We start from the raw sequence: 57,671 nt of genomic DNA on the forward strand, positions 1-57,671 counted from the left end.
TCTGATTTTCCAGAAGTTATTTTTGTCATCAAATGATTTTCCACAGAAATTTCTACAGTTTCTTTAGGCAACTTCTTTACAATTTCACTAAAATATTTAGCCTGTAAAACAATACTTCCTGATTGATTCACTTCTACGATTTCTTTTCCATTCTCTTCAACTGGAATGAAAGATTCAATTGAAATATCAGCATCGCTTCCTGTTAATGTAACTCCTTCTTCCGTAGCGACAACTTTAATTCCCGTAAGGATCGGAATTGTTGTACGAGAAGAAACAGCCTTCATTACATCTTGTACACTTCTTACAAGATAGTCTTTTTGTATTGTAAAACGCATAAAGAAAAACCTCCGGTAAGTATAAGATTTTATTTAATTAATAAAGATAAAAAATAGTAGTAATAGTAATAGGGCTTGTGGATATGTGGATAACCCTGTTAAAGGATGTAAAAACAGTCTATCTACATGTGGATAGACTGTGCGTAAAACAAGGAAAGTTATTCACACTATTCAGCTACTACTTTAAAATATCGTTAATTTCTTCAACTTGCTTTTGTAATTGCGTATCCGTCTTAAGTAGCTTAGAAATTTTTTCATGAGCATGGATAACTGTTGTATGATCACGTCCACCGAATTCTTCACCTATTTTAGGTAAGGAGGAGTCTGTCAGTTCACGTGATAAATACATTGCAATTTGGCGAGGGAAGGCAACTGATTTCGTTCGCTTTTTCGCCTTGAAATCTTCCAATTTTACTTGATAAACATCTCCGACAGCTTTTTGAATATCATAAATGGAGATAATTTTTGGTTTAGAATTTGGAATAATATCTTTAAGTGCTTCGGCTGCTAAATCAGCATTAATATCTTTGTTAATTAAAGATGAATAAGCTACAACTCGGATGAGTGCACCTTCTAGTTCACGAATATTTGAATCGATTTGATTTGCAATATAAAGCATGACCTCATTTGGTATATCAAGTCCTTCAGCCTTTGCCTTTTTGCGCAAAATTGCAATCCGCGTTTCTAAATCTGGTGGCGTAATATCTGTAATGAGTCCCCATTCAAAGCGAGAACGAAGACGATCTTCTAAAGTTGGAATTTCTTTTGGTGGCCGATCACTGGAAATTACAATTTGTTTACTTTCTTCGTGTAATGCATTGAATGTATGGAAAAACTCTTCTTGAGTTTGTTCTTTTCCCGCTAAAAATTGAATATCATCTATCAATAAAACATCCACATTGCGGTATTTATTACGAAAATCGACAGCTTTATTATCACGAATAGAATTAATGAATTCATTTGTAAATTTTTCTGATGATAAATATACAACTTTGGCATTTGGGTTATGTTCAATTACATAATGACCAATTGCATGCATTAAATGGGTCTTTCCAAGTCCAACTCCCCCATAAATAAAGAGGGGATTATATGCTTTAGCTGGCGCTTCGGCTACGGCCAATGAAGCAGCGTGAGCAAAACGGTTACCAGAGCCAATAACAAACGTATCAAACGTATATTTTGGATTTAGCATACTCTGTGGTAAATGATTAGAATCATCTTGTGCTGAATTCGGTTTAGAAGGAGGAAGATCAATCTCCTCTTCAGTTTGACTTTGGGGAATAATAAAGCGAATAGCTAATTTTGCCCCTGTTAAATCATAAAGTGTTTCTGAAATTAGCTCTGAATAATGAGATTCTAGCCAATCGCGGGCGAATTCATTTGGAGCCGTAATTGTTAATACATCTTTCTTTAAATTATGTGCGGTCGTTGATTTTAACCATGTTTCATAACTTGGTTTACTGACCTTTTTTTCTAGTTCTTTTAAGGCGCTGTTCCATAAATCAGAGATGTTTTCCAAAGGTGTCCCTCCTTTACTAAGATGGTAAAAGAATAAGGTTGCGCAACAAATGTACAACCTAAATAAATATAAAATGTATATTTATACGAAACGTATTTTAAAACCTAAAAACGTCGTTTGTATATGAGATAGGGTTTTCGACAAAAAAAGTAAATGTGGATAATCATTTACCCACATGTGATTAAAACTGTCCACATGTTATACACAAATTGTGGATAAGATAAAGATGTGGAAAACTTATTCAAAGTGAAAACACAACTATAATATCAAAAAAAAGTAGCTATAGCAATGAAATTAAGAAAGTTATCCACAAAATCAATACCTTGTGGAATAAACTTGTCCACAACACGATATACTGTGTAAAAGTACGAAAAGGGTTTGTGGATATAAAAAACAGAAAAAAACATTTATCCACAAGGAAATATAGCGTCTGTGAAAAAGTATGTGAATAGGTTCAAAATGAATATTTGATGAAAATTTCTAGAACCATTGACATTTTCCTAGTTGATTAACTATAATTTATAAGACTGTCTTTAACAGATATTCCTCAGGGAGGTGTCATATAATGAAAAGAACTTACCAACCAAATAAACGTAAGCGCAGCAAAGTACATGGTTTCCGCAGCCGTATGAGCACAGCGAACGGACGTAAAGTGCTAGCAGCTCGTCGTCGTAAAGGAAGAAAAGTATTATCTGCGTAGACCACTGATCGTTCAGTGGTCTTTTTTTCTAATAATAGTGAATTTCCGCTGATGAACTACAGGAGTGTCAATTGATATGAAGAAAAAACATCGTATAAAAAAGAATGATGAATTCCAGACGGTTTTTCAAAAAGGAAAATCGACTGCGAATCGTCAATTTGTTGTGTATCAACTAGATAAAGAAGAGCAGCCAAACTTTCGTATTGGCCTTTCTGTCAGCAAGAAAATAGGAAATGCAGTAGTTCGTAACCGAATTAAACGTATGATTCGCCAGTCGATCACAGAATTAAAAGATGAGATAGATTCTGGAAAAGATTTTGTTATAATAGCAAGGAAGCCTTGTGCAGAGATGACATATGAAGAATTGAAGAAAAGCTTAATTCATGTCTTTAAACGCTCTGGTATGAAAAGAATAAAAAAGTAGCGTAAGGAAATGAATTACACTATATACATACCGATACAAGGAGGAGTAGGCTTTGAAAAAGAAATTAGGTTTACTAGCCATGGTTGTTGCATTAATGGCGATTACTGCTGGCTGTAGTGAAGTAAATCAGCCAATTACACCAAAAAGCACTGGAATTTGGAATGAATACTTCGTATACCCGCTTTCTCAGTTAATTACGTATTTTGCCAACTTATTTGGTAGTAATTACGGTTTAGCGATTGTTGTTACAACTCTTATTATTCGTTTTGCATTATTACCATTAATGATTAAACAAACGAAGAGTACGAAAGCAATGCAAGCGTTACAACCAGAAATGGTGAAGTTAAAAGAGAAATATAGTTCTAAAGATCAAGCAACGCAGCAAAAACTACAACAAGAAATGATGCAGTTGTATCAAAAAAATGGTGTAAATCCATTAGCAGGATGTTTACCAATCTTTGTTCAGATGCCTATTTTATTCGCGTTTTACCATGCGATTATGAGAACATCAGAAATTAGTAAGCATACATTCTTATGGTTCGACTTAGGACAAGCAGATCCGTTATATATTTTACCGGTTGTTGCAGCAATTACGACATTTATTCAGCAAAAACTTGCTATGGCAGGAACTGCTGGTCAAAATCCGCAAATGGCAATGATGATTTGGTTAATGCCAATCATGATTTTAATCTTTGCAATTAACTTCCCAGCTGCATTATCACTTTACTGGGTTGTTGGTAATATCTTTGGTATCGCTCAAATGTACTTGATCAAAGGGCCGGAAATTAAGGCTAGTAAGGCAGGAGGATCAAGCAAGTGAGTATAATTACTGCTAAAGGACAAACAGTCGAGCTGGCAGTACAGGATGCTTTAAGGCAATTAAATGTTTCAAAAGACCGAGTAGATATAAATATTATCGATGAGGGTAAGAGAGGGTTCTTAGGTTTATTTGGGAACCGACCTGCAGTAGTAGAAGTTGTATTGAAGAAAGATCCAATTCAAGAATGTGAAGAATATTTAAAAAATGTTATTCACGATATGGGTGTGGAAGCTGAGATTAGTAAAATTGTAAAAGGACGAGAAGTTGAATTTACAATTTACGGCGAAAATGTAGGTGTTTTAATTGGGAAAAGAGGAAACACCTTGAATTCTTTACAGTATTTAACAAAACTTGTGGCGAATCGTAATACGAAGCAGTACATTGGTATCACATTAGATGCTGAAAATTATCGTAGTAAAAGAAAAGCTACGTTAGAAGCACTTTCTTATCGATTAGCAAAACAAGTGGTAAGTACGAAAAAAAGAGTTGTATTGGAGCCTATGCCATCTTTTGAACGAAAGATTATCCACCAAGCATTATCTAATCATCAAAATATCATTACAACTTCTGAAGGAAAAGAACCACATCGACATGTTGTAATATCTTCCAAGTGACCGGTTACTCAATTGAGTGCCGGTTTTTTTGAGGGAAAAATAGGTGTGGATAACTAAAAACACTAAACTTATCCACTGTGAATAAGTTTAGTGTTTTTTACATGAGGACATAATAAAATGAGTTATTATTCTTTTGTAGATAGGTTCGTTATGGTATTCTAATAATTTAGTGAAGAAAATAATCATGTTGAAATAGAGATAAATAAGCAAGTGAGGTGAAAGGACATGGAATTTGATACAATTGCCGCGATTTCCACAGCGCTTGGAGAGGGTGCAATTGCCATTGTTCGAGTAAGTGGGGATGATGCGGTTGAAAAAGTTAATCGTATTTTTAAAGGGAAGGATTTAACAGAGGTTCCTTCTCATACAATTCATTATGGTCATATTGTTGATTTAGATACAAATCAGGTTATTGAAGAAGTAATGGTGTCCATTATGCGTGCACCAAGGACTTTTACACGTGAAAATATAGTAGAAATTAACTGTCATGGTGGACTTGTTTCGGTAAACAAAGTATTACAGCTTATTTTAGCGCAAGGGGTAAGATTAGCGGAGCCTGGTGAATTTACAAAACGTGCTTTTTTAAATGGCCGTATTGATTTATCACAAGCAGAAGCTGTTATGGACTTAATCCGTGCAAAAACAGATCGTGCAATGAACGTAGCGATTAATCAAATGGAGGGACGATTATCTAAATTAATCGGCCGTCTGCGTCAGGATATATTAGAAACGTTAGCTCATGTTGAGGTAAACATAGATTACCCGGAATATGATGATGTGGAAGAAATGACACATAATATTTTAATTGAGAAAGCTACACATGTTCGTGCTGAAATTGCAAAAATATTAGAAACATCAAAGCAAGGAAAGATTTTACGTGAAGGTATTGCTACTGCAATCATCGGTAGACCTAATGTTGGGAAATCATCGCTATTAAATAGTCTCGTTCAGGAGAAAAAGGCAATTGTAACTGATATTGCAGGAACAACTCGTGATGTTATTGAAGAGTACGTTAATGTGCGTGGTGTACCACTTAAACTTATAGATACGGCCGGAATTCGTGAAACAGAAGATGTTGTTGAACGAATTGGTGTAGAGCGTTCAAAAGAAATGATGAGTCAAGCTGATTTAGTGTTAGTTGTCGTTAATTATAGCGAAGCTTTAACGAATGAGGACGAAGATCTATTCCGTGCCGTACAAGGAAAAGATTTCATTGTTATTGTAAATAAGACAGATTTACCGCAAGCAATTGATATGGAACGTGTTATAGAATTGGCAGAGGGAAATCGTGTTATTACAACGTCGTTAATTGAGGAACAGGGAATAGATGAGCTTGAAACGGCAATCGCTGATTTATTCTTTGAAGGAACAATTGATTCCGCAGATGTAACATATGTTTCTAACGCGAGACATATTGGATTATTAACACAAGCAGGAAAAACAATTGGAGATGCAATTGAGGCGATAGAAAATGGTGTTCCAATTGATATGGTGCAGATTGATTTAACAAGAACGTGGGAAATACTTGGTGAAATTACTGGTGACACCGTTCATGAAAGCTTAATTGACCAGTTGTTCTCTCAATTTTGTTTAGGAAAATAATATAGTGATGTTTCAGAAAGATAGAGATTATTAGGAGGAATAAACAATGGGATACAATGCCGGTTCATACGATGTCATAGTAATCGGTGCAGGTCATGCAGGATGTGAAGCTGGTCTTGCGGCAGCACGAATGGGCTCCAAAACATTAATGTTAACAATTAACTTAGATATGGTAGCGTTTATGCCATGTAACCCTTCTGTTGGTGGACCAGCAAAAGGGATTGTTGTTCGTGAAATTGATGCATTAGGCGGAGAAATGGGACGCAACATTGATAAAACGCATATTCAAATGCGTATGTTAAATACAGGTAAAGGGCCAGCTGTACGCGCACTTCGAGCACAAGCAGATAAGTTCTCTTACCAGCATGAATTAAAGAAAACAATTGAAGAAACACCAAACTTAACGTTATTCCAAGGAATGGTAGAGCGTTTAATCGTTGAAGACGGCGAATGTAAAGGGGTAATTACGCAAGGTGGTGCTGAATATACAGCAAAGACAGTCGTAATTACGACTGGAACGTTTTTACGTGGTGAGATTATTATGGGAGATTTAAAATATTCGAGTGGTCCAAATAATCAACAACCATCTATTACTTTATCGGAACATTTAGAGGAGCTTGGATTTGATCTTGTTAGATTTAAAACAGGTACACCTCCGCGCGTAAATAGTAATACGATTGATTATAGTAAAACAGAAATTCAGCCAGGTGATGATAAGCCACGAGCTTTCTCTTTTGAAACGACAAAGTTTATTATGGATCAAATTCCATGTTGGTTAACGTATACGAGTACGGAAACACATCGTTTAATAGATGAAAACCTACATCGCTCAGCTATGTATTCTGGTATGATTAAGGGAACAGGTCCTAGATATTGTCCTTCAATTGAAGACAAGGTAGTAAGGTTTAATGATAAACCACGTCATCAAATTTTCTTAGAGCCAGAAGGACGTAACACACAAGAAGTGTACGTACAAGGTTTATCCACAAGCTTACCAGAAGACGTACAGCGTGATATGCTTAGAACAATCCCTGGTCTAGAAAATGTTGAAATGATGCGTACAGGTTATGCAATTGAATATGATGCAATTGTGCCAACGCAACTATGGCCAACACTTGAAACGAAAAAAATTAAAAATTTATATACAGCAGGACAAATTAACGGAACTTCTGGTTATGAAGAGGCAGCAGGACAAGGGCTTATGGCCGGAATTAATGCAGCATGTCGTTCTTTAGGTAAAAAAGAAGTGATTTTAGGTCGTGAGGATGCTTATATTGGTGTCTTAATTGATGATCTTGTAACGAAAGGGACGAATGAACCATATCGTTTATTAACGTCTCGTGCAGAGTATCGTCTATTATTACGCCATGATAATGCGGATCTTCGTTTAACTGAAATTGGTCATGAAATTGGATTAATTAAAGAAGAACGCTATGAGCGATTTACAAATAAAAAATTACAAATTGAACAGGAAAAGGAACGTTTAAGTAGCATTATTATTAAACCACGTCCTGAAGTTCAAGAATTAATTCGCAATATTGGTGGAAGTGAATTGAAAGATGGAATACGTGCAAGTGACTTATTACGTCGTCCAGAGATGACATATGAGCATATCCATCTTTTAGTACCAAGTGAAGTAGAATTAAGTGATGAAGTTACAGAACAAGTTGAAATTCAGATTAAGTACGAAGGATATATCGAAAAATCTTTACAGCAAGTAGAGCGTATGAAGAAGATGGAAAGTAAAAAAATTCCTGTCGATATTGATTATGATGCGATTTCTAGCCTTGCATCAGAAGCTAGACAGAAATTGAAAGATGTTCGTCCACTTTCAGTGGGGCAGGCTTCACGTATATCGGGCGTAAATCCAGCAGACATTTCCATTTTACTTGTGTATATTGAACAAGGAAAAATTGCGCGAGTATCGAACCAATAAATAGTAAGGAGATATTGTTAGATGAACATAGAACAATTTCAATCTATGCTAGAAGAGAAGGGTATCACCCTCTCTTCTAGACAGTTAGAGCAGTTCGAAATCTACTTCGAAACATTAGTAGAATGGAATGAAAAAATGAATTTAACGGCTATTACGGAAAAAGAGGAAGTATATTTAAAACACTTTTTTGATTCCATTACAGCTGCTTTTTATTACGATTTTTCAAAACCATTCTCAATTTGTGATGTTGGCGCAGGAGCTGGATTCCCAAGTATTCCTTTAAAAATCTGTTTCCCGCATTTAAAAGTGACGATTGTAGACTCATTGCAAAAACGTATTAATTTCTTAAATCATTTAGCACAAAAGTTGGAATTGAGTGACGTCGCGTTTTGTCATGATCGTGCTGAAACATTTGGAAAAAAAGAAGGTGTACGTGAAGCGTACGACATTGTAATGGCACGTGCAGTCGCACGTCTTTCAGTATTAAGTGAGCTGTGTTTACCACTTGTAAAAGTTGGGGGAACATTCATTGCAATGAAAGGTGCTGCAGCAAATGAAGAAATTGAAAATGGCAAGTATGCTTTAGAGGTGCTAGGCGGGGATTTAAAAGAAATGTCTACGTTCCAATTACCGTTTGAAGAAAGTGAACGTAATATTTTATTAATCGAGAAAAAGCGCAAGACACCAAAGAAATATCCACGCAAACCGGGAACACCCAATAAATTACCTATTGAAAAATAAATCTTATTAGACGTAAGATTAAATTATATAAATGAAAACGTAAATGTTTCATAGGAAACATTTTATGGAGAATAGTCAATAGGCCTAAAGGTGGTGGAATATGTATGAAAAATACGTTTTCTCGTTTATTTGGCTTTGGAGATAAAGAGAGCGAATTCGAATTACAAGACGAAAGCCATGAAGAAATAGATAAAAAGGTATATGAAGAAATACAAGAAATTCCGATAGTAAATATTACCCCTAACCGTTATCAACCACGAACAGTTTTTGATGACGCGCGTATTGAGGAACTAGCATTAACGATTCGTACACACGGACTTATTCAGCCAATTGTTGTGAGGCAATATGAGGATGAGAAGTACGAGATTATTGCTGGAGAAAGGCGTTTCCGTGCAGCAACAAAGTTAGGGTGGGAAAAGGTTCCTGCAATTATAAAAAACTTAAATGATACAGAAACAGCTTCTGTGGCTTTAATTGAAAACTTGCAACGTGAGGAACTAACAGCAATCGAGGAAGCTGTGGCATATCAAAAGCTAATTGAGTTACATAATTTAACGCAAGAAGCATTGGCACAAAGACTTGGAAAAGGACAATCCACAATCGCAAATAAGTTGCGATTGTTAAAGTTGCCTGAAGAAATAAAAAATGCGTTATTAGAAAAAAGTATTACAGAACGCCATGCCCGTGCGCTCATCCCTTTAAAGAATGAGGAATTACAACTGAAGGTTTTACAGGAAATTGTGGAGAAACAACTGAATGTAAAGCAAACAGAGGAACGAATTGCGAAATTACTAGAGGAAGCAAAACCGAAGCGTAAGGCAAAGCAAAAAGCAGTAAGTCGAGATACGAGAATTGCCATGAATACAATTAGGCAGTCATTACAAATGGTTGCTGACAGTGGTTTAAATGTTAATTCTGAGGAAGAAGAGTTTGACGAGTACTATCAAATTACAATTCAAATTCCGAAGAAAAAATAATAATGGCGTGTTAGAGACCTGATCCTATTGGATAGGTCTCTTTTACTATATTTTCTTGTTAGATGAAGAAGGAGTTTACAAATAAATTTTGAAGTTTAATAAGGACGTAAAAGAAAAACTTTTATTTCATGTTACAATAAACGTAATTGTTACTAGAATAAGATAGAAAGGTTGAAAGTAGGTGACATCATGGGAAAAATCATTGCTATAGCCAATCAAAAGGGTGGCGTTGGAAAAACAACAACATCTGTTAATTTAGGGGCTGGATTGGCACAAGTAGGTAAAAAGGTCCTTCTTGTAGATATTGATGCTCAAGGAAATGCAACGACGGGTGTGGGAATTGAAAAATCCGAATTAGATCAATGTATTTACAATGTTCTTGTGGAAGATGCAGATGTTCAAGGGGTTATACAGAAAACCGCAACTGAAAACTTAGATGTTCTACCCGCTACAATTCAATTAGCAGGTGCTGAAATTGAATTGGTACCGACTATTTCCCGGGAAGTACGTTTGCAAAGGGCATTACAGCCAGTTCGTGATGAATATGATTATATTATTATCGACTGTCCCCCGTCCTTAGGGTTATTAACGATTAATGCATTAACTGCAGCAGATTCTGTTATTATTCCTGTTCAATGCGAATATTACGCACTAGAAGGGTTAAGTCAGCTATTAAATACAGTTCGACTTGTGCAAAAGCACTTAAATAAAAATCTAGCAATTCAAGGCGTATTGCTAACAATGTTAGATGCCCGTACAAATTTAGGGATTCAGGTTATAGATGAAGTGAAAAAATACTTTAGAGATAAAGTATACCGTTCGATTATCCCTCGTAATGTTCGTTTGAGTGAAGCACCAAGTCATGGGAAACCAATTATGCAGTATGACGCTAAATCAAGAGGGGCAGAAGTATATATAGATTTAGCAGAGGAAGTGATTGCAGGTGGCTAAAGGATTAGGAAGAGGAATCAATGTGTTTTTTCCTGATTTAGATGTGAAAGAAGAAGAGACAATTCAGGAGATTACGATAACTGAATTAAGACCGAATCCATATCAACCACGTAAACACTTTAATAAAGAGGCGATTCAGGAATTATCGGCCTCTATTAAAGAGCACGGCATATTACAACCATTAATTGCTAGAAAGAGTATTAAAGGATATGAAATTGTTGCAGGTGAAAGAAGATATCGTGCTGCTAAAGAGGCGGGACTCGAAAAAGTACCTGCCGTTGTAAGACAATTAAATGAGCAGCAAATGATGGAGTTTGCATTGCTTGAAAACTTACAACGAGAAGATTTAAATCCAATGGAAGAAGCAATGGCATATCAAATGTTAATGAATGAGCTAAATGTGACGCAAGAACAATTAGCAAAACGTCTTGGTAAGAGTAGACCTTACATTGCAAACTATACGCGATTATTAAGCCTCCCTTCTTTTGTGCAAGATATGATTGCAAACGGTCAACTTTCAATGGCTCATGGGAGAACTTTACTTACGATAAAAGATGAAGAGCAGTTGAAATCTTTACTGAAACGAATTGAAAAAGAAGGATTAAATGTTCGTCAATTAGAGAAAATTGTTCAGGAGATTAATCAACGCGTTTCACGTGAAACAAAACAAGTAAAAAAAGAGAGAAACATATTTTTCGTAGAACGCGAAACGTTCTTAAGAGAAAAGTTTGGCACAGAGGTAAAAATTAAAGAAACAAAAAAGGAAAAAGGTAAAATCGAAATTGAATTTTTCAATAAAGAAGATTTAAATCGTATTTTAGAATTATTAGCGCAGCAAAACTAAAAAGCAAACCATCTTATTATTTATAGATGGTTTGCTTTTTTTAATACAGATAATTTTTGATCTGTTTCTTTTATGCTTTGTGCAATTACATCAGCCATTTTCATAACTAAACTTAATCTTGTATTTTGCAGGACGAAAAACTCCATAAAACCATTTAGATTTACGATGCCATGAATATGTAAATCACCAACTGCTGGTAATTTCTTATTCATCGCAGCTCCGGGTTTACTAGGTCCCATTCCGGTAGTGATGGAACCGATACTTTGAGATTTTCCTAAACAAGCATCAACCGCAATGATAAATGAAGTAGGATTATCTTTCTGTATATTCTGAATTTTTTCTTCTAAATTTAGCGCATGTACTGGTTCATCTAGTGTGCCGAACACTTGGAAGTTTGTAATTCCTACTTGTTCTAGTTTCGTACCGACTAATGGCCCGAGTGCATCGCCTGTAGAACGATCTGTTCCGATACAAACGAGAATAATTGGTATATGAGTCTTAATAGGGATGTGGGAAAGTAAGAAGTTACTAATTGTCTCAGAGGCTTCTAAATCTTGGTGCATAACGTTTTGAGTTTCTTTTTCGAAAAAAGGTAAGCGAAAACTTCCAATATTCATGAAGCACCCATCCTTTTAATAAATTTTCAAAATATGTTATATGGTGAGTAAAATGGAAAACTATAAGTGCGTATTTGCTGTAAAACTTAAGTGAGAACGGAAATAATAGTACTAGTATATATATATTCGTTCCATTTTATACCTGCATGGAAGTTAATAAATGTAATTAAAGACATAAAATTTTTTCAGCAATTAGGAGACTTCTGATACAATAAGAAGGATAACTAAAAAGAAATTTTGGCTGGAGAGGTAGAGGTACATGGATTTATTAACGAAGTGGTTTAATGCTACGAAACAGTATTTATTAGATGCTGATCGTTGGGCTCATATTGGAATTGCGACATTAAAAATATGTATCATTTTAACAATTGGTGCAATTGTAGTACGAATTGCAAGAGCGGTTGTACGAAATGCGTTTCGTATGGGAAGTCGTTCGCCAATTCAAATTTCAGAACGTCGTACAGTTACAGTAGCGAAGTTACTTGAAAATATTGTGGCATACGTTGTTATGTTTATTATGTTAATTGCGATTTTAGGTGTGTTCGATATTAATGCATCAGGTTTATTAGCCGGTGCTGGGGTAATTGGTTTAGCAGTCGGATTTGGTGCTCAAAGTTTAGTGAAAGATGTTATTACAGGATTATTTATCTTGCTAGAAGATCAATTTTCAGTAGGTGACTATGTAAGAATTGGGCAGTTTGAAGGTGTCGTTTTAGAAATTGGACTTCGTACAACAAAAGTAAAAAGTTGGACAGGTGAAATTCATACTTTACCAAATGGAAGTATTGTTCAAGTTACGAACTTCTCGGTAAGTAATAGTGTAGCATTTGTGGATGTATCTATTTCATATGAGGCGGATATTGCAAAAGCAGAGCAAGTCATTGAAGAGTTATTAGAGGAATTACCTGCAAAGTATGAACAAATGGTAACAACACCTCAGTTGTTAGGTGTACAAACATTAGCTGCTTCAGAAGTTATACTACGTGTTATTGCTGAAGTAGAGCCAATGCAACATGCAGTTATTGCAAGGGCACTTCGTAAAGAAATTAAAAATCGTCTAGATTTACATGGTATTGAAATTCCATATCCACGTATGGTTTTATATAATCGTGAAGAATTAGTGAGTGAAAAAGCAATTTAGTATGGAGAGGGGTTTGGAGAATGGAGCAAAAGCAGTATAACTTGTATGATGTTGTGGAAATGAAGAAAGCCCACCCATGTGGGGAGAATCGTTGGAAGATTATTCGTATGGGAATGGATATCCGCATTAAGTGCGAGGGATGTGACCATTCAGTAATGATTCCTCGAAGAGAGTTTGATCGTAAGGTGAAAAAAATACTTGTGAAGCACGAAGAATAGAGAGAAAGTAACAGTTGCAGTGGGTAGCTGTTACTTTTTTTCGTTTGGAGGAAACTTGTCATTTTTTTCGTTACTATCTATAATGATGAAAGATTGAGACATAGGAGTGAAAAATATGGGATTAACGGCTGGGATTGTTGGATTACCTAACGTAGGGAAGTCCACTTTATTTAATGCAATTACACAAGCAGGAGCAGAATCTGCAAACTATCCATTCTGTACAATTGATCCAAACGTAGGAATTGTAGAAGTACCAGATGAGCGTTTAAATAAATTAACGGAATTAGTAGAACCGAAAAAAACTGTTCCGACTGTATTTGAGTTTACTGATATTGCAGGTATCGTAAAAGGTGCTAGTAAAGGCGAAGGTTTAGGAAATAAATTCTTATCTCACATTCGCCAAGTAGATGCAATTTGCCAAGTTGTTCGTTGTTTTGAAGACGAAAATATTACGCACGTTTCAGGGAAAGTAGATCCAATTGATGATATTGAAACAATCAACCTAGAACTAATCTTAGCCGATTTAGAATCAGTTGATAAACGTATCGAACGTGTTGCGAAATTAGCAAGACAAAAAGATAAAGAAGCAGTATATGAACATGAAATTTTAGTACGTTTAAAAGAAGCTTTCGAAGAGGGAAAACCAGCTCGTACCGTTGAATTTACAGAAGAGCAAATGAAGATTGTGAAAGGTCTTCATTTATTGACAACGAAAGAAATGTTATACGTAGCAAACGTAAGTGAGGACGATATTATCGATCCTTCTGAAAACAAATACGTACAAATGGTAAAAGAATTTGCTGCAAATGAAAATTCTCAAGTAATCGTTGTATGTGCAAAAATCGAATCAGAAATTGCTGAGCTAGACGAGGAAGAGAAAAAAGTCTTCCTTGAAGAACTGGGCATTGAGGAATCTGGTTTAGATCAATTAATTCGTGCTGCATATGATTTATTAGGACTTGCTACTTACTTCACAGCAGGTGTGCAAGAAGTACGTGCATGGACGTTCAAACAAGGTATGAAAGCACCACAATGTGCCGGCGTAATTCATACAGACTTTGAGCGTGGATTTATTCGTGCAGAAACAGTTTCTTACGAAGACTTAATGACAAACGGTTCTATGACAGCTGCAAAAGAAGCTGGTAAAGTTCGTTTAGAAGGAAAAGAGTATATCGTAAAAGACGGAGACGTTATGCATTTCCGTTTCAACGTTTAATTTAATATTTCCTAGGAAAAATAAAGATATGAACTTGGCAAATATATTATGTGTTTGCCAAGTTTTTTATGTATGGGTGAGTTGATTCATCTAACTTACTATGATATAATCTAAACTCGTGAGTAATTACTATAAATTAATTGCTCCTTGCCCATTACGGGCCGTTTAGACCAAAAGGAGGTGAAAGTGTAATGAGAAAGTACGAAATTATGTACATCATTCGTCCTGGCGTTGAAGAAGAAGCTCAAAAAGCTTTAGTTGAACGTTTTGCAGGTGTTTTAACAAACAATGGTGCAGAAATCATTAACACGAAAGAGTGGGGTAAGCGTCGTTTAGCTTACGAAATCAACGACTTACGTGAAGGTTTCTACATGATCTTAAACGTGAATGCTAACGCAGAAGCGATTAACGAATTCGATCGTTTAGCTAAGATCAACGAAGATATCCTTCGTCATATCGTTGTTAAAGAAGAAGAAAAATAATTGATATATAAGGGAGAGTGGTTCGATTGATGAATCGTGTTATCCTCGTTGGTCGTTTAACTAAGGACCCTGACTTACGTTACACGCCCAATGGTGTTGCAGTAGCTACTTTTACGTTAGCTGTGAATCGCGCATTTGCGAATCAACAAGGTGAGCGTGAAGCTGACTTTATTAATTGTGTAATATGGCGTAAACAAGCAGAAAACGTAGCAAATTATTTGAAAAAAGGTAGCTTAGCAGGCGTAGATGGGCGTCTTCAAACTCGTAATTACGAGGGACAAGATGGTAAACGTGTATATGTAACAGAAGTTCTTGCGGAAAGCGTACAATTTTTAGAGCCGCGTAATGGCGGTGGGGAGCAACGTGGTTCATTTAATCAGCAACCATCAGGAGCTGGTTTCGGTAACCAAAGCTCTAACCCATTTGGTCAATCTAGTAATTCAGGCAACCAAGGTAACCAAGGAAACTCTGGATTTACGAAGAATGACGATCCATTTTCAAATGTAGGTCAACCGATCGACATTTCCGACGACGATTTACCGTTCTAATACAGTAAATTTGTTAGTTTTAACAAAGAATGGAGGGAAATAGACATGGCAGGACGCAAAGGTGGACGTGCGAAACGTCGTAAGGTGTGTTTCTTCACAGCTAACGGCATCACTCGCATCGATTATAAAGATGTTGATTTATTAAAACGTTTCGTTTCTGAGCGTGGTAAAATTTTACCTCGTCGTGTAACAGGAACAAGCGCAAAATACCAACGCAAACTTACAGTTGCAATTAAACGTGCTCGTCAAATGGCACTTTTACCATATGTTGGTGAATAATAGCGTATGAAATGCACAGTAGAGTCGGACTCTACTGTGCATTTTGCTATGCTTTTCTTTTTTGAAAGAGAGGTTAAAATGTGAAGCAAGCGAGATTTATTACTGAAGGAGCCGCGTTGTTGGCTATATATGTAATGTTATTGTTTATATCTATGTATGTTCCGATTTTAGGTACAGTTGTAACGTTTGCGTTGCCGTTGCCATTTATATTGTTAACGATAAGATATAAATTATCGAATGTATTTGTAATTTTTACGGCTGCATTTTTAATTGCTGTTTTTGTAAGTCAGCCGATAGGTCTAGTAAAGACGGTCGTATTTGGGTTGATGGGTATTGTTTTAGGGTGCATGTATAAAAAACAAAGAAAGCCATTGGAGATTTTAATAACCGGTTCACTTGCATACTTAATCAGTATTATGTTCATTTATGTTGCCAGTATAAAGTTTTTTAACATAGATTTTATAAAGCAAATACAAAATATGTTTAATAAAAGCATAGTGCAAAGTGAAAAGATAGCAAGTGTTGCTGATATGCCGATTAGTAAAGAGCAAAAAGAGTTATTTGTACAAATGAATGATATATTACAAGCGGTATTCCCGAGTATACTTGTGATGGTTTCTGTATGTCTTTCTTGGATTACCATAATAATATCAGGTAGTGCTTTAAGAAAGCTAAAGCATGATGTTATACCTTGGCCTAAGTTCAAAGATATACAATTACCAAAGAGTATTGTTTGGTATTACGTTATATTTATTTTGCTATCAACTTTTATAAAAGTAGAACCGACATCATATTTACATATGGTATTTTCTAACCTATATGTCATATTTGCTTTATTACTAGTGCTGCAAGGCCTGACGTTTATCACTTTTTTAGCGCATAGCAAAGGTTTTACGAAAGGGGTTCCTATTATTAGTTTTATCGCCTGCATGTTTATCCCGATGCTGTTTCCTCTTGTGACAATCTTAGGTATAATTGATTTAGGGATTTCATTGCGTTCTAAAATAGGAGGATAAAATAATATTCCTTATACTATTTTAATCTGTATTACTAACTGGAAGATAAGTTAGTTTTACTTTATAGGAGTTGTATACATGCCTGAATTTTATAAGAAACAGTGGTTTTTATATCCTGTTTACGTATTGGCATTTTTTGTGTTTGTGCTCATTTCGATCCTCTGTTATTTTCATTTACTAATGGGGATAGTCTCCTTCTTTATTTTTTGTATCGTTCTTTTTGTTGTTGTACGATTTGAACTTACTTTCCAAAAGAATTTTGAAAAACATACGACAGATATGATTACAAGGGTAAAGAAAGTGAGTAATGAGGCATTTAACCAGATGCCGATTGGTATTTTGTTATACAATAAGGATTATGGGATTGATTGGGCAAATCCTTATTTATCTTCATGTCTGGGGCAGCATGCATTAGCTGGATGGCACCTTTATGATGTATCAGAAACGTTACTTCTTTTTATTAAGGGAGAAACATCCGATGATATAGTCTCTTTAAATAATCGAAAGTTTCGTGTCTTTGTAAGGAAAGAAGAAAAGTTAATTTATTTCTTTGATGTAACAGAACAAACAGAGATTGAAAAGATGTACGAGGATCAACGTACTGTTTTAGCTGTCATTTATTTAGATAATTATGATGAAGTTACACAAGGATTAGATGATCAATTACGTACGAATATAACAAGTCTTGTGACATCCCGTCTAAATGAATGGGCCGTTAAGTATGGGGCATATTTAAAACGTGCATCTTCGGAAAGATTCTTCGTTGTACTAAATGAAAGTATTTTAGCGCAGATGGAGAAAGGGAAATTTAGTATTTTAGACCAAGTACGTGAAGAAACATCCAAAAGAAATATACCACTTACATTAAGTGTAGGTGTTGGATCAGGTGATTTACCTTTATCCGAGCTTGGGGCGATGGCTCAATCAGGTCTAGACCTTGCGCTTGGGCGTGGTGGAGATCAAGTAGCTATTAAACAAGCGACAGGTAAAGTTAAGTTTTATGGTGGTAAGACAAATCCGGTGGAAAAACGTACTCGTGTACGTGCCAGAGTGATTTCGCATGCATTAAAGGATTTAGTATTAGAAAGTAGCAATGTCATTATAATGGGGCATAGGGCTCCTGATATGGACGCAATTGGTGCTGCGATTGGTATTTTAAAGGTAGCGCAATTAAATGAGCGCAAAGGATATATTGTGCTCGATGAAAATGATTCTGATAAGGGAATTAAGCGTTTAATGGATAAAGTGAAACAAAATGAAGAGTTATGGTCTCACTTTATTACACCAGAACAAGCGATGGAATTTGCAAATGATGATTCATTACTTGTTGTTGTTGATACGCATAAGCCTTCAATGGTGATGGAAGAAAAGCTGTTACGCAAAATTGAAAATGTAGTTGTTATTGACCATCATCGCCGAGGAGAAGATTTTATTGAAGATCCATTGCTTGTTTACATGGAGCCATACGCTTCTTCCACGGCGGAACTTGTTACGGAATTACTTGAATACCAACCGAAAAATTTAAAAATGACAATGTTAGAAGCAACAGCATTATTAGCAGGTATTATTGTTGATACGAAAAGCTTTACATTCCGGACAGGTGCTCGTACGTTTGATGCTGCTTCTTATTTACGCTCACATGGTGCAGATACTGTACTTGTACAAGAGCTTTTAAAAGAAGATATGGATCAGTATTTACGGGTTGCAAAAGCTATTAAAAATGCGTACATTTATAAAAATGGAATTGCGATTGCAAAAGTTGATAGCGATGATTACTACGATCAAGTGCTTATTGCGCAATCAGCGGACACATTATTAACAATGACAGGAATTATTGCATCATTTGTTATTGCAAAACGTGGCGAGAATTTCATTGGAATTAGCGGCAGGTCTTTAGGTGAAGTGAATGTGCAGCTAATTATGGAAAACTTAGGTGGTGGCGGGCATTTAACGAATGCAGCCACACAAATGAAAAATGTTACAGTAGATGAAGCTGAGGAGAAACTTCGATTTGTTATTGATGACTATTTACAGGGAGGCACACAATCATGAAAGTAATTTTTCTAAAAGACGTAAAAGGTAAAGGGAAAAAAGGGGAAGTAAAAAACGTACCAGATGGTTATGCAAATAACTTCTTACTAAAACAAGGATTAGCTGCTGAAGCGACGAATAGCAGTATGAAAACTTTAGAAGCTCAAAAGCGCAAAGAAGAAAAAGATGCAGCAGCAGAGCTTGAAAATGCAAAACAATTAAAAGAAACGTTAGAGAAATTAACTGTAGAATTAAAGGCTAAATCTGGAGAAGGCGGCCGTCTATTCGGTTCAATCACAAGTAAACAAATCGTAGATGCAATGCAAAAATCTCACAATATTAAACTTGATAAGCGTAAATTTGAAATGGATGATGCAATTCGTGCATTAGGCTATACAAACGTTACTGTGAAATTGCATCCGCAAGTAACAGCAACAGTAAAAGTTCATGTTAGTGAACAATAAAACTAAGTTAAGCAAGGAGGATTGCGTATGAGTGATGTAATGGCTGATCGTACCCCTCCGCATAATATAGAAGCTGAGCAGGCAGTCTTAGGTGCTATATTGATTGATCAGGATGCGTTAACATCAGCATCGGAACTATTAGTACCTGACTCATTTTATCGAACGAAACATCAAAAGATTTTTGAAGTCATGCTTGGTTTATCTGATAAGGGGGAGCCAATTGACTTAGTAATGATGACGTCAGCGATGGCTGATCAAGGATTACTAGAAGAAGTTGGTGGGGTTTCTTACTTAGCAGAATTAGCAGAAGTTGTTCCGACTGCTGCTAACGTAGAGTATTATGCAAGAATCATCGCTGAAAAAGCACTGTTACGTCGTTTAATTCGAACGGCGACTCATATTGTGTCTGATGGATATGAGAGAGAAGATGATGTGGATGGTCTTTTAAATGAGGCTGAGAAAAAAATATTAGAAGTATCTCATCAGACGAATGCGAAAGCATTCCAAAATATTAAAGACGTTCTTGTAGATGCTTACGATAAAATCGAACTTTTGCATAATCAAAAAGGTGAAGTGACCGGGATACCAACTGGATTTACTGAATTAGATAAGATGACGGCAGGGTTCCAGCGAAATGATTTAATCATCGTGGCGGCACGTCCGTCGGTAGGTAAAACGGCATTTTCATTAAATATCGCACAAAACGTAGCGACGAAAACGGATGAAAATGTAGCGATTTTTAGTCTAGAGATGGGTGCTGATCAGCTTGTTATGCGTATGCTTTGTGCAGAAGGGAATATTGATGCACAAAGACTTCGTACCGGATCGTTAACTTCTGATGATTGGGCGAAATTAACGATGGCAATGGGTAGCCTTTCTAATGCTGGTATTTATATTGATGATACGCCGGGGATTAAAGTAAATGAGATTCGAGCAAAATGTCGTAGATTAAAACAAGAACAGGGTCTTGGTATGATCTTGATTGACTACTTACAGCTTATTCAGGGAAGTGGGAAATCAGGAGAGAACCGTCAGCAGGAAGTATCTGAGATTTCTCGTACACTAAAAGGGATTGCGCGTGAATTACAAGTTCCTGTTATTGCCTTGTCACAGTTATCTCGTGGTGTAGAATCTCGTCAAGATAAACGTCCGATGATGTCTGATATTCGTGAATCGGGAAGTATCGAGCAGGATGCCGATATCGTAGCTTTCCTATATCGTGAAGATTACTATGACCGAGAAACGGAAAATAAAAATACGATTGAAATTATTATTGCAAAGCAGCGTAATGGTCCAGTAGGCTCAGTAGAGCTCGCATTCGTTAAAGAGTTCAATAAGTTCGTTAACTTAGAACGTCGTTTCGAAGATGGACATGCGCCGCCGGCATAACGATAGTATAAAAAAGAAACGCATTTCTTATAATAAGATGTGTTTCTTTTTTTTTATAGAAAAGATAAGGCTTTCATAGTGTGAAAATATAATTCTTACGAACGAAAAAGTTTTTTGATAAAAAAATGTTCGCTTTTTGGTTGACTTCTTTTTCGGTTTTGGTACAATTATATTGTTTGAATAGATCGTTTGAAAATTGCGGAGGTGCTTTAATAATGTCTTCAGTAGTAGTTGTAGGAACACAATGGGGCGACGAAGGAAAAGGTAAAATCACTGATTTTCTTTCTGAGCATGCGGAAGTAGTTGCAAGATATCAAGGTGGAAATAACGCAGGACATACAATTGTTTTTGGCGGAGTTAAATATAAATTACACTTAATTCCATCTGGTATTTTCTATAAAGAGAAAATTTGTGTAATCGGAAACGGCTTAGTAGTAGATCCGAAAGCATTGCTTGAAGAGTTAAAATACTTACACGATCGTGGTGTAAGTACTGATAATTTACGTGTAAGTAACCGTGCGCACGTTATTTTGCCTTATCACTTAAAACAAGATGAGTTAGAAGAAGCAAGTAAAGGTGATAACAAAATCGGTACAACGAAAAAAGGTATCGGTCCTGCATACATGGACAAAGCTGCTCGTATTGGTATTCGTATGGCTGATCTTTTAGACCGTGAAGCATTTAAAGAGAAGCTTGAGCGCAATTTAGCACAAAAAAATCGTTTGTTTGAAAAAATGTACGATACAGAAGGTTTCAGTGTAGAAGAAATCTTCGAAGAGTACTTCGAGTACGGACAACAAATCGCGCAATATGTGTGTGATACGTCTGTTGTATTAAATGATGCATTAGATAATAATCACCGTGTATTATTTGAAGGTGCACAAGGTGTTATGCTTGATATCGACCACGGTACGTATCCGTTCGTTACATCTTCTAACCCAATTGCTGGTGGTGTAACAGTTGGAACTGGAGTTGGCCCTGCAAAAGTTACTCGCGTCGTAGGTGTATGTAAAGCATATACAAGCCGCGTAGGTGATGGTCCGTTCCCTACTGAGCTTCATGACGAAATTGGTCATCAAATTCGTGAAGTTGGTCGTGAGTATGGAACGACAACTGGTCGTCCACGCCGCGTAGGTTGGTTTGATAGCGTTGTTGTAAGACATGCGCGTCGTGTTAGTGGTTTAACAGATTTATCATTAAACTCTATCGACGTTCTAACTGGTATTCCAACTCTTAAAATTTGTGTTGCTTACAAATACAATGGCGAAGTTATCGATGAAGTTCCAGCAAACTTAAACATTTTAGCGAAATGTGAGCCTGTATACGAAGAGCTTCCAGGTTGGACAGAAGATATTACTGGTGTAAGATCATTAGACGAACTTCCTGAGAATGCAAGAAAATACGTAGAACGTGTTTCTGAGTTAACAGGAATTCAATTATCTATGTTCTCAGTTGGACCAGATCGTAATCAAACGAATATCGTTCGTAACGTATACGAAGCTTAATTGATATTTTTAAGAAAAAACTCATGTCCGCATGAGTTTTTTCTTGTTTTTTATAAAAAATAAAAAAAGGTATTGCAAAAAATAAATAAAACATGTTATGATACATCTTGTCGTCACGAAAATATGACGTTGGTGAGTATGAGCCATTAGCTCAGTTGGTAGAGCATCTGACTTTTAATCAGAGGGTCGAAGGTTCGAGTCCTTCATGGCTCACCATTTTATTTTTCGTGGCCCGTTGGTCAAGTGGTTAAGACACCGCCCTTTCACGGCGGTAACACGGGTTCGAATCCCGTACGGGTCATGTTTTTTTATGTTCATTTTTGGTCCCGTGGTGTAGTGGTTAACATGCCTGCCTGTCACGCAGGAGATCGCCGGTTCGACCCCGGTCGGGACCGCCACTTTTGTTTATACCACCATTAGTGGTTTTATATATAGTTTTGGCTCGGTAGCTCAGTCGGTAGAGCAGAGGACTGAAAATCCTCGTGTCGGCGGTTCGATTCCGTCCCGAGCCACTCTCAGGATATTAAGTGGGCCCACTTAATATCCTTTTTATTTGTGTAATTTTACAAAATTGAGTAGTTATTTTAAAATAGAATGAGGAGCCTCTAGCAGTTGAAGCTAGAGGTTTTTCTATAGATCGTATAGGATTCCGTGTAAAAGTGGATCATACATGAGTCTGTGAGAATAGAGGAGAAAGTACTTAAGCAAAAGATGCGGTCATATAGGGACATACTATGTAGACATCAATGTGTTTAGGGATATTGACCATATTTGTACCCCGCTATTTAATGGGCAGTAAGGCCTCCACCTTAAAATTCAGCGAAAGCAAAGAAGTTAGGTGGAGGGAGGGCTGCCCGTGAAAGCCCAATTGGTGAGGGCTGATTAAAGCTTCACTTTATAAGGAGGAAATAAACGATGATGGGAAAGAAAATTTTAGTAGTTGATGATGAAAAGCCGATTGCGGATATTTTGAAGTTCAACCTAGAAAAAGAGGGTTTTGAAATTGTAATGGCGCATGATGGTGATGAAGCGATTGAAAAAGCGACTGAAGAACAGCCAGATATGGTTTTATTAGATATTATGCTACCAGGTAAGGATGGCTTAGAGGTTTGCCGTGAAATACGTAAAAGCTCAGAAATGCCAATTATTATGCTTACAGCGAAAGACTCTGAAATCGATAAAGTATTAGGTCTGGAGCTTGGGGCAGATGATTATGTAACGAAGCCATTTAGTACGAGGGAATTACTTGCTCGCGTGAAGGCGAATTTACGTCGCCATCAACAAGGTGGTGCTGCAGAAAAAGAAGAAAATACGGAAATGGTTATTGGACCAATTGTTATCAATCCAAATGCGTATAGTGTAACGAAACGTGAGGAAAATATTGAGCTTACACACCGTGAATTTGAGCTATTACATTATTTAGCAAAACATTTAGGTCAAGTTATGACACGTGAACATTTATTGCAAACAGTTTGGGGTTATGACTATTTTGGAGATGTACGTACAGTGGATGTAACAGTACGTCGTCTACGTGAAAAAATTGAAGATAATCCAAGTCATCCTACATTAATTGTCACTAGACGTGGAGTAGGGTATTACTTGCGTGACCCAGAGCAGGAATAGTATATGAAGAAAGTCGGTTTTTTTCAATCTATTCATTTAAAATTTGTACTCATATATATGCTATTAATATTGATAGCTATGCAAGTTATTGGAGTATATTTCGTAAGAGAGTTAGAAAAGAGTCTTGTACAAGGCTTTAGAGATTCTTTAACGCAACAAACGAACTTATTATCGTATAACTTGAAACAAGAGTTTAAAAAAAGTTATACAAAAGCAGAGACAGAGTCAACAGATGAAACGATTAAAACTTCCATTCGAAAATTTGCCTCTGATCGAAAGAAAGATATTCAAGAGGTAAGTGTATTTGATGCGAATAGAAAGCTGCTCGCTATTTCAGATGAGTCAAAGCAAAACAAGGTAAATAGAACATCAACTAATATAGCTGTTCAGCGGGTATTGGTACAAAAAAAACTAGAAGTGAAAATTGAGAAGGATAGTCGTACAGGTCACCGTGTACAAGTTATGATTACTCCTATTATGGATGATAACAACAAAGATGCCCTTGGTGTCATTTACGTTGTTGCATCTATGGAAGATGTTTATAAGCAGATGAAGGATATTAATCAAATCTTTGCGACCGGAACAGTTATTGCATTACTCGTAACAGCTGTACTTGGAATTTTGTTAGCTCAAACGATTACGAGGCCAATTTCTGATATGCGAAGACAAGCGATTGAAATGGCAAAAGGAAACTATTCAAGAAAAGTAAAAGTGCATAGCCATGATGAAATTGGACAATTAGCATTATCTTTCAATAATTTATCAAAAAAATTACAACAAGCTCGTTCTTCAACAGAAAGTGAAAGACGTAAATTGTCATCCGTATTATCACATATGACAGATGGAGTAATTGCTACTGACCGAAAAGGGGACATTATTTTATTAAATGATCCTGCGGAAAAGATGCTAAATGTTTCGCGTGAAACGGCGCTTGATCAATCTGTTTTAGAAGTATTGGGAATACAAGAAGAATTTACGCTCGATCATTTATACGAAGAGCCGGATTCTGTTTTATTAGATTTTAGTACGAGAAATGAGCCATATATTTTACGCGCTAGTTTCTCTGTTATTCAAAAAGAGACAGGGAAAGCAAATGGTTTAATTGCCGTATTATATGATGTGACTGAGCAGGAGCGTATAGAAAGAGAACGCCGCGAGTTTGTAGCAAACGTCTCTCATGAATTAAGAACGCCATTAACGACAATGCGCAGTTACTTAGAGGCACTTACAGACGGTGCGTGGCAAGATCCAAATATTGCACCACAATTTTTAACAGTTACACAAGAAGAAACAGAAAGAATGATTAGACTTGTAAATGCGTTATTGCAACTATCTAAACTCGATAGTACAGAACATCGTTTAATGAAAGAATGGGTCGACTTTACTGACTTCTTTAATAACATTATTGATCGTTTTGAAATGTCTAAAGAGCAAAACGTAAGCTTCAAACGATCCTTCTCTAAAAAATCTCGATTTATTGATATGGATACGGACAAAATTACGCAAGTATTGTATAACATTATTTCGAATGCATTAAAGTATTCACCAGAAGGTGGAACAGTAACATATCGTTTACGTGATCGCGGAGAATTATTGGAGATTAGTGTAAGTGATCAAGGAATGGGTATTCCGAAAGAAAACGTCGATAAAATCTTTGAACGTTTTTATCGCGTAGATAAAGCACGTTCAAGACAAATGGGCGGTACAGGACTTGGATTAGCAATTGCGAAAGAAATGATTGAGGCACATGGTGGCTCGATTTGGGCAAAGAGTGAGGAAGGAAAAGGGACAACGATTTATTTCACATTGCCTATGGCAGCAGATGAAGAGGACGAATGGGAATGAGTATGGAGAATGTTAAAACGATAGTTTTAATTAATTTAGTTGTAATTAGTCTATTTCTTACTTTTAACTTATGGACGTATGTGCCAGATTCCACATCTATGCAAAACGCAAAATTTGTACAGGGGAATGAGGGAAATACTCAAACGAAAATCGCTGATGTTGTCCGCCCTACTTCTATCATTGTGCATAAAGATAAAAATCATTACGGGAGCAAAAGAGAGGGAGATATAGAATCAATCTATAGAACTTTGGAAGCAGGGGAATTAAATGAGTTCAAAGAGATATCGATTGCTAAGGCTGACTTTCTTTCTTATGTGCATGGTGAAGGGAAAATTGAACTTATTTTCCCTACCAACATCCCATTTGATGCAGTTAAATCTATGTTTAGTATGAAAGAAAAAAGTATAGATAAGCCTAAACACTTTAATCGAATTATTCTTGACCCTTCTAGAAGTAGGGATCAAGAAATTAAAATTAATTTTGTTTCCGATGGTGATAACTCTAGAATATATGAAGCAAAATTAAGTGGTGTGTATTTAAAAGATGTTGTAAATGCACAAAATCAATTTATAGTATCAGCGAAACCTTATTTTGACTATCAAACTAATGATATGAAAAAGCTATTTTTACCAGATGGAACGACAGAATTAAGTAATATAACATATATTTCATCTAATTTGGCGGTTGATACATTTAAGAATGCTCTTTTTAGTGACCCACGTTATTTAAGCCCTATTATCGAGGGATCGAAAGAAATATTTACAGATGGTATTAGGTCTATGGAGATTGAAAATGATCAGCATATGCTAAAGTATAAAAATTCTTCTGTTTTAAGTGAGAAAAAGCCAGATAATTTAATGCTTTTACAAAAAAGTTTTGATTTTGTAAATGGTCACAGTGGGAGTTTGGATTCATATCGTTTGGACTATATGAATAAAGGACAGACAGTATTCCGCTTACAGGAAGATGGATATCCCGTATTCAATACTGATGGATTAGCTGAATTGAGACAAGTATGGGGATCAGAAGAAGTAATGGAATATGAAAGACCGTTGCTTTCTTTAAATACGAAAGGTATAGAGCAGAAGGTTACTCTTCCGTCAGGTCATGTTGTAATAGCATCCTTAGAAAATAATGCCGCGGTAGATAAAAGATCCATTAAAGACATTGGGATTGGATACAAATTATCACTAGATGGGCAAGTAGCGCGACTACAGCCAATTTGGTATGTAAAGTTTGTTGAAGATGAAGCTGGCAAACAAAAAATATATGAGTGGAATGAGGGGGGACTAAATGGATTGGGATCGGATTAAAACCATATTTATTGTGACCTTTTTTGTTTTGGACCTCTTTCTCATTTTTCAATTCATTCAAAAGCAAGATAGTAATCAATTGGAGCTTATTGCAGAAACGAAGATAGATCAAGAATTAAAAGCAAACAAAATTACTATGGGTAATTTCCCTAAAGAACCGAAAAAAGAGTCATTTATTAGGGCTGAAAACAAGGCATTTAAAGAAGAAGACATACAGTCTTTAAAAAATCAAACGGCGCATATACAAAATATGTACAAGATAGAAAGTAAGCTAAAAGAGCCCTTTTTAAATACAAAATCTTTATCCAAAGATAAGTATAATGATTTTTTGAAGAACTATGTATTAGATGGACAAAAGTATGAGTTTGGAGCGATGAAAGACTCTAAAATTTACTTTTTCCAAAAATATAAAGATAAGCCTATTTTCTATAACGATCAGGCAATGATTGTTGTGGAATTAAATGAAAAAAATGAACTTGTGTCGTACACGCAGACGATGTTAACAGATTTAAAAGAAATGGGCGAAAGTGAAAAAACGAAACAGCAAGAAATTATTACTGCCCAAACGGCTTTAGAAAATCTGTATTTAAAAAATAAAATTCATGGGAATACACATGTAAAAGAAGCGCAAATTGGTTATGCCAACCTTACCGCATCTACTTCTAATAACCAAGTACTTGCTCCAACGTGGAACTTAAAGACGGAGCAGAAGCAGGACTTCTTTGTAAATGCAATTGAAGGACAAGTTATGGAATTAGGGGAAAAGGAAAATCAAGTGGTTGATGAACATACTGGAGTGAGAAAGAATGGGTTTGCATTTTAGCGTACTTGCAAGTGGAAGTACAGGGAATATGCTATATGTAGGAACAGATGAAAAGAAGTTACTTGTCGATGCAGGTTTAAGTGGTAAAGCAACAGAGGCTTTATTTAAACAGGCAGAATTAAATATAAATGATGTATCGGGTATTCTTGTAACACATGAACATAGTGACCATATTAAAGGCTTAGGTGTATTGGCACGTAAATATGATTTACCTGTTTATGCAAATGAGAAAACATGGAATGCAATGGAACACTTAATAGGAAATATCCCAACTGAGCAAAAGTTTATTTTCTCAGTTGGGGATGTAAAAACATTCGGTGATATTGAGGTCGAGTCATTTGGAGTTTCACATGATGCGGCAGAGCCAATGTTCTATGCTTTTCATAACAATAATAGAAAGTTGGCTCTTATTACAGATACAGGATACGTGAGTGACCGTATGAAAGGTGTTATTAAGGGGGCTAATGCTTTCGTGTTTGAAAGCAATCATGACGTGGAAATGCTTCGTATGGGACGCTATCCATGGAGTATTAAGCGACGTATTTTAAGCGATGTGGGGCACGTTTGTAATGAAGATGCTGCATTAGCGATGGCGGATGTAATTACAGATGAGACAAAGCATATTTATTTAGCCCATTTAAGCTTAGATAATAACATGAAAGAACTAGCACGTATGTCAGTATCACAAGTATTAGAGGAAAAGGGATTTGGAGTGGGAGAAGCCTTTGAAATCCACGATACAGATCCAAAAATGCCGACAAAAATTCAATACGTATAATTCTTCATTTTAGTAAACAATAAAGGTGAATATAGTTGTTTTCAGGAAGATAGGTGAACAAATATGTCCTTTATTGATGGAGAAAATTATCGTATGAAACGTGCAAGAAAAAAGAAGCATAAAGGTATTGTTATTTCTAGTATAGCTGGAACAATTGTAGGAGCTTCGTTATTTGCATTTGGAGCTCCTTTATTTTCAAATGATGCAGGCGCGTTTCCGCAAGCTGAAGCAAGTGGAAGTAATATGGCGGAAGCTCAAGGCATTAAACAAATTAGCTTTGTCGATGCTGTTGATCGTGCATCTGAAGCTGTTGTTGGCGTTATTAATATTCAGCGAGATAATTTTTCAGAGGCAGATTCAGAAGCTGGTACAGGATCGGGTGTAATTTATAAAAAGACAGATGGCCAAGCTTACATTGTAACGAATAATCATGTTGTTGCTGGGGCAAATCGTATTGAAGTAAGTTTAAGTGACGGTAAGAAAGTTCCAGGAAAAGTATTAGGAACTGATGTAGTCACAGATTTGGCTGTACTAGAAATAGATGCAAAGTATGTGAAAAAAGTAATTGAGATTGGCGATTCTAATACTGTTCGTAGAGGAGAACCAGTCATTGCGATTGGAAACCCGCTCGGGCTACAATTTTCTGGAACTGTCACACAAGGTATTATCTCGGCTAATGAGCGTATTGTCCATGTAGATTTAGATCAAGATGGACATTATGATTGGCAAGTAGAAGTATTGCAAACAGACGCAGCAATTAATCCGGGTAATAGTGGTGGTGCGCTTGTAAACGCAGCAGGTCAATTAATTGGTATTAACTCAATGAAAATTGCGGCAAAAGAAGTAGAAGGAATTGGGCTAGCTATTCCTGTTACTAGAGCTGTTCCAATTATGAATGAATTAGAGAAGTACGGAAAAGTAAGAAGACCGTATGTTGGAATTGAACTGAGATCATTAAATGAAATTCCAAACTACTATTGGTCAAAAACATTGCATTTACCAGGCAATGTAACAGAGGGAGTTTGCATTTTAGATGTGAAAAGCCCTTCGCCAGGTACAGATGCTGGTTTGCGAGAACACGATGTGATTGTAGCAGTAGATGGGAAACCAGTTCGCGATATTATCGGATTCCGTACGGCCTTATATGATAAAAAAATTAATGATAAAATGACTCTTACGTTTTATCGTGGTACAAAACGAGCAACAACAACGGTTAAACTAGGCATTCAAAAGTATTAAAAACAGGAGGGCCTACCTCCTGTTTTCTATTGTAGAAAAGTGAGGTGAAGAATATGAACTTACCTTGTTGTTTAGAACATGTTGAATTAGCTTTAGATATTATTGTGGATGAGTGCGAAGTCGCGCCAGTTATTAACAATGTGGATAACTCAGAAAAAGAGAAAAAAACATGTGAATTTTGTCAAAATGAGGCGACATATGTTGTATCGAACACAGATTCTCACACAATATGTGGGTAACAATTGTGGATATGTGGATAAGTTATGTGGATAACATGTTTGTAAGGTGGGGAATACGTGTGAATATCTCGATTATTTCAATTGGGAAATTAAAAGAAAAATATTTAAAACAAGGTATAGCAGAATACTTAAAACGATTATCTGCATACGCAAAAGTAGAAGTAATTGAATTGCCAGATGAAAAGGCACCAGAAAATTTAAGTGAAGCAGAAATGTTAATTGTAAAAGAAAAAGAAGGTATACGTATACTAGATAAAATTTCTGATGATACGCATGTCATTGCGTTAGCGATAGAAGGAAAGCAAAAATCATCAGAAGAATTTGCAGTAAGCTTAGATCGTCTTGCTACATATGGGAAGAGTAAAGTTGCCTTTGTAATTGGCGGATCACTTGGACTAAGTTCAGAAGTAATGAAGCGTTCAAATGAATCTCTTTCTTTTTCAAAGATGACGTTACCACACCAATTAATGCGATTAGTATTGCTTGAGCAAGTGTATAGGGCGTTTCGGATTAATCGTGGGGAACCGTACCACAAGTGATAGTAAAGCAGAAAGTAGAATTAGAAATTCTAGCGGACGTTTTTTAAGAATAAACTTTAATTATAAGCGAATAAAAAATAAACAAGCTGAATTTTTAATCAGCTTGTTTATTTTCACTAGCAGTATGTCGTAATTCTATATAAAGTGTATTCATAAATTTTTCACTTTGCATATAGCTAAGTCCATATTTGTCTTTGCTGTTCCGTAGTTTTTTAAAAATGTATTCAAGGTAATTGCAATCAAAAAAGGAAGCATCCACCTTAACTTTTGGAACTTTCCATATATTAACGTTGTATTTTGTTATATATTTCTGTTGACCTAGTATTAATATCGTCATTTTATATAGGAAATATTTACTTACTTTAGGATTTATACGAAACTCATTTTCTAGTACAGAATATAAAGGATTATCTCTAAGAAAAGGAGTATTACTAACTTCTTCTTTAAGATAATTAGAGGAAAATTTATTAAATACATTTTTTACTTGATAATCCTCAAAACTTGTTACTAAAAACTTTACCAAGAAACCTGTGCAATTATATAAAGATAGCTCAATACTTTTAGATATAGCTTGTAATATTAGATAGATACAGGTTGATACATTTAAATTATGCCCTTGATCATGTTGATTATCTTCTACATTTCTGCTGAATAGTTCTATAGCTTCTAATTCTTTAATAGAGTAGTTATTACTTTTTGGTATTTTAAAATCAGAACTGTTATCTTTTGTTATAAATCGAATTAAAGAGTAGCAGAGATTAGATAGGTAACCAACATTATTCTTTTCTAATGCTTTTATAATAAGCGAAATATAAGTTCTTAATATTCCCTCTAATTGTTGTTCTTCTAAATCATAGTTGATTTTTTCGATTTTATCCAATAGTAAATGTATTGAGATATCATTTCTTTCGAATAAAAACAAGGCTAGTGTATTTAAATTTATAAAATAAAGAGCTGTCATTTTAGCTAAGTCATCGTTGGATGTTTTAGTAGATATATGTTGATTTTGTAAAGGTATATAGTTTAAAAGCTCATTTATACATTTTTTTCCGTATTTAAATTTATGATCCTTTATTAGTTTGATTATTAGGCTAATATGATTTTGAAGTATAGTATTATACAAACTTAATTGTTGTTCTTCATGTTCAGAGATTAAATAACCATGTTTAGGTTGAGTGTCAAAGGTCTTCATACGTGAACTGTTTAAAAGGTAATCCAAACTTTTAAACCACTCTTCAAGATTTTCATCAGCATTTTTTCCTAAATCCTTTATACAAACATAGGTAAGCATTTGATAAATACTGTCTATTTGATAACCAATTGTTTTGTATAAGGATTTTGATGAAATTTTGCAATAAGTAAGCATGAGATAATTAAATCTAACTTTTTTAATTTTTCTTTTTAATGCTTGTTCTACATTAATAGAATTAAAAAAGGAAATGGTCATTGCTATTAAAAATAAGAAGGATAATACCAATAAAATAGCAAAGCACCCAATATAAGTAGCATATTTATATGTAAAAGTAAGTGTAGAGGTAGTTATGTTTTCGGATTCTAATAATCCAAGAGTATACGTACCTACCCATAACGTAGAAGTAGAGCCTAATAAAAAATATATTAAATATAAATAATTTTCATTTAAATTTAATGATGACTCAGACATATTCTTTTGTTCACGATAAATAAAGTAGAAAAAAGGTATGCTCAGAGGTAAAATGTACCCTATAGAATAGACACTTAAAAAAAAGTCTATTCTATAGGGTCTTTCTTGTATAATGAGAGAAAAATGAGAATCGGAGAAATTTCAAAATGACGAAAAAACTGTTCACAGAAAAAGAAGTTCAAGCACTATCAAAGAATCGATACGTAAAATCAGTCAGTCAGAAAGGGATTACTTATACAGATGAATTCAAACGTATTTTTATTGAAGAAAATGAAAAAGGAAAACCACCTCGTATTATTTTTGAAGAATGTGGATTTGATATAGATGTCATCGGTCTACAACGTGTTGTATCATCAGGAAATCGATGGCGTACTTCCTATAAGGAAAGGGGGGTATTTGGTTTAAGAGATACACGTAAGGATAACTCCGGAAGAAAGTCAGAGAAAGAACTTACATTAGAAGAGAAATATGCACGTTTAGAAGCGGAACGAAACTTATTAAAAGCTGAAAATGAATTATTAAAAAAGATCAAGCTTATGGAAGGGAGGATGGGAAAGAAATAAGGTTACACCCCAGTCAGAAATACATCTTAATTCGTACTATTATTGAAAGGTATAACCTGAAAAATATGGTGAGATATTTGTGTGAGATCGCTGGTGTTTCGCGCTCTGGATACTATCATTATTTTTCCGCTACTGCTCAAAGTCAGCGAGAGAAAAGAATGCATCAAGATGAAATGGCGAAAGAGCTCATAGTAAAGGCATTTCAATTTAAAAACCGAAAGAAAGGGGCTCGTCAAATTAAAATGACATTGGCGGGTCAATTTCAAGTTGTTTACAATTTAAAACGCATCCGAAGAATCATGAAAAAATATGGAATTGTCTGTCCCATTCGGAAAGCGAATCCCTATAAAAGAATGTTGAAAGCGACGAAAGAACACTTTGTAGTACCTAATCAATTAAAACGAGAATTCAGGCAAGGTATACCTGGAAAGGTACTTCTTACAGATATCACATACCTGTTTTATGGCAAAAATCAGAAAGGATACTTATCTACCATTCTAGACGGGTCTACGAATGAAGTTTTGGCTTATCATGTTTCAGAACGGCTTACTCTAGATATCGCAACGACAACTCTTCGTAAACTAAAGAGGAATAAGAAAGTGGAATTAACACCAGATGCATATATTCATTCAGATCAAGGAGCTCATTACACAAGCCCTACCTATCAAAAGTTGGTCAAAAAATTAAAGCTAGGACAATCCATGTCAAGACGAGGAAACTGTTGGGATAATGCCCCTCAAGAATCCTTTTTTGGGCACTTTAAAGATGAAGCACACATAAAAACTTGTACATCTTTCACTCAGTTAAAACAAGAAATTAAAGACTATATGAAATACTATAATCAACACCGCTATCAGTGGAATTTAAAGAAGATGACCCCTGTTGAATACAGAAATCATCTTCTTGATGCCGCCTAACTTTTTTTAAAATGTCCTTTACAAAGGGTACGGATTAAGGTACCATAAATTTTATAAATTGAGTAAGTGAGCTAATTAAATCTAAAGTAAGTTTATCATTTGGATAATTAATGCCGATAATTTTATATACATTAGGTAAGTTAACTAAACTTACATTAAAAAGTTTAATACTCAAAATGATAATACCAAGCATTATAAAAGGTAGCCACCAAGATTTAACTATTTTTCGTATTAAAACTAAGATACTGAAAATAAAAGTGGCGAAAACTTCAAAAATAAATCTAGTAAACTTTATAAGAAAATCTTTCGCTTCGAATTTGGTGATAAATGTATAAATTTTTGAAGCCATAAAATTTATTATGGTATTTATACGTTGAGGAGGAAGGAAAAATCTTATAACCAAAATTAGAAGTAGTATTATTATTAGGTCAGATAGTATCTGATTTACATTTATATCTATTGGAAACTTCTTGTCTACATATGTTTGATATGTAATTAAATCTGCGAAAAACCCCATTATAACCTCCTAAAAAAACAGGTAAATTATACGATTTAGGTATAACTTACCTGTTTCTGATTAACTATAATATTTAAGCATATCTTGTTTTTCAATTATTGTATTCGCACGCTCGTTATCACCGAATCCCTTACGCGGATCAATCCATGGAGACTCTTGATGTGTTTTGTTTTCCAAGTATTTTCCATCTTTATCTCCAAATAATAACCAGACAATGTCTAAAATGCGTGTATACTTTTCATCAATGTTCGGTTTTTTATCAATTTGCGGAATTGAAGAAGATCCAAATTTATTATAGGAATAGTATAAATCTGGACAAACAGGGCCATGAACCCAAGCTTGAAAGTCTTCAGTAAATAATGGTTCTTGATTAATTTTCATATATATAGCTTCTGTATAATAAACTAATTTTTGTAATTTTAAATGTGTAATTTCTTTATCTGTGCCAGGTATACTTAGATAGCGGAAGTATTCTGCAACTTCAAAGACTGTTGGAGCACGCATAATAATTCCCTCCCTCCCTATATAATAATTATATAGTTATTGGTGTAATTTGTCATTAATATTCTTATTTGTATGTAAGATATTACAAATTTAATTTTATATTAGTATATGTTGTTAATTGCTAATTAATTCAAATTTTTCGCTCCTTAGTAAAAAGGTAATAGCCCTCCATATTATGGAGGGCTATTTATTGTGGAAATCAAAATCGATTATTTCTCTAATATCTTTAATATCAAAAGTTTCCGCAATCTTTTCTATATGTCTAAAATTAATATTTTGTCTTTTTTGATTAGCCAACTCACTTAAGGCTGCGTGGCGAATATCTGTTAATCTTGATAATTCTCTTAAGGATATTCCTTTTTCTTTAGTTAGTTCATTTATTTTTACTATAACTTTTTGAGCCATCTTTATCCCTACCCAACTTTTATCAGTTGACCTTATGGAGAAAGATAACATATAATTTTTCATATAGTGGTACGCATTAGCGTACCGAATTTAATGAGAATAATCCCTTTTGTAAAGAAAAGATAGAGGGTAATTAATAAAATGTGAAATCTGTCGAATTTATGCTTATTAAAGAAGGATAAACAATAAATATGAAGAAAATATTGTAAAAATATGGATTTTAATAAAGTGACAGGAGGGAGAAAGATGCAGGAATTACCAGCTATAGAGGAAAAAAAGAAAAAGTCTATGTGGAAACGAAGAAGTATTTGGGTAATTGGTGTAATAGTTATTATAGTTTTGATTTTAAAATTAGGAAATTTTAGTGATACGCCCAAAGGGCTGGATAAGGAATTTTATAATAATGCTCTTAAAGCTTTCAATGAGATTAATTATGTTGTAGAAGAGAATAAACCCGTTAAAAGTGATGGGCGAGTTCAGTGGGTAGGTGAGCAACTAATTGATATGGATAAAGCTCCTTCAAAGTTTAGTAAAGAGGAAAAAGAGCTACTTAAAGGATTACAACTTTTAGTTAGTACTGCGACTATGATAGTGTCACACAATGAACGTATAGAGGTTCTAGATGATGAGTCAATTAAAAACGTAGAAAAAAATTATTGGTCTATACGTTCGGTAGTGGCGGAACGTCTTAATATAAAGGATAAAATAAAAAGTAATTCGTTAAATTCATTGACTTCCTCGGACGCTAAGGAAGAAGAAAATAAGTTGCAGAATGAAGTGAAAGAGGAATTTAAGAAAGAAGATAACTCATCAGTTCTTTCAGGTTCTTCTGATAGTATTAATGAAATAGATGATTACGGAGTAACTAAATTGGCACGGGTTTCAGGTGAGGGGGATATCGAAGGAGTCAAAGGATTATTAAAGCAAGGCGCTGATCCTAATTTGTACGAAGGACATGGAGAACCACCTTTAATTTGGGCAGCTCGGTCTAACCAAGATAATATAGTGAAAATACTATTAGAAGCTGGAGCTAATCCGAATATAAAATCGGCAAATGGTATTACACCTTTAATGATTGCAAAAGAAGAAGGGGCGAATGTTATTATTAAATATTTATTAGAGTATGGAGCGGAAGAATAACTATTTAATATGTAACTAATTGTTAATTTAATTAATTTTTATTTTTTGAAGGCTTCTTTATTTTAATAAGTATATATAGTTCTCTCGATAAATTGTTGAAAATGAAAAAATTAACAAGTTGTTGATTTTGTAAGGACGAAGTCCCTCTGCGTAGCAGAGAGAAAGTATAAAGATTATTTGTAAAGAAGTTAGTCGGGAAATTTTAGGAGGTGAAAAGGTTTTTGATTATATAAATGAAAGTTTACTTGGTTATACATAAAGGAGAGTTTTTTAATTGGTTGAATTAAATAAAGTAGATGAAAAAGTAAAGAAACCGATATGGAAGCAAAGAAGTTTTTGGATTATTGGTGTTATTATACTTTTATTTTTAAGCTCTAAATTGGGTATGTCTAATAATATACCTGATGGAATTGAAAAAGAATTTTATAACGATTCCCTCGAAGTTTTCCACGAGTTAAATGTATCTATGGAAGATAGGAAACTTCCTGATGAAAAGGTAATTAGTTGGGTTGCTAAACAGGAAAGAAATATAGCAAAGAATCCCGAAGGTTATACTGAGAAAGAAAAATATATATCTGCTAATTTGCGAAGTTGGATTGTTAATATCGGGAACTTGGTAGAATATGGGGAAAACAGGGAGTTGGAATTGGAGTTAAGGGATTTTGAAAAGAAAAGTGATACGGCACGTGCTAATTTAGCAGGAGTTTTAGAGATTGACGAAGATTATTAATTTGAAATATATAATGTGAAAAAATCAAATAAGTAAAAAATAACAAGTCACCTATTATTTAGGTGGCTTGTTCACATTTTGTTCACATTTTCGATGTTTTTTCAAAAAAATTTATTAACCTTTCGGATATTTTTTTATTTGCCTCCTTTGTTTAAGTGAAAGTTAAAAAAGGAGGACTAGAATGGAGAGTTATAACTGTAAATTAATTGATTTAGGGGATTACGTAAAAGTAATTAAATATGAAAAACCAATATCTACTGTTCAAGTTAAGGCTGCAAGTAGAAGCATTAACGAGAAGAAATATTTGGATGTACAAGAGAAAAACTTATCTAAAGTAAGAAAACTAAAAAATAGCGAAATTGATAAATTTATTCATATTGTTATTTTAAACTTCAAGGTTAATGACATGTTTATTACTTTAACCTATAAAAAAGAAGAGGTTACCATTAATGAAGCGAGTAAGGAGTTTGATAATTGGATTAAACGAATGCGTTGGAGATATGGTGATTTTAAATATGTAGCTATACGTTCTTTTCAAAAGCGTGGAACTATTCATTATCATCTTTTGGTTGATATACCAAGATTATCTAAAGAAGATTTAAAAAATAAAACTTTCGAGAAAATATGGGGGCTTGGAGAGGTTTATATTGAACGAATTTATAAACTGGGAGTTGTATATTCTCATTCACCTTTATTAAAGTATTTAGTTAAAAATTTAAAGGAATTCAAGGCTGATGAAAGAGCCTTTGGAAAAAGACTATATATAAAAAGTAAAAATCTAATTGAGCCTACTGTAATTAGGGGTGAATACAATAACGTTATGAAGCATTTAAGGAAAGATAAATCTAATTTAGAGCAGATTGATAAACGTAAATGTAGTGTTGAATTTATTGGTAGTATAGAAACTCAAATATATAAAAAAGGATAGAAATCAAAAACAAATTTAGTTTTAAAATCTATATTTTTAAAAAGAGCTTATAATCCCTGTGATAACGATACATTTAAGAAAATATTTTGGAGTTTGAAAAGGTTTAAAAAGATATTTTATAAAGTTACTTAAAAAAGCGTCAATTTTTGTTGGAATTGCAATTAAGAAGTAATATGATTTTGTTGTAAAAAATTAACAATATTATATTTTTTTAGATAGGCGTTACGTTAATTTTAAATATCGTTACACTAGGGGGATTTTATATGAATGTTATTGGTTATGTTAGGGTATCAACTCAAGGGCAGGCGAGGGAAGGTTATAGTGCTTTATACCAAGAAGATGAGATAAGAAAGTTTTGTAAGGAAAATAATTGGACTCTAATTGATATATATAGTGACCTTGGAATTAGTGGTGCGAAAGTAGATGAAGAGGCCATGGAAGTAGAAAGAGAAGGATTCCAAAATATGCTCTCGATGCTCCAAACTAAGCAAGTAGACTATGTGGTTGTGCTAAACACCAACCGTTTATGGCGTTCTGATATCGTAAAAGTATTGGTACATCGTGAGTTTAATAAACATAAGGTCGATGTGAAAAGTATTGAACAACCTAATTATAGTATCTATAAGAAAGATCCAAATGATTTTTTAATTAATGGATTAATGGAATTGTTAGACCAATATCAAAGGTTAGAAATTGCACTTAAGCTAGGTCGTGGTCGCAATAAGAAAGCCCAAGAAGGTGGATATGCAGGAGGAAGAGCTGCTTTTGGTTATAAAGCTAGGAAAGGCCAAAAGTACATTGAGATTGACGATAAGAAGGCTGAAATTGTACAACGTGTATTTAATTTAAGAGAGATATATCCTAAGTGGTCATTAACGGATTTAGCCGGTGAATTAAACAATGAGGGATTTACTACTGCAAAAGGAAAAAAGTTTACGAAAGTACAAGTTAAGCGAATTCTGGATAGAAAATCTTTTTATCAGGGAATGTATAGCTATAGAAATATAAATGTGAAAGGGAAACATGAACCTATTATTTAGAAATCAAGAGGGTGAGGAATTTGAAAAAGGAAGAAATGGAATTTAATCGCAGTCAGGAAGAATTAAGAAATATGATTATTCCAAGTATAGAGGAAACGAAGTGGAATCAATTAATAGAAATATTAGGTTTAATTATAACCGAAAATTCTGTAAAATATATCGCTAATTAATCGGAGGAAGAAATATGAATCGTAATAAAGATAAAGTTGCAATCTACATTAGAGTATCGACAGATGAACAGGCCAATGAAGGTTTCTCGCTACAAGCTCAAGAAGATCATTTAAGATTATATGCCAAAGCTAAAGGCTACGAGGTATATGATATTTATAGTGACGAGGGCTATTCGGGTAAGAATTATAATCGTCCTGAAATACAACGTTTATTTAAGGACCTTTCTCAAGAAAAATTTAAAGGCATTCTGGTTAAGTCCGTTGACCGGATATCTAGAAGAGTAAGTGATGTTACTAAATTAATAGACGATGTTCTTGCGCCAAGAAAAAGCTATATAGTAATAAGTGATCATAATTTAGATAGTTCTACGACTGGAGGAACTGCATTTATTCAACTCTTAGCTACATTTGCTCAATATGAGCGTTCAATGATTGTGCAAAGGGTAAAAGCTGGTATGTCTAAGCGAGCAGAACTAGGTTACTGGAATGGAGGACGTGTACTTGGATATGACGTTAAGAATAAGGAGTTAAAAGTTAATAAAGAAGAAGCTGAGATTGTACGGAAGGTATTTCATTTAAGAGCTGAAGGAAAAGGATATAAATCCATTGCTATTATTTTAAATCAACAAGGTTTTAAAACGAAGAGGGGAAGATTATTTAGTATAGGTACAATTAAAACAATTTTAGAGAACCCATTATATATAGGATACTGTAGATGGGGACGACATAAGAATTGGAACGTAGAAAGAAGAAAAGGAAAAACAGACGAATATAAACTTGTTAAAGGGAAACATGAACCTATTATATCTGAGGACTTATGGAAAAGAGTCCAAGGTGTGAATTATGCCCATAAGAAGAGTATTTCTAAAAATCGTAATTTTAATGGGGAATTTGTACTATCTGGTATTTTGCGTTGTCCATCTTGTGGAGCAGGAATGGTAATGTGTAAAACCAGAAAACGAGATAAATCAGGATATCATTTATACTATATGTGCCAAGCTTTTCATAGTAAGGGGAAGTTGGCTTGTAAATCTAACCTTATTCGCAAGGAAGATATTGAAGAAAAGGTATTACAAGGTATTAATAAAATTATTTTAATACCTTCAATTGTTGATAAGACGTTTGAACGTATCCAAGAGAAAAAAGAGCGAGGAATGGAAAGAATAAAACACGATTTATTATATATAAATGAAGAATTAAAAAGAAAGAAGCGATTTATAAAAAAGCTTAATAAGGATTATTTTGATGAGAAAATCCGGGGTGAAGCATATGCGGAGTTATCTGAACCCATAAGAAAAGAGATAGGTGAACTAGAAAGTGAAAAACATAAATTAGATAGAGAAATCGAAAGTGCGAAAATACCGATTACTAAAGAAATAGTTATAAAAGCACTTGAAAATTTCACTAGTCTATATGAAAATGCTACTTATGAACAGAAAAAGTCTTTATTGAGAGCGATAATTAAAAAAATAGAGGTTCAACCTAATCGTAAAGAAATAAAGGGAATAACCTATTGGTTTGATTATGATAATGGTCAGGATGACGCTTTACTAGTTAGTAAAGTAGGGAGAACCGTATCATAAATAGTAATAGTACATTCAAACGGCTACAGATGTGGCCGTTTTCTATATTTCCTAAAATAAGTATGTTTCTATTTCTAAAAAAGTATGCTGTAATATGAAGAGGAAAAAGTATAAGTAGTCATAGAAGTGAGGAGTTAAAGGTGAAGAAGTTTAAGAAATTTTACTTGGAGATTACGAGTGTATGTAATCTTGCGTGCAGCTTTTGTCCGCCGACGGAAAGACAGAAGCAATTCATTTCTGTGGAGGATTTTGCAAAAAGGTTAGACCAAATTAAACCACACACAGACTACATTTATTTGCACGTGAAGGGTGAACCGTTGCTTCATCCGAAAATAGATCAATTGTTAGATTTAAGCCATGAAAAAGGGTTTAAAGTTAATATTACAACGAACGGAACGTTAATTAATAAGAGAAGGCATAGACTGTTAAATAAGCCTGCTTTAAGACAAATGAATTTTTCACTGCATAGTTTTGATGGACACCCAGGTTCACAAGACAAAGAGGGCTATGTAAGAAGTATACTTTCCTTCATTAGAGAGGCAACAAGTCAATCAGATTTAATTGTTTCACTAAGATTATGGAATTTAACGCAGGATAATAAAACAAATGCTGAAATCCAAAAGAATAGAGAGTTATTATCTATCATTGAAAATGAGTTTAATTTATCTTATCAAATTGAAGAGAAGCTTACACCAGGAAAAGGTATAAAAATTGCGGAACGTGTCTTTATTAATCAAGACTATGAATTCCAGTGGCCAGCATTGCATGAAGAAGAGGATGATGGAAAAGGATTCTGTCATGGGCTTCGAAATCAAGCTGGTATTTTAGCGAACGGAACGGTTATTCCTTGTTGTTTAGATGGTGAAGGGATTATTAACCTTGGAAATATTAATAATGATTCATTTTCTAACATTATAGAAGGTGAAAGAGCAACAAACATTGTTGATGGATTTTCTAGAAGAGTTGCAGTTGAAGAGCTATGTAGAAAATGTGGATACCGTAAAAGATTTGGAAAGTAAATATGAAATAAGCCCTCATAAAGCGAGGGCTTATTTTTTATTCTTGATAAGAGCTCTCTAATTCATCAATTAAGGAACCAACGTAAGAAACAGCCCTGCGGATTGCATCTGGTTTTGACATATCGACTCCGGCATGTTTCATTAATTCAAGTGGTTTCATCGTACCACCAGCGCGAAGTACATCTAACCAGCGATCAACAGCAGGTTGTCCTTCTTCTTTAATCATTTGAGCCACCGCAGTAGATGCAGTGAGGCCTGCGGAATACGTGTAAGAATATAAGCCCATATAATAATGAGGTTGACGCATCCAAGTTAAGCCAGCACCTTCGTCAATTTCTACGGAATCTCCCCAGAATGTTGAAAGGACATTTGTTTTTATTTCAGTTAAGGTTGTAGCTGTAAGTGCTCCACCTTCTTCTGCTAGCGTGTATACCCTCCTTTGATATTCTCCCTCAAGTAAGTGAGTAACAAAGTTATGATAATATGTGCCGAGTAGTTGCAGAATGACCCATCTACGCATTCTCTTATCGTCAGTGGTCGCTAATAAATGCTGGGCTAATAGTAATTCATTCATTGTAGATGGTGCTTCAACGAAGTACATAGATGGACGTACGTTCATAATACGCTGGTTTTTATTTGCTAAATAAAAATGACCAGCATGCCCGAATTCATGAGCCAATGTGAAACAGCCGCGCATCGTATTTTGCCATGTAATTAAAATGTACGGATGAGAACCATATGGACTTGAACAAAATGCTCCAGTTGATTTGCCTACGTTATCTGCAAGGTCAACCCATCTTTCTTTGAAACCTTTTTTGATAATGGCACTATATTCATCGCCAAGTACTTGTAAAGATTCTTGAATGAGTTTTCCAGCTTCTTCGTAAGTAATTGCTGGATTAAATTCGGGATCTAAAGGTGCATGTAAGTCGCAGAACAGCATTTCATCGAGTCCTAATACTTTCTTTTTTAAATCTGCAAAACGGCGCATATGAGGCGCCAATTCTTTATAAATAATATCGAGTTGATTGTTATACATTTCAAGTGGAACTTTTTGAGGTTCCAAAAGCATATGAGTAACAGATTCAAATTTGCGTAAACGAGAGAGTGTTACTTGTTTTTTTACTTCAGTCGCATATGTTGTTGCCACTGTATTCTTATATCGTTTCAAGGTGGAAACAAATGATGAGTATGCTTTCCTACGTATGTCTGCGCTTGGAGAAAACTCATATTTGCTTTCAAATAATGCAAACGACACAGGGAGTTCATTTCCTTGTTCATCTTGTATGGAGTTAAAATCCATATCGGCTAATTTAGTCATACCGTAAATTTTGTATGGAGAACTATGTACTTCGCCAAGTGCAGCAAGAGCTTCTTCTGTTTCAGGAGAGAGCGTGTGCTGCCTTTTTTGTAGTATGTCTAGTAATGATTTACGGAAAGGTTCGAGTTTTGTTTCCTCAGTTAAATATTTTTCAATTGTGCCTTCTTCTAATGAGAGAATTTCATTATGGATAAAGGATAATGCAGTATGTACTTCCGTCCATAAAGCAGCAACTTTGGAAGAGTTCGCTTGAATAACTGGATTTGTACGATCAACAGATTCTTTTAAATTTGCGTAGGAGTATAGTTTTGTTAACTTCATTAAAAGCTCTTCTTCTAAAAGTAGGCAATGTAATAAGATAGTGGGGCTAGTGTGTAATTGACCTTTAAACGCATCAAGTTTTTTTATATCATCTGTTAATACACGTAATGCAGTTTCCCACTCTTTATCAGATTCGTATAAATCAGAGAGGTCCCATGTTAATTCAATAGGAACTTCTGCGCGAATATGGCGTTTCTCAATTACATCTTTCATATATTATATCCCCCTTATTATAAGTATCTAAAAACATGATACTAGAAAATTCAGTAAAATGAAAATATTTTACATTTCTATATATGAAAAAGGACAAGCATAAAAATACTTGTCCTTCGAGTTAAGTTTAAAAATTAATATACTTTATCACCGTTGAAAATAGAGTTTTTTACGACTACATAATCTACAGTACGAATGGAGTCTAATTTTGTTCCACCAGCGTAAGAGATAGAAGATTGAAGATCTTGTTCCATTTCGATTAAAGTGTCTTCTAAAGAACCTTTATGCTCAACGAACATTTTCTTACCTTCAACGTTTTTCTTCTCGCCTTTTTGGAATTCAGAAGCTGAACCGAAGTACTCTTTATAAAGTTTGCCGTCTTTTTCGATTGTTTCCCCTGGAGACTCTTCATGACCAGCGAATAGAGAACCGATCATAACCATAGTCGCCCCAAATCGAATAGATTTAGCTACGTCGCCATGTGTACGAATACCACCGTCAGCGATAATTGGTTTACTTGCAGCTTTTGCACACCAGCGAAGTGCAGCTAGCTGCCAACCACCAGTTCCAAAGCCTGTTTTAATTTTAGTAATACAAACTTTACCAGGTCCAATACCAACTTTTGTTGCGTCAGCACCAGCGTTTTCTAATTCTCTTACCGCTTCTGGAGTTCCAACGTTTCCAGCGATAACGAAGCTTTCTGGTAAATGCTTTTTAATATGTTGAATCATGTTGATTACAGCATTAGAATGTCCATGCGCGATATCAATCGTGATGTATTCAGGCGTAAGGTGCTCAGCAGCTAATTGTTGTACGAATTCATACTCGTCTTCTTTTACACCAACGCTAATAGAAGCGATTAATCCACGTGATTGCATATCTCTAATGAATGAGATTCGTTTCTCTGGTTGGAAACGATGCATGATATAGAAGTAATTATTTTCAGCTAAATACGTTGCAATTCTTTCATCAATAATCGTTTGCATATTTGCAGGTACGACAGGTAATTTAAATTTATGTTTACCTAAAGTGACAGTTGTATCACATTCAGAGCGGCTGTTCACAATACATTTTGCAGGAATTAATTGAATATCTTCATAGTCGAATACGTTTTCCATCATTTACACCCCTAAAATACGAATATTTTATTTTTATTAATCAAAAATGTTCGTCCATATGATAATTTACATTGTTTTCATTAAAAAGTCAAAGGATTTCTTAACGTTTTTTTAAAAAGTAGATTTTATATCTAAAAAACAACGTTAAACACGAATTTAAAATGTTCTTTGTTTTATATTGTTCGTCTATAGAGATGTTGGAAAATTAAGGTGATTATACAAGGATGTATGTATTCTTTTTATTTTTTTGAGTGGATGTAGGATTCTATGAAAAGGTTAATGCTAACAATACGAGCAAAAGATGTTATCAAGTAGTTGAACAATATATGAAATGATAAGGTTTATTTCTATGTAAAAAGATGAATCTGGCATAATCCATCTTTTTGTGTGAGGTTTCAAGTATAATAAGTAGGGCGATAGTAACGTATACAAAAGATAAAAAAGAAAATAATACAGAATAAAATGAGGTTAATATATGAGTGAAAAAGGGTTTTTTGAGTATAAATTAAGTAAAGAAATTGTAAGGGCACTTACTGGGTTAGGGTATGATCATCCAACAGAAGTACAAGGTAAGGTTATTCCAGTCGCATTACAAAAGAAGGATCTTGTTGTGAAGTCCCAGACGGGAAGTGGAAAAACAGCTTCATTTGGTATTCCACTTTGTGAAATGGTGAAGTGGGCAGAGAATAAACCACAAGCATTAGTTTTAACACCAACGAGAGAGCTTGCGGTACAGGTGAAAGAAGATATTACAAATATAGGGCGATTCAAAAGAATTAAAGCCGCCGCAATTTATGGTAAGTCCCCATTTGCACGTCAAAAATTAGAGTTAAAGCAAAAGACGCATATTGTAGTAGGGACTCCAGGGCGTGTATTGGATCATATTGAAAAAGGGACCCTTTCTTTAGAGCGATTAAAATATTTAGTGATTGATGAAGCGGATGAAATGCTAAACATGGGCTTTATCGATCAAGTAGAGGCAATTATTGATGAATTACCTACAAATAGAATGACAATGCTATTTTCAGCAACTTTACCGGAAGATGTTGAAAGGTTATCACGTACATATATGAATGCACCAACTCATATTGAAATTAAAGCGGCTGGGATTACGACGGATAAAATTGAACATACTCTTTTTGAGGTGATAGAAGACGAGAAGCTTTCACTACTTAAAGATGTAACAACGATTGAGAATCCGGATAGCTGTATTATTTTCTGCCGTACACAAGAAAATGTAGATCATGTATATAGACAATTAAACCGAGCTAACTATCCTTGTGACAAAATACATGGTGGTATGGTACAAGAAGATCGTTTTGAAGTCATGGATGATTTTAGAAAAGGAAAATTTCGTTATTTAGTAGCAACAGACGTGGCTGCGAGGGGAATTGATATTGATAATATTACACATGTTATTAATTATGATATTCCACTTGAAAAAGAAAGCTATGTACATCGTACTGGAAGAACGGGACGAGCTGGAAATAGTGGAAAAGCTATTACATTTATAACACCATATGAAAATAGATTTTTAGAAGAGATTGAGGAGTATATTGGCTTTGAAATTCCAAAGGCAATTGGACCTTCAAAAGAAGAAGTTATGAAAGGGAAAGCTGCATTTGAAGAAAAGATACATGCTAAACCAATTATAAAGAAAGATAAAAATGCAGACATCAACAAAGGCATTATGAAGCTTTACTTTAATGGCGGGAAGAAAAAGAAAATTAGGGCGGTAGATTTCGTCGGTACAATCGCTAAAATTAAAGGTATTACAGCAGAAGATATAGGCATTATTACGATACAAGATAATGTTTCTTACGTTGAAATATTAAATGGAAAAGGACCACTTGTCTTGAAAGTCATGAAGACTACAACGATTAAAGGGAAACAACTAAAAGTTCATGAAGCAATTAAGTAAATAAAAACTATCCACTTTAATAGGTGGATAGTTTTTTATTTATGATTCTTTTAAATCATCCACTAGTTGCTCCGCTAAACGTCTATACATATTACTCATAGTCACGAAGGATGTTAGTAGTAGAAATTTTTCTAGCTTTGTGTCTTCTAAGGAAGAAATCTCATTTACTTCTGTAACACGGTTATTTACGTCTTGTTTAAAGCTTTCGACATTGCTTTCAGTAAGAGCAAGATAATTTTTGTATAACGTATTTAATTCGAATGAATCATCATTTAATAAGGAGTCATTTATAGTTTCTAATGAACTTTTTATGTCGTTAATGGAAAGAGCACCTTTTAATTGATAAATTAGGCTAATTAAAATCATATGCTCTTTTGAATACTTTTTATTTTTGATAGGGATGAATAGTTTCCCTTTTGCGTAATTATTAATCATCGTTTTTGTTAATACTTTTTCATCATCAGTTCTCGTTGTATCTGCATAAGTATTCTCAAATAGTTGGACAACTTGATCTACATATAAGTCAACATTTGGAATATCCTCAAGTTTAATATTTTTTTCTAAATGCAATGTCTCAAGTAATTCATTTATATTTTCCACGTAGAATCCCTCACTTTTATAACTTAGTGGAACTTAATGTCTAATACATCCTTAAATATGGTATTACGAAACAAATAAATTGTAAATGTTGACCTTAAAAAGAAATGTGTATATAATTACACGTAGTTATTAAAACTACATGTAATTATATGAGGGGTGTTATTATGAATACTTACGTAAGGGAACCAGTTAATGCATTTACTCACTTAGGTGGAGCGATATTATCATTTATTGCCTTATTAGCTATGCTTGTGAAAGTTTCTATCAAGATGCCATCATTTGCTGCAATTACAGCTATTATTTTGTTTGGGATTGGAATGATGGTTCTTTATACGGCATCAGCTGTATATCATAGTGTTGTGGCCAATGAACGTGTTATTTACTTCTTTAGGAAGCTAGATCATTCTATGATTTTTATATTAATTGCAGGTACATATGCACCCTTTTGCTTAATTACATTAAATTCAGCAAGTGGTTTGCTATTATTTTGTTTAGTCTATGCAACTGCGATTTGTGGCATTGTGTTTAAAATGTTTTGGTTTAATTGTCCAAGATGGTTATCGACAGCAATTTATATTACGATGGGTTGGTTAATTGTTTTATTCTTTGCACCGTTAGCTGAGAATTTAAGTACAGGAGGCATTGTTTTCTTAGTACTTGGGGGCATTTTTTATACAATTGGTGGATTTATTTATGGAACAAAGCCAAAATGGCTAGAGTTTAAATATATGGGGCATCATGAAATTTTTCACGTTTTTGTATTATTAGGTAGTCTTGCACATTTTCTAAGTGTATATTGTTACGTAATTTAATAAGAAAAACGCCACATAACAAAAATTATGTGGCTTTTTCTTATTATTTGATTGGAATCGTATATGTTATAAAATTATTATGGGATAAAATGTAAGTTTCTGTGTTCGCATATTAAACATAGGATAAGAAATATGTGATATACTTTGAGAAGTTTATAATGAATGAAATATGGAGGACTATAATTATGGCAATACTTGTAACAGGTGGAGCAGGGTATATTGGTAGTCATACATGTGTAGAATTACTAAATAGCGGTTACGAAATTATAGTAGTTGATAATCTTTCGAATAGCTCGGTAGAATCTATAAATCGAGTGAAAGAAATAACAGGAAAACAATTTAAGTTTTATAAAGAAGATGTTTTAAATCAAGAAGCACTTGACGCAATTTTTGAAGAAAATGCAATCGAAGCAGTTATTCACTTTGCAGGATTTAAAGCTGTAGGGGAATCAGTAGCAATTCCATTAACATATTATCATAACAACATTACGAGCACTTTAGTGCTATGTGAAGTAATGCAGAAACATAATGTAAAGAAGATGATTTTTAGTTCATCCGCAACTGTATATGGTATCCCGGAAACGTCACCGATTACAGAGGAGTTTCCATTAAGTGCAACAAATCCATATGGTCAAACGAAATTAATGATTGAGCAAATTATGCGTGATGTAGCATTTGCAGATAGAGAATGGAGTATCGCGTTACTTCGCTATTTCAACCCATTTGGTGCACATGAAAGTGGACGTATTGGAGAGGATCCAAATGGAATTCCAAATAACTTAATGCCATATGTCACACAAGTGGCAGTAGGTAAGCTAAAAGAATTAAGTGTATTTGGAAATGACTACCCAACGAAAGATGGAACAGGCATCCGTGACTACATACATGTTGTAGACTTAGCAAAAGGTCACGTAAAAGCGCTAGAGAAAGTACTGAATACAACAGGAGTAGATGCTTATAATTTGGGCACAGGTACAGGGTATAGTGTACTTGAGATGGTTGAAGCATTTGAAAGGGTTTCAGGAAAAAAAGTTCCTTATAAAATTACAGAGCGTCGTCCTGGCGATGTGGCAATATGTTTTGCAGATGCATCAAAGGCAAAACGTGAACTAGGATGGGAAGCAAAACGTGGATTAGAAGAAATGTGTGCAGATTCTTGGAGATGGCAATCAAATAATAAAAATGGCTATTTGGAAGTTTAATATGTAGATACAAAAAATGACCTTTGCATGAGCAAAGGTCATTTTTGTATTTATTTCCCGTTAAGTTTATTAGCTAATTTGGTAAAAAAGGTCCGCTGTTTTATAGGAATATTTGACTGGCAAAATGTATAATAATCAATATCTTTAATGTAAGTAAAGAGCCTAGAAATAGCATATAGGAATGTAATAGAAGATCCAACGGCGAAACTAATGCCGTAACCATTGAATCCAAATGGAAGCAGGATAAGGCTTAATAACAAGTTTGCAAAAAAGAAAATAGCTGATGTTCGAAATGCCCCTTTACGATCCTCAAAGTATAGGAGTAGTAATGTAATAACGAGCACCATTCCATTTGCATAAGCACCAACTATAGTTAGTTGCAGAATAGAGTAATTAAGTGTTGTTTTTCCAGATTGCGAACTAAACATCCATATTATAAAAATAATAAGTAAGGAAAAAATACCTTGATTACGAAGTATACGTTCCATTTCCTGCTTTAAGACAAAGTTCATGGAATCTTTCAATTGTAAAAGCGTATGTAATGTTCCGCCATTATTTACCGAACCGAAGAACTTTTTATATCTTTCATAAAACCTGGTTTCAATGGATACTACAAAGAAAATATAGGTTGGGATAATACTTAAATACGCCCAGAAAACAGAAGTATCATAAATTTGATGATAAATAAATGTGTTTTCAATATTTCCCCGACCGTCTCCAAACCAAATAACAAAATTACATACCCAAATACCCACATTGTAAAAGAGGCTTGACCAAAATAATTCTGGATATTTATCTAAATAAGACAGAAAGGTAAATTGTTCAGTAGCATCACTATTTGGAAACATTCGTACAATAACGATACTTAACCATACTAGTGTAATGAAAGTACCGAGTGTAAAAGAAATTAAAAGCAATAGGGCAGATCCATGTTCTAACCCAAGTGTAGGGTGCCAGTAAGCTACTAGGATAATTCCTAATAGGGAAAAAATGGATCCAATTAAAAATGCCAGTGCAATTGATTGATAATCTTTAGCTGCTGTTAAATAAATGGACTGAATCCAGATGATATTTAAAGCTAAAAATAAAAATAGCATCACGATTTTATAATATAAAGCTAACGGTGTGAAAAATGCAAACAAAAGCCATAACATAATAGCTAAAAAAAGTGTGATCTTCGTCATTCCTAAAAATGAAGAAAATACTTTATCAGCTTTTTGTTCGTATAAAAGGTCAGCTACATATCTAGTTACAATGAGCTGCAATGCTCCGTAAATAATTTGAGAAAAAATAAAGCAATATGAAATTGAAATAGTGAAAAGACGCTGTTCTTCAATTGAAATAGAATGAAATAAATTCAAAATGAATCGAATAGTTGTTACTGCTAAAATAACGACTAACCAAGGACCAGCTGTAACAAATAACGAAAATCCATAAGCTTTTACCCTTGAAGAATAGTAGTCTTCCTGAAATAATTTTTGTAATCGAAATCCTATACCTGCCATGTTTTCGCACCCCTTTCTAAATAAAGCTTACGATAACTATCAACAACACCTGATAATTGATAATATGCTTCAATACGATTACGCCCATTGTTTCCGAATTGTTGAATGGATTCAGGGTGGCGATAATACCATTCTAAGTGGGTGGCAACTTGTTCAGGAGATACAGGTGGTACAACAAAGCCACATTGGCCGTAAGGATCTTCATCTTGTCCATAAATTAACTCCTTACAAGAACCAACGTCTGTAACAACCCATGGTAATCCCGATGCCATTCCTTCTAACATAGCTAGTGGTTGCCCTTCAGATATGCTAGTTAATACGAGAATATCCGTTTGTTTTAAGTAATCTTTAATGTTTACTCTGCCAGTCATTATTACATGTTCTTTTAATCCAAGTTGCTGAATTAAATCACGACATTCTTGGGCATACTCTGGTTCTTCTGTATCAGGACCTAATAAGTAGAAGATAAACGGAATATCTTTTTCTAATAATAATTTAGCTGCATAAATCATTGTTTTTACGTCTTTAATTGGCACAACTCGTATAATAGCAGAAATAATGAGTTTATCTGAATTATGTTTTGGCTTACGTAGCCCTTTATAGTCAGATAAAGTAACACCATTTGGAACAATTTTTAGTTTATGGGCCGGAGCTCCTAGTTCTTTTTGATATGCACTATTCCGTCCGAATAACGTAATCACATCAGCAGCTTGTTCATATGCTTGGTGAGATAAATGATGGAAGAAAGAAACCCATCTTTTTTTGTATTCGATTGGTATCCAAGTTGATTGGAGTATTTCCTCTTCACGTTCCCGAGAATAAATACCATGCTCTGTTAGAATAAATGGTATGTCAGATTTGGCACTAATTGCAGCTCCAAGAAGCCCACCATAGCCTGTAGATACAGAATGGATAAGATCTAATTCAGGAAAATCAATTTGTAAAATTTGAATGATTGGTGTGAACATAGATCTCCACATCCAAAAGTAATTTAAGAAAGAGCCACTACTTTCTTCATACAAATAGCTTTCTTTTACTATTTCATAAAATTCACGACTTTCGAAGAAGGAATGTAGTGTTCCTAGCTTTTGCTTGTTCCCTAATATTTGTAATGCTTCTGTGTCGTTAGCTTGGAATGTAAACCATTTTTGAAGTGTTTGTACTTCATCAGTCGTTAAATTGGTTTTTATATGGTTTGAGTCACTTTCTGATTGTAAGGGAATCATAATGATATCTTTTACATTGTTAGGAATTTCATATTGATATTCCTCTTCTGTTTTTATTTGCGGTACGATCGCAAAAATGGTGAATTCATGTTCTTTAAATTGTTGGATAATCATTTGTACCCAACTTGCTACTCCGCCACTGACAAAAGGATAACTTCCTTCAACGACTAAACCTATTCTCATCTGCTATACCCCTTTAATTGGAATTGTAGCGTTAGCTTGTTTTAATATAACGCTATAAATTTGTGAATCTAGCTTTGTAACTGTGCCGTATGGGAATGAACCGGTTTTCAATTTTTTCCCTTCTTCCACACGTATAATCGTTGCAGTGTGGTTTGGTAATCCTTTATATGCAATGTGAACAGCATCATCTTCATAAGAAACAGCTAAATCACCGGTTTGATAAATTTTCATGGAAGCAGTTGCTTCACTTTGTGTCATACTTTTTATATAAGGATATCTTTCTCGTATTTCTTTAATTGTCGTTTTATAAGCTTTAAATAATTCTTCCCACGTTAAATTACCCGAACGTTTTTCATCAAGGATATCATCTGGATGGACGAAATGTGAGATAACCCCTAAATTTGCAGTAACATCAGCTAAAATAAATTGTTCTTCATCTGAAATAGCATAGCCACTCGTAATACGTGGGAAGTGATAAATATTTTTGTTGTGCTCGTCTGGTCCAAATTCTTGAATTAAACTGCCGTTACTTTTACTTCCTACATATAGAGAAGCAACTGTTTCCATAGTTGGGACCGCGTCGTTTAATGCACTTAATCCAGTCGTATTTATAATATTGGATGGTGGTACATAGGTTTTTAGTTTTTCGTTTGGAAAGAAGTTATACACGAGTTTTTGTAAAGCATCTAAGGATCTCTCCATGTCCTCTTTTGAATTCCATGGAACATATTCAAGTGCTTTATCTACTGGGTCTGGTGGTAATAATAAAGGTTGATGGTTATAGCCATGAATACCGATTTCTCCACCGTGACTTAATAATTCTCTCCCAAATAATAAATAGGTATTTCTATTTTTACCTGTAAAATTTTCAAAGGGTGGCGTTACTTTATTTTGATATGTCCCAATTGCAACCCCTGTATATTTAATATCAAGCTCTTCAGAGATATCCTTCATATTTTTCCACCAATGTTTTTTATAAAATTCTTCAACAGAAATTTTTTCTGTTGTTAAGTTTTTTAGTTCTCCACTTGGAATTGGAGATGGGAAGTCATCGATATACATAATCTCCGCTCCAAGTTGTACTGTAGCGAAAGTCGGGAAAATAGTACCCAGTGATTGAACGAACATACCTCTACCTAATTTATCGTTCAATGCTGTTGTATTCCAATATAAGACTTTTCCTTCACCGTAGTCATTGGTCCAAAGAATGGGAGTATCTTCTGCAGTAATCCAAGTATTAGTTGTATTCTCATCTAGCGTAATATTCATTGAGCTATGAGTGAACAATGGAGAAGAACTTGAGAGATCAGGATAACCAGGGAATAAAACTTCTTCAAAGGTTAATCCTTTCACATCTTTGAAGCCTTCTTTTTTTGTAATACCAAATAATGTGTTCCAGGAAGAATCTGAATCAAGTCGGTTTGCGATAATAATCCTTCCACCCATTTGTACAAAATTTTGAATATCAGCTTGTGGAAGTTGCGCCATTATTTCACCTGTAATAATAATTCCTGTATAGGGAGAGGGAGTAAGTCCCTTAATTTCATTAGCTGTAATATTTTTATAGTGTAGGTGTGCGTAATCCATTGCCTTTTTCGTATTAAATTCGACTTGTTGCTCTAATGTATTATCCGTTTTTAAAACGTATAATTGCATTTTTTGTCCATTTTGGGCTACATCTTTTGCTTTGAATGTTTTAACAGTATCTGTTTCTTTAGTTTTAGGAACAGAAAACTTTTGATAGAAATTTTCTGTTCGATATATAAGGATAGATATAATTAAGAGAAATAAAATGATACTAACAATTCCGATATATATATTAATCCCCTTTTTCAATGTGTGCGCCTCCAAACTGCCTTACAAATAATTGATATTTACGCGGTAGTATATGAACTCTTTTTGCAGCTGCTAGATTATTGATTAAGTTATAGAGCTCGTCCCATAACTTTTGCTCATAATATATTTCAAGTAACCCAACGTAACCGTAATATGATTCAGGATAGAAATGAATAAGATTTAAAAATTGTTCTTCAGACTTTGCATATTGTTTTGTATGTAGAAACAGATTTCCAAGGTGGAAAGGATAAAGAGGTTCGGTAGGGAATAGTTCTACACTTTGTGTAATAAAATTCATAAATTCGGCGATTATTTTTTCTTTTTGCTGATTAGAAAGAAGACCACTGTCTATATATCTTAAATAGTTAGAAACCAATTCTTTTGCAATTTCATTTTGTGGATTTTGTAGAAATTGCTTATTTAAGTATTCGATCTGTTTTTCGTACCGTTCATTTAGTAAATTAATAGTAGTTGCTGCGTAATGTACAGTTTCAGGATCTTTATGGTGAATGGCTTCTTTCAATAAGCCTCCTTCATTGGAAATAGGGGAGGAGCTTAACTGTACAATGAGTTGTTTATGTAATTCAGGCTTATCTAGTTCTAATCCAGAAGAAAATGAAATTAGGTCCATATCTTGTTTTGCTGATGCCAAAATATCTTCATAATGATCAACTTGAAAGGAAACATACTCAGAGTATTGCTGTAACCACTCGGTCTTGGAGCGTCTTATATTCAGTAATAACATGATTGCTGATACAATAAGTCCGACAAGCGGGAAAAGGAGAGAGATAATTAAGCAAAACTCAATAATTCCTTTCTTATCTTCAGTAATCAAACCTTTCGTAAATCGAAATAAAAGAAAAACCAAAATAGCATAAATAAAGTAAAGAAGGAGTAAAATCATTAGAATACCACTCCTTTAGAAGAAAGAGCGTTTTGTATACGAGTTTTGACTGGTAATAAAAATTTTTCTTCAGTGCCAGGTAATAGAATCATAACTTTTTGCTCGATCGTACTATAACCGAATATATCAATATCACGCAAATGATCTTTTAAAATAGAATTTATCATTTCTAAGGAATCTTGTGGAACAGTAAATTCAAAATAGGAATATGGATAAGATAATGTTTCGTACCGTTTCTTTTCTATTTTTAGTAAATGTTCAAATTCATCTTCATAATAAATGCTCGTTTTAGGGAATGTACGATCCTCTTGACTTGATAGCCAAAGATTAGAAGCGTTTTGTAAACGATCACCCATCCAGCGTAAATACCATGTGAAAAGTTCGAATTGCTCAGAAGTTACTTTTGAAAATTCAATTTCGTCTAATATAATGACGTATTGTACATCATCTTGGAATAGGACGGGACCAACTAAAAGTGGAGCGTCTTGAAAATCCTCTTCTGTACGGAAAAAAGGTCGATTATGTGCTAGAGCATTTTTGATGACTAGCGAAGCATTTTTAACAAAAATGGATTGAGGTAAGGTATTTTTACCAGTTTCTGCTCTTAATTTAATACGAAGTGATTGTTTATTGTTATCGACGTGATAGATACCAATTTTTTTTGCTCCGAAATACATTTTTAATACATTTATCCCCTCATCGAGTACAATTTCAGGATGTGTATGATTTAAAGCTTTAAACATATGATACATTTTAGATAAGTGATTATTTGATTCAAGTACACGAGAACGTAGTGTAATACGTGTTTCATCCAATTGTTTCACAACATATTTTAATTCTTTATTTTCGGCTTTTAGCTCATTATTTATCATATGTACATCTTCATACCGTTCCTTTTGTGCAGTACTCATTAGTCCACAACATAAACTAATAAAAAGTAAGAAAATCCAATTAATCCAGTAATCTAATGAATAAAAGTACAGTAATATATCATCTTCCTTATATATACCGCTTACAAAAATATAAATCATTGCCTCTAGAAAGGTGAAAAGGGCGATAGATATGCCATACCGGCTAGAAATAATTAATGTAATAAATAAGAGTAAGAAGTATTCATACGTTGGTGTTAGAAAATCAGTTAGTATTGAGAGAAAAAATAGAGCAATAAAGAGAATCGTAGGTTCAATCATTTTTGGTAATAAATTAGATTGTCTATAGTGCATAAAAAATCCCTTCTTTCGTTTGCAAATTTAATTTTGAGGAATAGTACACTGAAATAAAATACATAATTTAAAAGAATTATTTTAAAATATATAAAGCCCAAATCATTTTATCAACAGAGATGTAGTAAATTCAAGTGAAATAAATTCTAATTTTTGTTAATGTATTGTATTTATTGGAATTTTTATTAAATATCGAGCTTGAAAAAATGTAAAATGTTATTGTATTACTATACTTGTATTAATATTTAAAATGATAAAAAATTACAGTTTTTAGGGGGGGAATATTATTATGGAGTGGAAACGTTCCATATGCTTTTTAGCTATATTTTCTTTTATTTTTTCCTCAAGTACATCCGCCCAAGCAAATATTGTGGAACCAGTTTTAAAAAATGTACGAAGTTATAAAATTTATTATGGTGAAGCAAATGAGCAAGTAATTGAGGGACTTTCAAAGTATGACATGGTCATTATAGAGCCATATGCATTTTCGAAAGAGCAAGTTCAGCAATTAAAAAAATCAGGAACAGTAGTCCTTGGGTATGTTAGTGTTTTAGAATTAGAATCGTGGCATAAATCGCAAGTAGTTGAATCAGACTATTATTATCGAGACGGTAAGAAAATGAAGATTGAGCAGTGGGATACATATATTATGAATTTAGCTGATGAACATTACCGGCGGATTGTTGTAAATAAAGTGAAACAGCAAGTTATTGGAAAAGGAATAGAAGGTGTGTTTTTAGATACCGCTGGTGATATTGACGACTATTTTTATGATCAGCCAGTTACACAAGGGAAATTTCGCGAAGCATATGTAAATTTATTAAAAGAAATAAAAGGTGTTGATTCTGATTTACTTCTTATACAGAATTGGGGATTTGACACAATCAAAAATACATCCTTGAATTTTATACATGGTGTATTGTGGGAGGACTTCAATAAACAAGTTATTACGAAAGATGAATGGAGTCAAAATTGGATGCGCTATTTTAAACAACAAAGTAATAAGATTGTAACGTTTACCGTTACTCCAAATACCGTATCTAAAAAATATAGTTCTATAAATGGATTTATTCCTACAATTAATCCGAATGATATTTATGATAAATAGCAATTATTAGGGATGAGAAACTATCAATATTGACTATGAAAGTTTAGGTCAGTATACGATTATCTTATAAAGATGAATGTATTACTGACTAGCTCATTTTATAATATTCCATGTTAGAAATTAGTAGAAAAAGATAGAAAAAGTGCATTATCCTATTAATTTTTATAGAAATAAAAAACGTAATATTTAAAATAACATCAATACTTGTGTCATGGTTAGAGTACGTTTATA

At 34.3% G+C, this 57,671-nt stretch carries 55 protein-coding genes, 4 tRNA genes and 1 pseudogene; 45 read left to right on the forward strand and 15 right to left on the reverse strand.

Annotated features, from left to right (window positions below):
* A pseudogene (locus tag QCI73_RS00005) lies at nt 1-335 on the reverse strand (DNA polymerase III subunit beta); the annotation flags it as partial.
* A 178-nt stretch (nt 336-513) separates the two neighbouring features.
* Complete coding sequence (gene dnaA, locus QCI73_RS00010) at nt 514-1,854, reverse strand: chromosomal replication initiator protein DnaA (RefSeq protein WP_098668528.1); 1,341 nt, start codon at nt 1,852-1,854, stop codon at nt 514-516.
* Nucleotides 1,855-2,419: 565 nt separating this feature from the next.
* On the opposite strand from dnaA, the gene rpmH reads away from it, so the two are divergent.
* The 10 genes from rpmH to spo0J all read left to right on the forward strand — a co-directional run bounded on the left by rpmH (nt 2,420) and on the right by spo0J (nt 11,463).
* Nucleotides 2,420-2,554 carry a 50S ribosomal protein L34 gene (rpmH, locus tag QCI73_RS00015; protein WP_000831901.1) on the forward strand — a complete coding sequence of 45 codons (135 nt, stop codon included), beginning with the start codon at nt 2,420-2,422 and terminating at the stop codon, nt 2,552-2,554.
* Between the two features lie 76 nt (nt 2,555-2,630).
* A complete protein-coding gene (rnpA, locus tag QCI73_RS00020; protein ID WP_000726629.1) occupies nt 2,631-2,978 on the forward strand; it encodes a ribonuclease P protein component in 348 nt (115 codons plus the stop codon).
* Between the two features lie 52 nt (nt 2,979-3,030).
* Nucleotides 3,031-3,798, forward strand: coding sequence for a YidC family membrane integrase SpoIIIJ (gene spoIIIJ, locus QCI73_RS00025; protein ID WP_000727745.1), 768 nt, complete (start codon nt 3,031-3,033; stop codon nt 3,796-3,798).
* Nucleotides 3,795-4,412 (forward strand): RNA-binding cell elongation regulator Jag/EloR, encoded by a 618-nt coding sequence (gene jag, locus QCI73_RS00030; protein WP_000022804.1) that lies wholly within the window; start codon nt 3,795-3,797, stop codon nt 4,410-4,412. The genes spoIIIJ and jag overlap by 4 nt, the downstream gene beginning before the upstream one ends.
* 225 nt (nt 4,413-4,637) lie before the next feature.
* Nucleotides 4,638-6,014, forward strand: coding sequence for a tRNA uridine-5-carboxymethylaminomethyl(34) synthesis GTPase MnmE (mnmE, locus tag QCI73_RS00035; RefSeq protein WP_000393775.1), 1,377 nt, complete (start codon nt 4,638-4,640; stop codon nt 6,012-6,014).
* Between the two features lie 46 nt (nt 6,015-6,060).
* Entirely contained in the window at nt 6,061-7,950 is a 1,890-nt protein-coding gene (gene mnmG / locus QCI73_RS00040) for a tRNA uridine-5-carboxymethylaminomethyl(34) synthesis enzyme MnmG (protein WP_353822312.1), read from the forward strand.
* A 21-nt stretch (nt 7,951-7,971) separates the two neighbouring features.
* Nucleotides 7,972-8,691 (forward strand): 16S rRNA (guanine(527)-N(7))-methyltransferase RsmG, encoded by a 720-nt coding sequence (rsmG, locus tag QCI73_RS00045; protein WP_001019621.1) that lies wholly within the window; start codon nt 7,972-7,974, stop codon nt 8,689-8,691.
* Nucleotides 8,692-8,795: 104 nt separating this feature from the next.
* Nucleotides 8,796-9,668 (forward strand): nucleoid occlusion protein, encoded by an 873-nt coding sequence (gene noc, locus QCI73_RS00050; RefSeq protein WP_000799029.1) that lies wholly within the window; start codon nt 8,796-8,798, stop codon nt 9,666-9,668.
* Nucleotides 9,669-9,857: 189 nt separating this feature from the next.
* Nucleotides 9,858-10,619 (forward strand): sporulation initiation inhibitor protein Soj, encoded by a 762-nt coding sequence (gene soj, locus QCI73_RS00055; protein WP_000516114.1) that lies wholly within the window; start codon nt 9,858-9,860, stop codon nt 10,617-10,619.
* A complete protein-coding gene (gene spo0J / locus QCI73_RS00060; protein ID WP_001051838.1) occupies nt 10,612-11,463 on the forward strand; it encodes a stage 0 sporulation protein Spo0J in 852 nt (283 codons plus the stop codon). The genes soj and spo0J overlap by 8 nt, the downstream gene beginning before the upstream one ends.
* 20 nt (nt 11,464-11,483) lie before the next feature.
* Here spo0J and yyaC read toward each other — a convergent pair whose 3' ends face one another.
* Nucleotides 11,484-12,080 carry a spore protease YyaC gene (yyaC, locus tag QCI73_RS00065; RefSeq protein ID WP_001020729.1) on the reverse strand — a complete coding sequence of 199 codons (597 nt, stop codon included), beginning with the start codon at nt 12,078-12,080 and terminating at the stop codon, nt 11,484-11,486.
* Between the two features lie 259 nt (nt 12,081-12,339).
* Here yyaC and QCI73_RS00070 point away from each other — a divergent pair, with 259 nt between their 5' ends.
* The 23 genes from QCI73_RS00070 (at nt 12,340) to rlmH (ending at nt 30,768) form a co-directional block, all read left to right on the forward strand.
* Nucleotides 12,340-13,221, forward strand: coding sequence for a mechanosensitive ion channel family protein (locus QCI73_RS00070; protein ID WP_138320638.1), 882 nt, complete (start codon nt 12,340-12,342; stop codon nt 13,219-13,221).
* Between the two features lie 20 nt (nt 13,222-13,241).
* Nucleotides 13,242-13,439 (forward strand): DUF951 domain-containing protein, encoded by a 198-nt coding sequence (locus tag QCI73_RS00075; protein WP_000436051.1) that lies wholly within the window; start codon nt 13,242-13,244, stop codon nt 13,437-13,439.
* A gap of 115 nt (nt 13,440-13,554) precedes the next feature.
* Entirely contained in the window at nt 13,555-14,655 is a 1,101-nt protein-coding gene (ychF, locus tag QCI73_RS00080; RefSeq protein WP_327923330.1) for a redox-regulated ATPase YchF, read from the forward strand.
* A 191-nt stretch (nt 14,656-14,846) separates the two neighbouring features.
* On the forward strand, nt 14,847-15,137 hold the full coding sequence (rpsF, locus tag QCI73_RS00085; RefSeq protein WP_001233779.1) for a 30S ribosomal protein S6: 291 nt from the start codon (nt 14,847-14,849) through the stop codon (nt 15,135-15,137).
* Nucleotides 15,138-15,163: 26 nt separating this feature from the next.
* Complete coding sequence (ssb, locus tag QCI73_RS00090) at nt 15,164-15,685, forward strand: single-stranded DNA-binding protein (protein WP_000981967.1); 522 nt, start codon at nt 15,164-15,166, stop codon at nt 15,683-15,685.
* Nucleotides 15,686-15,730: 45 nt separating this feature from the next.
* Nucleotides 15,731-15,964, forward strand: coding sequence for a 30S ribosomal protein S18 (gene rpsR, locus QCI73_RS00095; RefSeq protein WP_000918873.1), 234 nt, complete (start codon nt 15,731-15,733; stop codon nt 15,962-15,964).
* Nucleotides 15,965-16,044: 80 nt separating this feature from the next.
* On the forward strand, nt 16,045-16,980 hold the full coding sequence (locus QCI73_RS00100; protein ID WP_353822313.1) for a YybS family protein: 936 nt from the start codon (nt 16,045-16,047) through the stop codon (nt 16,978-16,980).
* Between the two features lie 78 nt (nt 16,981-17,058).
* Nucleotides 17,059-19,032, forward strand: coding sequence for a DHH family phosphoesterase (locus QCI73_RS00105; protein WP_001113897.1), 1,974 nt, complete (start codon nt 17,059-17,061; stop codon nt 19,030-19,032).
* Nucleotides 19,029-19,475, forward strand: a complete 447-nt coding sequence (gene rplI / locus QCI73_RS00110; RefSeq protein ID WP_000864231.1) for a 50S ribosomal protein L9 — start codon at nt 19,029-19,031, stop codon at nt 19,473-19,475. The genes QCI73_RS00105 and rplI overlap by 4 nt, the downstream gene beginning before the upstream one ends.
* A 27-nt stretch (nt 19,476-19,502) precedes the next feature.
* A complete protein-coding gene (dnaB, locus tag QCI73_RS00115; protein WP_001286244.1) occupies nt 19,503-20,864 on the forward strand; it encodes a replicative DNA helicase in 1,362 nt (453 codons plus the stop codon).
* A 215-nt stretch (nt 20,865-21,079) separates the two neighbouring features.
* The gene (locus QCI73_RS00120) at nt 21,080-22,369 is read left to right on the forward strand and encodes an adenylosuccinate synthase (RefSeq protein WP_000100224.1); all 1,290 of its coding nucleotides are present in this window, start codon (nt 21,080-21,082) and stop codon (nt 22,367-22,369) included.
* A gap of 140 nt (nt 22,370-22,509) precedes the next feature.
* Nucleotides 22,510-22,585 (forward strand) — tRNA-Lys (locus QCI73_RS00125).
* 13 nt (nt 22,586-22,598) lie between these two features.
* A tRNA-Glu gene (locus QCI73_RS00130) sits at nt 22,599-22,670 on the forward strand.
* Nucleotides 22,671-22,691: 21 nt separating this feature from the next.
* Nucleotides 22,692-22,767 (forward strand) — tRNA-Asp (locus QCI73_RS00135).
* A gap of 41 nt (nt 22,768-22,808) precedes the next feature.
* A tRNA-Phe gene (locus tag QCI73_RS00140) sits at nt 22,809-22,881 on the forward strand.
* A gap of 403 nt (nt 22,882-23,284) precedes the next feature.
* Nucleotides 23,285-23,992, forward strand: a complete 708-nt coding sequence (walR, locus tag QCI73_RS00145; RefSeq protein ID WP_000971872.1) for a cell wall metabolism DNA-binding response regulator WalR — start codon at nt 23,285-23,287, stop codon at nt 23,990-23,992.
* A gap of 3 nt (nt 23,993-23,995) precedes the next feature.
* Nucleotides 23,996-25,837 carry a cell wall metabolism sensor histidine kinase WalK gene (walK, locus tag QCI73_RS00150; RefSeq protein ID WP_353822314.1) on the forward strand — a complete coding sequence of 614 codons (1,842 nt, stop codon included), beginning with the start codon at nt 23,996-23,998 and terminating at the stop codon, nt 25,835-25,837.
* Complete coding sequence (locus QCI73_RS00155) at nt 25,834-27,150, forward strand: YycH family regulatory protein (RefSeq protein WP_353822315.1); 1,317 nt, start codon at nt 25,834-25,836, stop codon at nt 27,148-27,150. Before walK ends, QCI73_RS00155 begins: the two co-directional genes overlap by 4 nt.
* A complete protein-coding gene (locus QCI73_RS00160; RefSeq protein ID WP_000383723.1) occupies nt 27,131-27,973 on the forward strand; it encodes a two-component system regulatory protein YycI in 843 nt (280 codons plus the stop codon). Before QCI73_RS00155 ends, QCI73_RS00160 begins: the two co-directional genes overlap by 20 nt.
* On the forward strand, nt 27,957-28,751 hold the full coding sequence (locus QCI73_RS00165) for an MBL fold metallo-hydrolase (RefSeq protein ID WP_000522836.1): 795 nt from the start codon (nt 27,957-27,959) through the stop codon (nt 28,749-28,751). Before QCI73_RS00160 ends, QCI73_RS00165 begins: the two co-directional genes overlap by 17 nt.
* A gap of 63 nt (nt 28,752-28,814) precedes the next feature.
* Nucleotides 28,815-29,990 carry a S1C family serine protease gene (locus tag QCI73_RS00170; RefSeq protein ID WP_353822316.1) on the forward strand — a complete coding sequence of 392 codons (1,176 nt, stop codon included), beginning with the start codon at nt 28,815-28,817 and terminating at the stop codon, nt 29,988-29,990.
* Nucleotides 29,991-30,043: 53 nt separating this feature from the next.
* A complete protein-coding gene (locus QCI73_RS00175; protein ID WP_001052827.1) occupies nt 30,044-30,229 on the forward strand; it encodes a CxxH/CxxC protein in 186 nt (61 codons plus the stop codon).
* Nucleotides 30,230-30,288: 59 nt separating this feature from the next.
* Nucleotides 30,289-30,768 carry a 23S rRNA (pseudouridine(1915)-N(3))-methyltransferase RlmH gene (gene rlmH / locus QCI73_RS00180; protein WP_001027003.1) on the forward strand — a complete coding sequence of 160 codons (480 nt, stop codon included), beginning with the start codon at nt 30,289-30,291 and terminating at the stop codon, nt 30,766-30,768.
* Nucleotides 30,769-30,862: 94 nt separating this feature from the next.
* Here the strand turns inward: rlmH and QCI73_RS00185 are convergent, their stop codons facing one another.
* A complete protein-coding gene (locus QCI73_RS00185) occupies nt 30,863-32,431 on the reverse strand; it encodes a hypothetical protein (RefSeq protein WP_353822317.1) in 1,569 nt (522 codons plus the stop codon).
* A 146-nt stretch (nt 32,432-32,577) separates the two neighbouring features.
* Here QCI73_RS00185 and QCI73_RS00190 point away from each other — a divergent pair.
* A protein-coding gene (locus tag QCI73_RS00190) for an IS3 family transposase (RefSeq protein ID WP_416274065.1) occupies nt 32,578-33,911 on the forward strand; the annotation gives its coding sequence in 2 pieces (ribosomal slippage) (nt 32,578-32,962 and nt 32,962-33,911; 1,335 coding nt in all).
* Between the two features lie 34 nt (nt 33,912-33,945).
* On the opposite strand, the gene QCI73_RS00195 is transcribed toward QCI73_RS00190, so the two are convergent.
* From QCI73_RS00195 to QCI73_RS00205, 3 genes are all read right to left on the reverse strand, one after another.
* A complete protein-coding gene (locus QCI73_RS00195) occupies nt 33,946-34,428 on the reverse strand; it encodes a hypothetical protein (RefSeq protein WP_353822318.1) in 483 nt (160 codons plus the stop codon).
* Nucleotides 34,429-34,488: 60 nt separating this feature from the next.
* Complete coding sequence (locus QCI73_RS00200; protein ID WP_353822319.1) at nt 34,489-34,932, reverse strand: Panacea domain-containing protein; 444 nt, start codon at nt 34,930-34,932, stop codon at nt 34,489-34,491.
* Nucleotides 34,933-35,115: 183 nt separating this feature from the next.
* Nucleotides 35,116-35,337 (reverse strand): helix-turn-helix domain-containing protein, encoded by a 222-nt coding sequence (locus QCI73_RS00205; protein WP_353822320.1) that lies wholly within the window; start codon nt 35,335-35,337, stop codon nt 35,116-35,118.
* A 246-nt stretch (nt 35,338-35,583) separates the two neighbouring features.
* Between QCI73_RS00205 and QCI73_RS00210 the strand changes: the two genes are divergently transcribed.
* From QCI73_RS00210 to QCI73_RS00240, 7 genes are all read left to right on the forward strand, one after another.
* On the forward strand, nt 35,584-36,477 hold the full coding sequence (locus QCI73_RS00210; protein WP_353822321.1) for an ankyrin repeat domain-containing protein: 894 nt from the start codon (nt 35,584-35,586) through the stop codon (nt 36,475-36,477).
* A gap of 274 nt (nt 36,478-36,751) precedes the next feature.
* Nucleotides 36,752-37,207: a hypothetical protein gene (locus QCI73_RS00215; protein WP_270723366.1), complete on the forward strand. Its 456-nt coding sequence runs from the start codon at nt 36,752-36,754 to the stop codon at nt 37,205-37,207.
* 181 nt (nt 37,208-37,388) lie between these two features.
* Nucleotides 37,389-38,135 (forward strand): rolling circle replication-associated protein, encoded by a 747-nt coding sequence (locus QCI73_RS00220; RefSeq protein WP_353822322.1) that lies wholly within the window; start codon nt 37,389-37,391, stop codon nt 38,133-38,135.
* A 263-nt stretch (nt 38,136-38,398) separates the two neighbouring features.
* A complete protein-coding gene (locus QCI73_RS00225; protein WP_353822323.1) occupies nt 38,399-39,175 on the forward strand; it encodes a recombinase family protein in 777 nt (258 codons plus the stop codon).
* 20 nt (nt 39,176-39,195) lie between these two features.
* A complete protein-coding gene (locus QCI73_RS00230) occupies nt 39,196-39,345 on the forward strand; it encodes a hypothetical protein (RefSeq protein WP_353822324.1) in 150 nt (49 codons plus the stop codon).
* 14 nt (nt 39,346-39,359) lie between these two features.
* Complete coding sequence (locus QCI73_RS00235; RefSeq protein WP_353822325.1) at nt 39,360-40,928, forward strand: recombinase family protein; 1,569 nt, start codon at nt 39,360-39,362, stop codon at nt 40,926-40,928.
* A gap of 140 nt (nt 40,929-41,068) precedes the next feature.
* A complete protein-coding gene (locus QCI73_RS00240) occupies nt 41,069-41,947 on the forward strand; it encodes a radical SAM/SPASM domain-containing protein (protein WP_000713636.1) in 879 nt (292 codons plus the stop codon).
* Nucleotides 41,948-41,984: 37 nt separating this feature from the next.
* Here the strand turns inward: QCI73_RS00240 and pepF are convergent, their stop codons facing one another.
* Both pepF and guaC read right to left on the reverse strand, forming a co-directional pair.
* Nucleotides 41,985-43,802 carry an oligoendopeptidase F gene (pepF, locus tag QCI73_RS00245; RefSeq protein WP_353822326.1) on the reverse strand — a complete coding sequence of 606 codons (1,818 nt, stop codon included), beginning with the start codon at nt 43,800-43,802 and terminating at the stop codon, nt 41,985-41,987.
* 134 nt (nt 43,803-43,936) lie between these two features.
* Nucleotides 43,937-44,920, reverse strand: a complete 984-nt coding sequence (gene guaC, locus QCI73_RS00250; RefSeq protein ID WP_000432434.1) for a GMP reductase — start codon at nt 44,918-44,920, stop codon at nt 43,937-43,939.
* A gap of 475 nt (nt 44,921-45,395) precedes the next feature.
* Here guaC and QCI73_RS00255 point away from each other — a divergent pair, with 475 nt between their 5' ends.
* A complete protein-coding gene (locus QCI73_RS00255) occupies nt 45,396-46,841 on the forward strand; it encodes a DEAD/DEAH box helicase (RefSeq protein ID WP_353822327.1) in 1,446 nt (481 codons plus the stop codon).
* Nucleotides 46,842-46,880: 39 nt separating this feature from the next.
* Here QCI73_RS00255 and QCI73_RS00260 read toward each other — a convergent pair whose 3' ends face one another.
* Nucleotides 46,881-47,441: a DUF1836 domain-containing protein gene (locus tag QCI73_RS00260; RefSeq protein WP_000427879.1), complete on the reverse strand. Its 561-nt coding sequence runs from the start codon at nt 47,439-47,441 to the stop codon at nt 46,881-46,883.
* Nucleotides 47,442-47,605: 164 nt separating this feature from the next.
* On the opposite strand from QCI73_RS00260, the gene trhA reads away from it, so the two are divergent.
* Complete coding sequence (trhA, locus tag QCI73_RS00265) at nt 47,606-48,253, forward strand: PAQR family membrane homeostasis protein TrhA (RefSeq protein WP_327923326.1); 648 nt, start codon at nt 47,606-47,608, stop codon at nt 48,251-48,253.
* Between the two features lie 185 nt (nt 48,254-48,438).
* On the forward strand, nt 48,439-49,455 hold the full coding sequence (gene galE, locus QCI73_RS00270) for a UDP-glucose 4-epimerase GalE (RefSeq protein WP_000996533.1): 1,017 nt from the start codon (nt 48,439-48,441) through the stop codon (nt 49,453-49,455).
* A 50-nt stretch (nt 49,456-49,505) separates the two neighbouring features.
* Here the strand turns inward: galE and pelG are convergent, their stop codons facing one another.
* Genes pelG through QCI73_RS00295 form a run of 5 tightly spaced genes read right to left on the reverse strand, consistent with a single transcriptional unit; the run spans nt 49,506 to nt 56,332 of the window.
* On the reverse strand, nt 49,506-50,960 hold the full coding sequence (gene pelG, locus QCI73_RS00275) for an exopolysaccharide Pel transporter PelG (protein WP_242261938.1): 1,455 nt from the start codon (nt 50,958-50,960) through the stop codon (nt 49,506-49,508).
* Nucleotides 50,948-52,369 carry a GT4 family glycosyltransferase PelF gene (gene pelF / locus QCI73_RS00280; protein ID WP_049114171.1) on the reverse strand — a complete coding sequence of 474 codons (1,422 nt, stop codon included), beginning with the start codon at nt 52,367-52,369 and terminating at the stop codon, nt 50,948-50,950. The genes pelG and pelF overlap by 13 nt, the downstream gene beginning before the upstream one ends.
* A gap of 3 nt (nt 52,370-52,372) precedes the next feature.
* The gene (locus QCI73_RS00285) at nt 52,373-54,205 is read right to left on the reverse strand and encodes a DUF2194 domain-containing protein (RefSeq protein WP_353822328.1); all 1,833 of its coding nucleotides are present in this window, start codon (nt 54,203-54,205) and stop codon (nt 52,373-52,375) included.
* Nucleotides 54,189-55,109 carry a tetratricopeptide repeat protein gene (locus QCI73_RS00290; protein WP_044791870.1) on the reverse strand — a complete coding sequence of 307 codons (921 nt, stop codon included), beginning with the start codon at nt 55,107-55,109 and terminating at the stop codon, nt 54,189-54,191. Before QCI73_RS00290 ends, QCI73_RS00285 begins: the two co-directional genes overlap by 17 nt.
* The gene (locus QCI73_RS00295) at nt 55,109-56,332 is read right to left on the reverse strand and encodes a GAF domain-containing protein (RefSeq protein ID WP_353822329.1); all 1,224 of its coding nucleotides are present in this window, start codon (nt 56,330-56,332) and stop codon (nt 55,109-55,111) included. Before QCI73_RS00295 ends, QCI73_RS00290 begins: the two co-directional genes overlap by 1 nt.
* A 289-nt stretch (nt 56,333-56,621) precedes the next feature.
* Between QCI73_RS00295 and QCI73_RS00300 the strand changes: the two genes are divergently transcribed.
* Nucleotides 56,622-57,440 carry an endo alpha-1,4 polygalactosaminidase gene (locus tag QCI73_RS00300; protein ID WP_353822330.1) on the forward strand — a complete coding sequence of 273 codons (819 nt, stop codon included), beginning with the start codon at nt 56,622-56,624 and terminating at the stop codon, nt 57,438-57,440.
* Nucleotides 57,441-57,671: the final 231 nt, after the last annotated feature.

Origin of the sequence: Bacillus cereus group sp. MG16, assembly GCF_040459875.1 — a bacterium.
GTDB lineage: Bacteria > Bacillota > Bacilli > Bacillales > Bacillaceae_G > Bacillus_A > Bacillus_A paranthracis.

Coding starts and splice junctions, on each gene's coding strand:
- QCI73_RS00155 (WP_353822315.1), top strand. CDS start 25,834: ATGAGTATGGAGAATGTTAAAACGATAGTTTTAATTAATTTAGTTGTA.
- QCI73_RS00235 (WP_353822325.1), top strand. CDS start 39,360: ATGAATCGTAATAAAGATAAAGTTGCAATCTACATTAGAGTATCGACA.
- QCI73_RS00300 (WP_353822330.1), top strand. CDS start 56,622: ATGGAGTGGAAACGTTCCATATGCTTTTTAGCTATATTTTCTTTTATT.
- ychF (WP_327923330.1), top strand. CDS start 13,555: ATGGGATTAACGGCTGGGATTGTTGGATTACCTAACGTAGGGAAGTCC.
- QCI73_RS00160 (WP_000383723.1), top strand. CDS start 27,131: ATGGATTGGGATCGGATTAAAACCATATTTATTGTGACCTTTTTTGTT.
- QCI73_RS00165 (WP_000522836.1), top strand. CDS start 27,957: ATGGGTTTGCATTTTAGCGTACTTGCAAGTGGAAGTACAGGGAATATG.
- soj (WP_000516114.1), top strand. CDS start 9,858: ATGGGAAAAATCATTGCTATAGCCAATCAAAAGGGTGGCGTTGGAAAA.
- QCI73_RS00105 (WP_001113897.1), top strand. CDS start 17,059: ATGCCTGAATTTTATAAGAAACAGTGGTTTTTATATCCTGTTTACGTA.
- pelF (WP_049114171.1), bottom strand. CDS start 52,369: ATGAGAATAGGTTTAGTCGTTGAAGGAAGTTATCCTTTTGTCAGTGGC.
- mnmG (WP_353822312.1), top strand. CDS start 6,061: ATGGGATACAATGCCGGTTCATACGATGTCATAGTAATCGGTGCAGGT.
- walR (WP_000971872.1), top strand. CDS start 23,285: ATGATGGGAAAGAAAATTTTAGTAGTTGATGATGAAAAGCCGATTGCG.
- QCI73_RS00255 (WP_353822327.1), top strand. CDS start 45,396: ATGAGTGAAAAAGGGTTTTTTGAGTATAAATTAAGTAAAGAAATTGTA.
- QCI73_RS00195 (WP_353822318.1), bottom strand. CDS start 34,428: ATGGGGTTTTTCGCAGATTTAATTACATATCAAACATATGTAGACAAG.
- QCI73_RS00200 (WP_353822319.1), bottom strand. CDS start 34,932: ATGCGTGCTCCAACAGTCTTTGAAGTTGCAGAATACTTCCGCTATCTA.
- noc (WP_000799029.1), top strand. CDS start 8,796: ATGAAAAATACGTTTTCTCGTTTATTTGGCTTTGGAGATAAAGAGAGC.
- QCI73_RS00295 (WP_353822329.1), bottom strand. CDS start 56,332: ATGCACTATAGACAATCTAATTTATTACCAAAAATGATTGAACCTACG.
- QCI73_RS00185 (WP_353822317.1), bottom strand. CDS start 32,431: ATGTCTGAGTCATCATTAAATTTAAATGAAAATTATTTATATTTAATA.
- QCI73_RS00220 (WP_353822322.1), top strand. CDS start 37,389: ATGGAGAGTTATAACTGTAAATTAATTGATTTAGGGGATTACGTAAAA.
- walK (WP_353822314.1), top strand. CDS start 23,996: ATGAAGAAAGTCGGTTTTTTTCAATCTATTCATTTAAAATTTGTACTC.
- rpsR (WP_000918873.1), top strand. CDS start 15,731: ATGGCAGGACGCAAAGGTGGACGTGCGAAACGTCGTAAGGTGTGTTTC.
- mnmE (WP_000393775.1), top strand. CDS start 4,638: ATGGAATTTGATACAATTGCCGCGATTTCCACAGCGCTTGGAGAGGGT.
- guaC (WP_000432434.1), bottom strand. CDS start 44,920: ATGGAAAACGTATTCGACTATGAAGATATTCAATTAATTCCTGCAAAA.
- QCI73_RS00120 (WP_000100224.1), top strand. CDS start 21,080: ATGTCTTCAGTAGTAGTTGTAGGAACACAATGGGGCGACGAAGGAAAA.
- galE (WP_000996533.1), top strand. CDS start 48,439: ATGGCAATACTTGTAACAGGTGGAGCAGGGTATATTGGTAGTCATACA.
- rpmH (WP_000831901.1), top strand. CDS start 2,420: ATGAAAAGAACTTACCAACCAAATAAACGTAAGCGCAGCAAAGTACAT.
- rsmG (WP_001019621.1), top strand. CDS start 7,972: ATGAACATAGAACAATTTCAATCTATGCTAGAAGAGAAGGGTATCACC.
- QCI73_RS00075 (WP_000436051.1), top strand. CDS start 13,242: ATGGAGCAAAAGCAGTATAACTTGTATGATGTTGTGGAAATGAAGAAA.
- QCI73_RS00175 (WP_001052827.1), top strand. CDS start 30,044: ATGAACTTACCTTGTTGTTTAGAACATGTTGAATTAGCTTTAGATATT.
- trhA (WP_327923326.1), top strand. CDS start 47,606: ATGAATACTTACGTAAGGGAACCAGTTAATGCATTTACTCACTTAGGT.
- pepF (WP_353822326.1), bottom strand. CDS start 43,802: ATGAAAGATGTAATTGAGAAACGCCATATTCGCGCAGAAGTTCCTATT.
- QCI73_RS00205 (WP_353822320.1), bottom strand. CDS start 35,337: ATGGCTCAAAAAGTTATAGTAAAAATAAATGAACTAACTAAAGAAAAA.
- QCI73_RS00225 (WP_353822323.1), top strand. CDS start 38,399: ATGAATGTTATTGGTTATGTTAGGGTATCAACTCAAGGGCAGGCGAGG.
- QCI73_RS00070 (WP_138320638.1), top strand. CDS start 12,340: ATGGATTTATTAACGAAGTGGTTTAATGCTACGAAACAGTATTTATTA.
- QCI73_RS00290 (WP_044791870.1), bottom strand. CDS start 55,109: ATGATTTTACTCCTTCTTTACTTTATTTATGCTATTTTGGTTTTTCTT.
- pelG (WP_242261938.1), bottom strand. CDS start 50,960: ATGGCAGGTATAGGATTTCGATTACAAAAATTATTTCAGGAAGACTAC.
- QCI73_RS00170 (WP_353822316.1), top strand. CDS start 28,815: ATGTCCTTTATTGATGGAGAAAATTATCGTATGAAACGTGCAAGAAAA.
- yyaC (WP_001020729.1), bottom strand. CDS start 12,080: ATGAATATTGGAAGTTTTCGCTTACCTTTTTTCGAAAAAGAAACTCAA.
- rpsF (WP_001233779.1), top strand. CDS start 14,847: ATGAGAAAGTACGAAATTATGTACATCATTCGTCCTGGCGTTGAAGAA.
- QCI73_RS00210 (WP_353822321.1), top strand. CDS start 35,584: ATGCAGGAATTACCAGCTATAGAGGAAAAAAAGAAAAAGTCTATGTGG.
- rnpA (WP_000726629.1), top strand. CDS start 2,631: ATGAAGAAAAAACATCGTATAAAAAAGAATGATGAATTCCAGACGGTT.
- dnaB (WP_001286244.1), top strand. CDS start 19,503: ATGAGTGATGTAATGGCTGATCGTACCCCTCCGCATAATATAGAAGCT.
- rplI (WP_000864231.1), top strand. CDS start 19,029: ATGAAAGTAATTTTTCTAAAAGACGTAAAAGGTAAAGGGAAAAAAGGG.